Consider the following 57,671-nt stretch of genomic DNA (forward strand, 5'->3'; position numbering starts at 1 on the left):
GGTCATTACTATAATAAAAACTCACGTGTCATCCCTATAAGAAATACTTGGTCATTGCTATAGTAAAAACTCACGTGTCCTCCTTATAGGAAATACTGGATACTAGATTTTATTGATCTATTTGTTCTCTATACACATAAGATTTACGACTTGAAAGCTATCTTTTTATGGTATTTGTAACTCTATTAATTATTTACATTAGTCGTTTGTAGTCGTTTAAAAATGACTACAAAGTGACCTTAAAATGATTTTTTTAGATCCTTTTGAAAAGATGATTTATAAATATTTTATATTGTTCTCTATTGGTAATATAAGGTTAGAACGATATATTTTTCAGTTTAGGATCAGTTGTTTTTCTATTGTATATGCAATGTATCCACAAAAGGTACTTCCTTTTACATATTTCAATTAGCTTAATTATTGAATATTTTGAATCATTACATATACTATTGTAACAAACTTCTATAGTCGGATGAAATAAATCTTATCGAAACTAAATGGTTGTTTGTTTATTATTCTTTATAAGCGATCTATATACCTGCCTCTTTTTAATAATGATTTTGAACTGCTTTAGTTTCTGATATTTATTTTATTAAGAATCACTGAATCTTCTTAGGTCGATTTCAAAATTGTATTTTTATATAGGATTCACAGGTAAGGATTATTCCGTTATGAAAACATTTAAAGAGATCTTTGTCGACCACTCTTTTTCTATGTTTTAATACTACCGTCTTAACCCGAAACCAATATCTATAATCAAAACGAAAGATAAGACCATTTTAACTTTAAAAATCCTATTTATACAGATCGTATTAAGAACATCAAAAAAGCCCCAATCGAATAATCAGGTATGATTATTTTTTAGTTCTCCATGACAGAATCTTTTGATTGTTGGAAAACAGGAAGGAATACAAAGGAGCAAAAGTGTACTATTTTTTAGAGCAATTAGAATTCTTTACGCATATCGCCTTCGTCTCTTTATTGGATGTTTTGGGTTACTTTGGGTTCATATCCGAACACATCGATGTGCAAATTTTGAACTGCTTTTTTTAGTTTTAGCCCGATACGGGGGTTTTTGTTTCTGGTTTTTTGTTTCATTTTTTTTATAGTTAAGAATTTATATTTGTGCATTGGGTTGTAACACTTCCGCATAGAATTGTTGTAATAAAGATGGGATCTGTAGTTTGCCAATACGTTGTTCACACTCACGAAACACCGTTAATCGAGGGCGCGCCTCTGCGGTGTCCTTTGCCTCGTTTCTTTTGAATTTTTGAATCTGACAGCGTACAATTTGTTGTAATTTCAGGGATGCCTTGTGCTTTTTTTGTGTTTCATACCAAGGTTTTGTGCCAGTAAATCCATTGGGATTTTTCGGGTCGAAATACAGGTGCGGCAGAGTGACAAAGCGTTTGTCGGGGTCTTTTTTGATATACTTTTCCACCAGAAGAATTCGATCTTTGTAGACCTGATGTACGTGTTCTATTCTGTTATCAGATACAGGTTCGTACCACTGGTAAAGCAACGTTTTAGCAATAGTACATTGCTTTTTGGTCAGCCAGGCATTCTTGTATAATTTTTCCTTTGCAAATTCCCACAGGGCATCGGCATGTTGCAATAGGAAAGCGTGGCGGGCAGCGTCTGAATGCTGGTTGTCAACCGCCCCAGTTTGCTGCGCCCTGATTTTTTCAGCGCTGGTGTGTTTCCCTTGCGCTGCATCATTTTTTGGCGCAACTTGCTCCCGCCATGCATCTTTCCTTTGTGCATCATTTTGAAATAGGTTTTTCCTTTGTGTTTTTTCTGCTTTTTTTTCTGCTTCAGTTTGCTTTTCCAAAACATTTTCCATCTGAGTTCCGTTTTGAAGCAGGTCTTTCCTTTGTGTTTTTTCTGCTTTTTCAGAATTCTGGTCGAGATTTCCTGTCCACAAATCGTTTAACTTATCCACAGCTATTATTCTATTATTTCTTTTATATGTAGTTTTATATGTATATGAATGCGGACATTTTGTACTTTTATTATTTGTAAATACTTGATTATCAGTATCTGATTTTTTCTCCTCTTGCTCCCGTTTTTTAGAGTTTTTAACACGTTCTAGCTCACTTATCCACAATATTTTGGGGTTTATGAACAGCTCATAACAGGAGTGGGAACCATGCCATACTTTTTTGGTCAGTATGCCCGATTCCAACAATCGGTCAATATGCCGTTGTATGGTTCTTCCACTAGCTTGTGTAATTTTAGCAAGCTGCATATTGTTGGTTCGAAGGGAAGGAAGGTTGTGTAAGTCCAGAGGTTGTACTTTATCCGACTTTATAAGAGAAACTCCATAAATCTTTATAATCTCTTTGGTGGTGGCAATCATGGATTGGCGAACCTTGGTTCCCATAGAGGGCTGTTCTTTATTAAATCGAAAAACAAATTGATCCAGTACTTGAAAAGAAACGGAATAGTCAATAATCATAAGAATGTTGGTGTTTATATCCTGAAAACAAGGCATAAGAATCCTGCAATCGCTCCAAAGCAATTGATTGTAGTATACCTTATGCCCAAAAGTTTTATTTGGTCAGGGCATCTTTTATAAGCTGTAATTTTTTAAAATAAATGGGAGTGGTAGTTGGACGAACCCTGCGTTTGCAAAGCTCTTTTACAGTACCCATGAGTTCCTTGTTTTCAGAATCGCTGATATGTAGTATTTTCATTTTCCCTGTTGGTTTTTTCTGGCGGTATATCGAATCGCGGTACACCCGTTTGCTCCCTCTAACTCTAATTCTAATTGCACTACCTTTTGTGCGCGCTCTTGTAATGCTTTTCTTTTTGCAAGGGCTTCCTCATTCATTGTAATGACCTGTTCCATCAAGGTATCCTGATTATAGGATCTTAAAACACCGCCTTTTAAAAACTTATAGACCGTGGGTTTGGTTAGTTTAGATCGTTTAATCAGTTCACTTGCAGGCTCTTTATAATAGATATAGAGCATTTCTACTTGTTTTTTAAAATCTTTTCTGGTGTACATTTTTTTACAATTTTATAGTTTCTATAAATTTTAGGTAAAAAATAGTTAAGTATTAGGTAGTTTTTGTATATATTTGTTTTAATGAAATTTACAAACCATACAAAAACACTAAAAAGTTAATTTTAAACCTTGAATCACCAAATATAGGTATAATATAGTTACATAATAACTAACCTATAACAAAAAGTATGTTGTTTTCATTAACTAATTAATAATCAATAGTTATTTGTAAATTATTAACGTGAATTTAATATGAAAGAGTTCGATATTGTAGATACCCAGCTACTCAAACTAGTGGATTATTTGATAGAAAAACATGAATCTACCCAAACTAATTTAGAATTTACCTCCTATTATTCTTTTGGATATAGGTTTTATTCCAACAATAAATACATTGTGGAACAAATGAAGGGAGATGGTAAAAAGGGAACCAAGAAAAAAAGTGCACCACATCTTTTGTTGATTAATATCGCCAGATATTTTAATGTGGATTTCAATTATTTCTATGATCTGGGGTATGCCCCAGAAGATGCCATCCGATCCGAGAAAGAGGCGTTGCCTTCTTCCAAAGAGGAATCTATAAAAGAGGTGTTTCAAGAAATGGATCGCAAGCTGGAACTCTTCAGAATGGAAAATAAACAGCGAAGAACAACAGAGCAAACAGAATACTATAAGGAAATAGAAGAAAAAATAGACCATATCAAAGAACAACTTCGTTTGTCTTTTTCCTTGCCTACAGTGCCAGAAAAAAGAAAAATGAGGATAGAGCTGTTTGACCATATTATACTACTGGGCTGGATGGCAATAGATAGCAAGCGTGTTGCTACACAACTGGAAAAAGAACAGGAACATACCACTAAAGAGATAGAAGCTTTAAAGATAGAAGTAGCGCAACTTAAAGAACATCGAGAAAAGCTGCATGCAGATTTGGCAGAAAGTAACCGTATGACTATCGAAGCACAGAAAGGGCAGACTGAAACTCTGAAAGCCCTATTGACAATAAAAAGTAATACGTAAAAGGAATCGTTGTATCCATTTGAATTTTCTCTAATAAGAGGAAGGCATATTGGTACAACGATATAAAGTCATATACAAATATAATGTCATGATACAATTACGTGACATTATATTTGTATATTAGCAGCATCAATAACAGTAATACGATATACATGAAATCAAAAAAAGAGGATTTTACAAAGCACAGTGAAGCCATAAACGAGCTGCTTTTCGAAGCCAAAGCAATGAAAGGCATCCATAGAATGACCTTGCATACCTGGAGAACAGAAGGGGTTCTGGAAGACAAACGAGATCCTGAAGCCACTACCAAATGGAGTTACTACAGTCCACTGGACGTTGTTTGGATTAGTATTCTAAATGAACTTAAAAAGTTACGGTTTACCCATGCAGAAATGAAAGCCTTTAAAGAGGTCTTGTTTGAAAAAATCAAAGCAGAGGATAACAACGAGTATCCTGCATTGGAATATTATACGCTTCGCGTTTTGCTCTATAATCAGCCTATCTATATCATTATTACCTATGCTACGGAAATGGATGCTATATGGATATTGGATGAAAAGGATTATTTCTCGAAGCTAGCTTCAGGGGAGATAGAAAACCATACGGCAATCCTATTGCACAAAGCGGTAAAATCCAATTTAGAATCCGTATACCAGCATCCTGACTTTAGTGATCTGGCAGGGTTGAATAAGGAAGAAATACAAATACTGCAAATACTCAGGAACAAAAACTTCCGAACCATCAAGATTCTGAAACGCAATGGAGAGATGGATGGTATCGAAGGAACAGAACGAATTGAGGATGTGGAAAGAATTGAAAAACTGCTCAAAGAAGGAGAATACCAGAATATAGAAATCAAACAACAAAACGGGAAGATCGTATCAGCCCACCGTACCATACGAACAAATTTTAAAAGAAAATAAGTAATCAAAGCAAGATGACCGCTACAAGTCATGCCTATTTCTCACTACTGCTTTAACCTACGCTACCATTGGAGAAGCAGCAATGAAGTATTAAAATGAATACAAATGAAATAGACAATAAGTTTATAGAATTAAAAGAATTAAGTGGTATCCTAAAAGCATCCAGCGTACGTGTTGCTATCAACTGGTGCAAGCAAATGGATATCCCAATTTTTGTAATAGCCAATAAAACACTAACCTATCGGTTTTTGGTAAACGCAGAATTAGACAAAAGGATAGTTTCCCTTTTTAAAAAACGCTATCCAGAGTATTGGGACAAATTATACCAATGCTATTTAAACAACGAAAGTGTGGAGTTCGCCATGACTCTGGAAACCAAAATGGAAAAGGCAAGAAATTTGGAAGTTTGCCCTAAATCTGAGTTTGCGAAGTCTTTCCTTGCCGATCCATCTTAAAAACATATCTAAAATGAGAAGAAAGAAATTACCTAAAAACAAACACAAAGGGCTTTTTATCTATTGTAGCAAGTGTTCTAAATATTTTTCCTGGACAAAGAAAACAGAAAAGGATAAGGTTTTAGAGCCTAGTTGCGGAGAAAGTGGAAACCGATTTTCTACGTGCAAGCATACAGCATGTCAAAAGTATAAAGTTCGTCTCCACCTTCCTGGCACCATAAAAGGAACTACCAGTAAAACATTGCCTGCCCTTTCTTACGATGAGGCAGTAATTCAGGCTATTGAATTTTCCAATAATTTTAATAAAGAAACATTTAATGTACCCAATACCCGTGTGGAGAAAAGAAGTTCTCGGATATATCTTTTAAATGCGCAATCTAATTATGTAGATCATCTGGCAGATGTGGGAGTTCCAGAGCATAAAAAGAAAAACAGGTCTTCTACCAATATAAAAACCCATATCCGATCGTTGAAATATTTCAATAAAGTTTTAGAAAGTAAAAAAATAGATGTTCGATTGCTTCCTGTGGATCGAATTGAAGATACCCACGTTGGTTATTTTCACCAGTATTTAGTCCGCGAATTCGGAAACAGATCCTATAACAGACACATGGGGCATTTAAAACTATTTTTTAATTGGATCATAGAACACCACCAACCGTATTTAAAAAACCCATTTATTGTGGTACGCAAACCAACAACTTCCAATAAAGAAACCATCACATCAGAGGAGTTTTATGCTCTTTTAGATCGTATTACCCCTGAAAATGGTATCTATGTTAGCCCCACAGCAAAAGTAAGACCAAGAACAAATTTTTATGCCCCTTTTCTTAAAGATGGTTTTTTATTGGCATTGCACACAGGAGGCAGAAGAGAGGAAATTGTTTCTCTAAAATGGAACATGATTAGAGAGAAAAATAATAGTCCTGTCTATATAGAGGTTGCCAATTTGAAAGTAGAAAGAATAAAAAAGGAAGAAGGACAGGATACGGTAGCTCCAAAAATAATCCCCGTAACTCAAGGCTTATTAGAAATCCTGATACAAATGGGGTATCTGGATAAAAAAGGAAGCGACGATTATATTTTATGCCCAGACAGAACCAGTTATAAAACACAGACACTTATGGAAAAATTATCGAAAGGGTTCAGTCACTATTATAAGCAATTAGAAACGGATAGAAATCTTCAATTCAAATGCCTGAGAAAAACCTATCTAACCTATTTGGAACAAGTAGCAAAAGGAGATACTAAATTGCTCTCTTCGCATACCAGTGATCAGGTGCTTCAAAAGCATTATATAGATGAAAGAGTGGTATCCAAAGCGATACAAGAGGTGCGGATTTTTGGTTGAAATACACAACCAAACCGTACTTTTATTCCGTACTTTTATTGAAATTGAAAAAGAAAATAGATTAAAAAAACGACATAGAATGTATTATAAATATTTGAATTTAAGTTAATTAAGTTGTAATTCCAAAAATAACACAAAGAAAACAACCCTGAGGTTCTCGAAGGGTAAAATACCAGAAGGTTGGACTTCGAGAACCTCAGTCCACAAAAATTCTGATACTCCTGAAGGGTAAATCTGTAGAAAGACTCAGCTAACACGAAGAAATCGTTAGCTATGTTGTCGAAAGAGTCAGCTAACACGAAGAAATTGTTAGCTATGTTGTCGAAAGAGTTAGCTATCACGAGGAAACCGTTAACTATGTTGTCGAAATCCTCAGCTAACACGAGGAAATTGTTAACTATGTTGTCGAAATGTATCACAGGGAGCTTGTCGAAGTGCTATTGAAATTGTTAGCTATAAGTAGTGTTGGTAGTATTTACTAAAATATTTCTATTCTTTTTTATAAAAACAACCCCTGTATACGGATATCCGTAATCCTATTTCTAAAAAGTAATTTACTTTAGAGCTTTAAAAATTTATAGGTACTTATATTTTTAATAAGTAAAGGATATGGGTATCTTGGTAACTATATAATGTTGTTACCACCAATACGAAAAAACCATATGAACCAATTAGAATTTGATGAATTTCTCAGGTCTGTTTCAATAAGTAAAAACAACACATACTCTCTTTTATTGGGAGCAGGAAGCTCAATCAGTTCAGGTATTCCTTCTGCAAATGACTGTATATGGGACTGGAAAGGAACTATATATAAAAGTAATAATCCATCGACTGATGATTGGATAGATAATTTTAAAAATCCAAAGGTTCAAAGCACCATTCAATCATGGTTAGATAATCAAGGAAATTATGTTGAAAATGGTTGTAATGAAGAGTATTCTTTTTATGCAAAAAAATGTTTTCCAATTGACAAAAACAGAAGCCAATATTTCCAAAAAATATGTTCAAATATAAAACCTGCAATTGGATATCGTACAATTCCTTTGCTAGTTAAACATGGAATATTAGATTCTGTATGGACAACTAATTTTGACGATTTATTAATGAATTCATGCGTCTTAGGTGGTATACAAGGTTTAGAAATATCCCTAGGGACAGTTGATAGAATAAACCAAAGAACCCAAAGTAGAAATGAATTACCAATCATCAAACTTCATGGTGATTTTAAGTATGGTGACTTAAAAAATACAGATGAAGAATTAAAGGAACAGGACAAAACATTTAGAGAAAAACTTATAGAGTATGTAAAAGATAAACACCTAATTGTTCTAGGGTATAGCGGACGAGATTTGTCATTAATGAATACTTTAAAAGAAGCGTACTCACAATCAGGTGCTGGAATGCTATTTTGGTGTGGATACCAAAATAACACCAATCCTGAAGTTTCTAAATTAATTGACCACGTTAATAAGAATAATAGACAAGCCTTTTATATCCCAACAGATGGTTTTGATACTACAATGCTTAATATCACTAAATTAGTTGTTGATAGTGAAAAAAAATTAAAAGATGAACTAAACTCCGTTCAGCAATCAAAAAACGAAAATGATTCATTTACTCCCTTTAATTTAAAACCTGAGCGGATAAATAAAGTTTTAAAGAGTAACTGTTTCCCTTTAGAGTTTCCTGATGAAGTATTCGTATTTGACGCCCTATTAAATGAAAAACCTTGGGAAGCTGTAAATAATATTGCTTTAAAAAGAAATGATATATCTGCAATTCCATATCAAAATAAAATTTGGGCTTTTGGAACTTTAGAAACAATAAAGACAGCCTTTAAATCTGTAATATCAAGTGATATTGTAAGAAAACCATTAACTGATACAAGAATCTATCATTCAGGTATAAATTCGTTAATGCTATCTGCAATATGTAAGGTATTATCAGCATCAAAAGGGTTTAAAACAAATTATAGAAATAAAATTTGGTCATCACAGTATCAAAAAATTGCTAATCAAAAAGTATATAATGCGATAAAACTTTCATTAGAAAAAATAAAAGGTAAATTTTATTTAGTGCTTAATCCAAGTTTTGTATTAGAAAATGAGGAAGTCTCTAAAGATATAATTCAGCAAGTAGGAATAACATTTTATCATAAAATATGGAACAGTGAATTTAATGACTATGTTAAAAATTGGAGCTTAGTATTAATAACAGAGACTAAATATGACTTCCCTTTAAATTCTGCTAGTGGTTTTAACTTCAAAATTGGAAAGATTCCATTATTTACAAATATCTGTGACTTAAACAACAATTACACAAATACTCATAACGTACCATCAAAACATATTAGCCTCAAAGGTGTTCAGTTTAAGGAATCTTCGTTGCTTTTCTCAACGAAACATGGTGGTAAACATACATCTGACATTCATCCTATGAGAGGTCTCATTGAGAATAAACCTTTTGAAACAAACCTCAATACTTTCTTAAACTCTACAATACAATTAGGAATTATTTCCCCTGAAGAAGATTCTGTAGCATTATTCAACTTTCTATCTAAACAGAATCAAGAGATACAGAAATATAGCGAAAAAGATAATTACATTATAGACTTTAAAGGTTTTTACAAAACATATGGTTTAAGCCTAAATATTCCAGAACCAACTTCTTCTAACTGGGAAATTGTATCTGAACCAAAAAGTCATATTCTCAAAGAAAACATTCATGAAATTAAGAGAAATATTTGTGATAAAATCACAAAAATAACTGCGTCAGGAAATCAAAAAATTATAGTTATTTATATTCCAAAAAGATGGGATAGTTTTACTAGCTATCATGAAAATGGAGAGTCTTATGATTTACATGATTACGTAAAGGCATTTTGTGTAGAAAAACGAGTTACATCTCAATTTATTAGAGAGAAAACAATTAAAGATGTAAAACAAAGTTGCCAAATAAATTGGTGGTTGTCTTTATCTTATTTTGTTAAGTCATTAAGAACACCTTGGATATTAAGTAATACAGACAAAAAAACGGCTTTTGCCGGTATAGGATATAGTATTGATTCCAAGAAAGAAGATAAAGGCCACATTATTTTAGGCTGCAGCCATATTTACAGTTCTTCAGGAGAAGGTTTAAAATACAAATTATCAAAGATTAGTAATGATAAAATTCAATGGCGTCATAAAAAACCTCATTTAGGTTATGATGACGCTTATGAGTTTGGTAAGAATGTAATCAATCTTTTCTATGAATCAATGAACGAAATCCCAAAGAGAGTAGTAATTCATAAACGGACATTTTTTACTGATGATGAAAAGCAGGGGATTCTAGATAGTCTTTATGATAATATAAAAATTGAACTTGTAGACTTAGTCGAAATAAACTTAGAGGATGATATAAAATATGTTTCAAGTAAAATTAAAAATGGAAAAACTGAAATAGATGGCTATTCTGTCTCTAGAGGGACCTGTATTCAATTAAATGCTAGTGAAGCATTACTATGGGCTCACGGAGTTGTACCATCTGTCAAAAATCCTAAACTCAATTTCTACCCAGGAGGCAGATATATTCCTAAACCACTAAAAATAATCAAACATTATGGTACAGGAAGTTTAGAACAAATTGCCAATGAAATTTTAGGCCTTACAAAGATGAATTGGAATTCCTTAAATATGTACTCTCAATTGCCTGCAACAATTTCATCTTCAAATGATATCGCTAGAATCGGAAAACTGATTGAAAATAAAGAGAAAATAGAATATGACTATAGATATTTTATTTGAAATTGTAATCTCGGAAATAAGTACTAGCTACTAATAAATAAGCATATGGCATGCCGATAGGCCAGCGCTATATGCCTAGTTGAGGGATATGGGATTTGTAAATAAAGGGGGATCGAGAAGTTAGCAAGACATTTAGAGAGTCGCTTGCCTAGTTACAAAAAACCACAAGTAGTATCATCACTTATTCAAATAGGAAATTCAGGAAAATTTTTAAGATTCGAGTATCAGCAAACTTCCGAATGTTTAAAATTTTGGAAAAACTTTCCATGTAAAAAGTCTGATATAATCATAGAAAATAATGAAGATTCAAATATCGAATTAGTGGAAATAAAATAATAACATTGTGAAAGTACCACTGCTATATAAAAAACAAAGTTGCCCCTAAGGACAACAACGTTTATTATATTTACTATTAGCTACAAATTAAAAAAATGATTATTAAGTATCTTACCTATAGTATTTCTATAACTTTTATCTCTTGGATGGTTGGAATGATTGTTAATGCTTTTCTAAGTAAAAAAGAAAGCTATAAAAAATTATCAAATCTAAATTTGATAAAAAGCGAGACTATAAATAAAAGAATAGGACTTAAAGCTTTTAAATGGATTGTAAAAAATACATTTTTTAAATACTTCAATCCAAAACTTAAATTTAAAAAGAAAGTTGAAATAACGGATTTAAATGAAATACGAAAAGAAATGACATTTGCCGAAATAAGTCATTTCATCGGATTTGGTTTCGTAACTTTTTTTGTCGTAGCAAAATTAATTAAAGGCAATATTATATTTGGATTGATTTTTATGATAGTAAATGTTGTAATGAATTTATATCCTTCGCTATTGCAGCAAGAAAATAAAAGACGAATAGATAGATTAATTAAAAACTATAGGGAACACCAGTAGCAATTGCATAAGCTCATTATTTAGTATAAAACAACCGATAGTTTTAAAAGATTACTATTTTTATCAGAGATTAATAACAGGGCTGTCAGGCTCTACTTGCTAGGGAATTAAAAAATACACACAAAATTATTGGAAAACAAAATAGAAATTATTGAAACTATCGGAAAGATTGTTGTTTTTATAATGCTACTTCTTTCTGTTTTTCTTTTTACGGTTAAAACAAAAAATAAACTGCCTAATAGAGTTTTTGGTATCTATTTACTGGTCATCGCATTTGACTTAATTGGTTTTTTTACCAACAAGACTTTAGATTACCCTTACCTGCATATTTTAAAAGTTTCGTCTAGTTTATTACAATTACCCTTGTTTTATCTCTATGTATTATCCGCTTGCTATTCTAATTTTAAGATTAAAAAAACACACATTCTTCATTTTCTGTTATTCCTTGCTATTTTTTACATAACAAACTTCTCAAAGCAAAGTTTAGTACTTTATGAAATAGTAGGAGAACTACAATACATTATCTACATCGTTGCAGTTTTTATAGTCCTAAAAAAATATAAAACTGTATTTCTTGAAAATTATTCCAATGCGAATAATACTATGTATAAGTGGTTGTTTCAGATTACAGTGCACATTCATTTGTGATTTTAAGATGGTATTTGTCATATTCTGTATTTCAAGAATATGTTCTAAATATTAATATCCTGATAAGTATTTAAAAGAGTAATTACATAAAATTTACGATAACGCTTTTTTATAAGTACACAAGATGTGGTTTGCTGAACAGTTACAAAATGTCTATTTAAAACGTTTTTATAAAATCTAGTTTCCAGAAAATTGTACTATTACCGTTGTCAATATCCATTTTTTCGTAGAATTGAATATGAACATTATTAATGCACACAGAACGAATATCATATACATCGAAAGGAATTTCTTCAACAGGTTCAATGGAATATGCCCAATTTTTTCCTGTTGCGTAATGATATTCTAATAAAGTTTCTTCTATACTCATTTTTGTTATATCTATTACCTTAGATAAGTTAACGTATAGCAATCTTATAAATTGTTTTTTAAAGATGTTTTAAAATTAAAAAACAAGCTATTAAAAGATGCTATGTAATTAAGTTTGATAATCAAAATATCAGGTTCATTACAACAAAATATGGAGTGTCTAATATCTGTGATTTCGAAAAAAAAATAGAAAAACAGTAAAATTCGGCTTACTTCCAATACGAATGAATAGGTTGAACTATCGATTGTACATCTGATCATGGATTCATTACGTTTTCTTGTTTATATAGCTATATAAGCGAAGTACCTCCATCAACTATAAGCGTTTGTCCCGTTCCATAATTTTGCTCTAATAAATAAACAAAAGATTTTGCAACGTCTTCGGCATAACCGACTCTTTGAACTGGAAGACTTTTAGCAATAGTTGTATACATCATTTCTCGGTCACTCTCCGCCATATTACTCCAAAGTTCAGTTTTTACCATTCCTGGGGCTAATTCTATTGCCATCGCTCTAGTAAAACCTTCTATTGCGGCACAAACACTTGCGCCTAAAGCCCAGCCTTTATTAGGACGATTGCTTGCAATGCCACTAGTCAAGGTAATAGACCCTGTTGTTTTAATAAATGGTATCGAATATTTTACTGCTGTATATGAACCCCAGTAACGAACATTGAAAAAATTCTGTGCAGCCTCTAATGTAATATCTGCAACATTTTTAATGACTAAGCTTTCACCTGCCGTAAAAACCAGATGATCAAATGAACCAATTTTTTCAAATAGCTTTTTTACCTGATTTTCGTTTGTTATGTCTATAGCGTAACCTTTACTTTGGTTTGGGAGCTTTTTCAAAGCATTGTCTATGCGTTTTTGATTGCTTGAAACAATTATTACAATTGCTCCATTTTTTGGATGCACTTAGTCGGTGCTTGAATGAGGTCGAAAGGTCTTTGGATGCATTTAGTTGGTAACTAGATGGGATTAAGTAGTTTTAATGTGTGTTATCTGATGTAAGTGTTTTATGTTATGAATAAGAATCAGCATTATTTAGAAATCATATTTTTTCTCAATTGCATAACGTAGTAATTCACCTTTGCCATGCAGATCTAATTTTCGGATAATATTTTTACGATGTGTTTCAATAGTAGAAACTGAGTTAAATCGTATCGCAGCAATTTCAGATGAGGTTTTTCCTTGTCCTATAAGTGTTAAAATCTCTCGCTCGCTTTTGGATAAAATTTGTTTTTTAGCAAGTTGTTTTACTTCGCCCAAAAAAAGAGAAGGGTCGATAGCAGCATCAAAATAGGTTTCTCCTTTTGCTACTTGTTGGATTGCTGTTAAAACTTCTTCTAAAGGAGAGTTTTTTAAAATATATCCAGATGCTCCTGCATCGATCATTTGTCGAACGGCATCTTCTTGATCAAACATAGAAAATGCGATAACTTTGCTGTGCGGAAGTTCTTTTTTAATAATTCTGGTTGCCGCTATACCATCGATTTTTGGCATTCTAATGTCGGTTAATATTACTTTTGGTCGTTTTAAACGAACAATTTTTAATAATTCTTCCCCATCATTTGCCATACCTACAATGCTAATTTCTTTTTCGTACTTAAGAAGCAGTTCTACACCATCTATTAACGATTGGTGATCTTCAGCAATTGCAATAGTTATCATATAGGTATGTTTATTATAATGTTAGTTCCTTTTCCTATGGTAGAATCGATCTCAAAAGTACCTTCCAGATGTTCTATACGTTTTTCTGTATTTGCCAGTCCCATTCCTTCTTTTTTAGGCAATACTTTAGCATCAAATCCCTTACCGTTATCCTCTACAATAATATTTAAAAGCGAATCATGATTGGTTAGGGATATATGTATTTCGGTAGCTTTAGCATGTTTAATGGCGTTGGTAATCAATTCTTGTATCATTCTAAAGATCGTAATTTCTAAGGCGTTATCCAATCGTTGTTCTAGTCCATAATCTTGTACTTCTACGAGTAAATTGCTATTAGATACTTTTTTAGCCAGATTTTTAATAGCAAGCAGTAATCCTTGGTTTGCCATTACACCACTATTTTTTTCATGTGCAATGGTTCTTACTTTTTGATATGCTTCCTCTAATAAAGTATTTGTTTTAGAGTATAGTTCCTCAATATTCTGGATTTTAGGATTGTCTTTATTGTTTCGTAAATGCTGAAAATGAAGTTTTATGGTAGCAAGGGTACTCCCCAGATTATCATGTAAATCATTGGCAAGACGTTGCCGTTCTTTTTCTTGCCCCGATATCATCGCATCAATAGCAGATAATTCTTGCTCTTTTAATAATTTTTCTGTTTTTTGGAGTTCTATTTCGTGTTGTTGTTCTACTATATGTTGTTTACGTTTACTGTTTTTATAGACTAAAAAAGCGATGACTAAACCAATAACAATAAAAGAAATAGCACCAATGAATAGATTGCGATTACGTACTCTGTTAGCCTCAGATTTTAAGTTGATATTAAGGAGTTGGACTATCTTTTTTTCTTTTTCTGTGGTTTTTAATTGAATTTCTAATTTAGAATTTTGTAGTGTATTTTTTCTATAATCTAAATCATATTCAATTTCTAAAGATTTTTTAAGTGCATCATAGGCTTCTTTATATCGATGTAATTTCTCCAGGTTTTTGGATTGATATCGAAGTAAATAAAACATACTTTTTAGTGTATCCGAGTTATTCTTATACTTTTCGGCTTTATTGATACTGTGTAAAGCCATAGCATATTTTTTTTCTTTTGCATGTACCTCTGATAACCGAATTAAAGATTTAAAAACTAAATGTTTATTAAAAGGTTGGTTTAAGTTTTTTTGAATAATATCCTGATAATAAAATACAGATGAATCCTTTTGGTTTAAAACTTCAAACTTATAAGCTTTTTGTATATCAAATCTAGATAGACATTGGTCGTTAAATTTGTTTAAATTAGATAGCCTCTCAAGCTTTTTTATTTTGTCAAAAAATCTGTTGTTCAGATCTTTTGACTTGGTATAAAAAATGATTTCATATAATATTATCCAAAAATGATCAATTGGTTGATCTGCTATAGTACTGTATTCTTTTAAGTACTTTTTATAAAGGTCATTGCTTTGTAATATTTCTTGACGATAGAATTCTAAGATCGCTAATAAACATACTTTTCTTAATTCTATATTTTCTAGTTCTAAAGAAGATTGATATGCTTTTGAAAAGTAATTAAACGCTTTAGAATTATTTGAATTAGTATACAGACTAATATACCCTAGATTTAAAAATGATATACTACTCATAACGCGATTAGAAATAGTATCAACTTCTAAGGGGTTTACTTTTTTAGAAGCATAATCATCTCGATAATATAATATTTCGGCAAGATCATTAAGTAAAGAAGCCACTTGCTCATTTTTAATATACTTGGTATGATATTTAGCATTTTTATATTCTAATTGTTTTAGATTTTGAAAATAAGTGTAGTAAGCTGTGTCTTTCTCTTTAATAGTTGTAGAACCATACAAAGTAACACAGCTTAAAATGAATACTATATTTAATATAAGTTTATTCAAAAATAATTTTATTATAGCCTGGTATACAGGAACCCCAAGGAGCAGCAGGTTTTTCATCATACGTAGGCATTATAAGAGCTGCTTTAGGATCTTTATGTAATTTTTTAGTTTGATTATAAAAAAGACCACTTCTATTATAAGTCTCGCTATCAAATACTTGGTTTTTAACTGCATGAGGCTCATTTGCAGGAAACTTTCCGTCATTAGATGTTGAATGATGTAGAGGTCTTAATTTTCTGTTTACTCTTAAGTAAATATTTTTATGTTTCTCTTTGTTTATTTGTAAATCAACTTTTACCGGATATGGTTTAAAACTCTCTTCTAAACCTTTAACTGTAATGTCAAAATTTAAACACTGTAGATCACTTATTGTACCATCCATATTTAGAACACGAAAATTTTTATATTCAATTTTATCTTTTTCAATATCAACAATTCCTAAATTAATTTCACCACTATAATTAACCAACATAAATTCGGCAGCTTCTACTGTACAGGATTTATTAATACGATCAAGATTTGATGTTTTAAATTTCACAAAAATTCCAAAGAAAGTTCCGTATAATTGACTGGCATAAACAAATTGATACCTTTTATCAGGTATGATTTTTTCAGATTTGTTTTTCGGTATTTTAATATCATAGCTTTCACTAAAATTAATAGTCCCCGTTAGTTCAAAATTCATAATAATTTATTTTAGTTATTTAGTTATACCTCAAAACTCTCAAAAAAAAGAGTAGGATTCCATACCCAACACAGGGTATTTTCCTTGTATCAGGTATAAATACTAAAGGGAAATAGGATTAAGCATCCTAAGATATTAATCCAAAAAATAATTATTTTGACAGAAAACTAGGGGTGTATATGGTTTACTCAGGTTGTAAATACGTTTTTAATACAAAAAGCAACAAAATAAAGATAATAAAACCTACGAGAATAAAGATGCTGCCCTTATAATATTTGCGATGTAGTTGGATGTCTTTTCGGTAGCTAAAGATCATTAAAATAATAAAAGCTACTACAAAAATTCCTGCAAATACTAACTGACCTTGACTAAACATATTTTGCTATTTTTACGGCAAAGATAATCTATAAAAATATATTGATGAAAGATAAAATTGCAGCAGTACAAGAATTTCATACCTCATTCAAGATAGGATATAAAAATGAACCAATTGCAGATTTGGGAGAGGCGAAAAATATGCTTCGATTTAACTTAATGAAAGAAGAAAACGAAGAATATCTGGAAGCTGCTCAAGATAACGACTTGGTAGAGGTGGCAGATGCATTAGGAGATATGTTATATATTTTATGTGGCACCATTATCGAACATGGTATGCAGCACAAAATAGAAGAAGTGTTTAATGAGATTCAGCGTAGTAATATGAGTAAGCTAGGAGAGGACGGACAGCCAATTTACAGAGAAGATGGTAAAGTGCTAAAAGGACCTAAATATTTTAAACCAAACATAAAGGAGATATTAGATCGATAAATAAACAAAAACTCCTGAAAAATATTTTTTCAGGAGTTTTTGTTTTATAATATAGCATTTAGATCTCTTAAACCTTATACCTCCATCCAAAAGAATCTTCAGATTTATTGTATTGTATATCCATTAATGCTTTTTTGAAATAAGAAGCATAGGAGTTTTCTTGTTTAGCAAGCTCATAATTTTTTCCTTGATATCCAAAAGCTTTAATAGGACTAACTACTGCTGCAGTTCCTGCTCCAAAAATTTCTTTTAAACTACCATTTTTTGCAGCTTCTACAATTTCACTAACCTTTACAGGTCGCACGTCTACTTTATAGCCTTCTTTTTCAGCAATAGTAATTAAACTTTTACGAGTAATACCATCCAGAATACGATCACTAACAGGAGCAGTAAGCAAGATGTCGTTTACTCTAAAAAAGACATTCATTGTTCCGGCTTCTTCCATATACTCGTGTGTATTAGAGTCTGTCCAGATTATTTGTTGGTATCCTTCTTTTTTCGCAAGGTTAGTAGGATAAAATTGCCCTGCATAGTTTCCTGCAGCTTTTGCATACCCAAAACCACCACTGGCAGAACGACTAAATTTTTCGGCAACCAAAACACTCACATCTCCACTATAATAAGATTGTGCAGGAGAGCATATAATCATAAATTTATACTCATCTGCTTCAGATGCAGATACACTAGCTTGGGTAGCAATAACAAATGGACGAATGTATAAAGAGTTTCCAAAACCTGATTTAATCCAATCGTTATCTAATTTTAACAAAGCATTTAGTCCCTCAAAAAAATAATCTTTAGGAAATTCTGGTATTGCTAAACGTTCAGAAGACTTATTAATACGATTAAAATTTTCATCAGGTCTAAATAAAAAGGTGTCCCCATTATCATCTTTATACGCTTTCATTCCTTCAAAAACAGCCTGCCCATAATGAAAAACACGAGCAGAAGGATCTAGTGTTAGTGGACCATAAGGAATTATTTTTGGACTTTGCCATTCTCCATTTGCATAGTCACAGACGAACATGTGGTCGGTGAATATTTTTCCGAAATTAAGGTTTTCAAAATCTACTTGTCCTATTTTAGACTCCTTTACGGTATTAATTTCTAAGGTTTGAGAAATTATGTTTTTCATCCTTTCTAAATTTAAAAGATAGCAATACTAGGCTATCCTGAGTTCATTATCCTATATTTTGTCTGAAAATGAAGGTGATAACTAACACCTTTTAAAATTCATTGTAAAAATACCTTTTTCTTGTAAAATAGGAATTGTATAAATGTTTAATTTTACAAAACATAAGAATAATCAAAGATGATGAAAAAATACACGCCATTTTTTATAGGATTACTGTTACTTTTTAGCTGTAATGACTCTGTTAAAAAAGAAACTTCTTCAACTATCACCACCAATATAGAAGATAATTACAAGAGTTTTGGAAACAAAATTATTGTAGATGAGATAGATGATATCAAAGTTGTAACCAATAAATATAAAGATTTAAAGGAAGGGGATACTCTAGCAATTACTTTTTCTAGTACTGTAAAATCGGTATGCAAAGCTAAAGGTTGTTGGATGAGAGTTACTTTGGATAAGGATACAGAAACTATGGTGAAATTTAAAGATTATGGTTTTTTTGTGCCAAAAGATATAGAAAATGACACTGTAGTAATCCAAGGTAAAGCATTTGTAAGCGAAGTTTCTGTGGAAGAGCAACGTCATTTTGCCAGTGATGCAGGAAAAACAGAAGAAGAAATAGCTAATATTACTGTTCCAAAAAAAACATACTCTTTTATTGCTAATGGTGTTTTGATAAAAAAATAATGAAGGATAGCATAAAACGTGAAATAGTTATTACTGCAGATGGATCAAAAACTATTCATTTGCCAGAATTGGAAGAACAGTACCATTCTAAGCATGGAGCAATTAATGAGGCAAAACATGTATTTATAAAAAGTGGTCTACATCATGTTTTAGACAAAAATAACCCCAATATTATTCATATTCTGGAAATTGGTTTAGGAACAGGGCTAAATGCTTTTATAACTTTTTTAGAAGCAGAACAAAATAACTTATCTGTTGATTATGTTGGAGTAGAGGCGTACCCAGTTTCTATAGAAGAGGCGATGCTTATGAAATATCCAGAAGCACTTTTGGTAAAGAATAGAGAATCTGATTTTGAAAGAATGCATCAATCTATGTGGGAACAACCTGCCAAAATTAATTCCAATTTTAATCTTACTAAGCGTAAACAGTTCTTTGTAGATATAATAGATCAAAATCAATATGATTTGATCTATTTTGATGCTTTTGGAGCTAGGGTACAACCAGAACTGTGGACTTCAGAAATTTTTAAAAAAATGTATGATGCACTTCGAATAAAAGGTGTCTTGGTTACATATGCAGCTAAAGGAAGTGTTCGAAGAGCAATGTTAGAAGTAGGTTTTAAAGTAGAAAGGCTTCCTGGCCCCCCAGGAAAACGTGAGATGCTTAGAGCAACTAAGAATGATATAAACGATTGTTAAACCTATAATAAAGAAATAGATTTTGTTGTAACAGGATATTTTTTGTCTTAAGTTTAATCACTGATAGAGGTTTTTATAAACCTTATGATTGCCTTAAGAACAAAATATATTTTTAGAAACATACCTCGTAATTTTGCTTTGGGGGTGTGAATGAAAATTCAATAAAAAAACAGATGAAAGTTTTAATTACTGGTGCAACAGGTTTGATAGGTAAGGAAATAGTAAAACTATGTCATCAATCTAATATAGATGTAAATTACCTAACTACAAGTACATCCAAAATAGATTCTAAACCAAATTATAGAGGTTATTTTTGGGATCCAAAAAAAAGAGAATTGGATGCAGAATGTTTTGATGAAGTAGAAGTTATTATAAACCTTGTTGGAGCTACAGTTGCAAAAAGATGGACTTCTTCTTATAAAAAAGAAATACTAGAAAGCAGGACAGGTACCGCTTCTCTTATTTTAGAATCCTTAAAAAACACAAAGCACTCTATTCGGCATATTGTTTCGGCAAGTGCAGTAGGTGTGTATCCTAATTCTTTTCAAAACTATTATACAGAAGATGTATCTGAGCAAGATTCTGGGTTTTTAGCAGAAGTAGTTACCCAGTGGGAAAATGCTGTTTTGCAATTCGAAACCTTGGGTATAGGTGTAAGTTTATTACGTATAGGACTTGTATTATCTGCCAGAGGAGGAGCATTTCCTAAAATAACAAAGCCTATACAAATAAAACTAGGAGCTTGTTTTGGTAGTGGTAAGCAATGGCAAAGCTGGATTCATATTCATGATTTGGCTCGTATGTTCTTGTTTGTTATTGAAGAAGAACTAACAGGTGTTTTTAACGCCGTAGCCCCTAATCCTGTTTCTAATGAAAAACTTACATATATAATAGCAGAAAAACTAAATGAAAAAATAATATTACCTAATATACCTAAATTTCTAATGAAACTTATACTAGGAGAGATGCACAATATTTTGTTTTCTAGCCAACGTGTATGTAATGACAAGATTTCTACAGCAGGATTTATTTTTGATTATGATAATATAAGATCTGCAGTAGATGTGCTTATTGAGGATTTTAAAAAGTAATATTAATAAAAGAGAGTGTCTGATTTTTCAAACACCCTCCTTAAAAAGATAGAACAGCTCTAATTTTATGGAGCTTTATTAGCTTTTATACTAATTTTTAATTCAATATCATCGTTAATGAATTTGTCTCCTAAGTTTTCAAAAACAGATTTAGAAGCATAATTTACACCCCATTCTGTTCTGTTAATAGTGAAAGCCTCTGTATCCAAAGTCATTGTGTTTTCATTAATAGAAGTTGTTGCAGGAAATGAAATATTTTTCTTGATATCCTTTATAGTTAGATTACCATCAATAAAAGTTTTACCATCTTTTTCAGAAATTCCTGTTATTTCAAAAACTGCTTTAGGGTGTTTAGCAACATTAAAGAAATGATCCTCTTTTCCTTCGCCTTCACCTTTTAAATGTCCTTCTAAAGAAGTCTTTTCGTCACCTTCTAGATCGGTTACTGTAATAGAATTCATATCAATCACAAAAGCTCCACTTTCTATATTTTCATCCTTAAGTTCAAGGCTACCACTAACCAATCCTAATGTTCCAGTATGTTTTTCAGCGGGCTTAAATCCAGTCCACTCAATAGTACTAGATGTTACATCTACTTTGTATAAAACAGCCTCTACAGGAGCTTCTTTTACTTCTTCAGCAGTAGTAGCTTCCGTTTCATTTTTCTTTTCTCCTTTACAAGAGTATGCTGTAACTATAAGAGCAGTTGCAGCAAGTACGGTAATAAATTTGGTTTTCATATTTATATTAGTTTATAGTGTTTTTAAAATATGTTCAAAATTATTTTTTTATAAGGGGAATATTCTTAAATATATACTAAAAAAAATCTGTGACATTATGACATTAATTTAAGATTGGCAGTACTTTTGATATTTGAAAACGAAAACGTACAAAAGATACGAGTTACATGAGTAAGAAAAATAAAAACACCGACGATGTAAAAGATCAAGTAGAAGAAGTACTTGATACTCCTGTTACAGAAACAGAAACAGAAGAGATAGATTTAGAAACGGGACTTAAAGAAGAGCTGGAGAAAGAAAAAGATAAGTTTTTAAGACTCTTTGCAGAGTTCGAGAATTATAAAAAACGAACTTCCAGAGAGCGTTTAGAATTATTCAAGACAGCTAGTCAGGATGTTATTCAATCTATGTTGCCTGTATTAGATGATTTTGACAGAGCTTCAAAAGAAATTATGAAATCAGAAGACAAAGAACTTATTAAAGGAGTAGAATTAATTCATAATAAATTAAAAGAAACTTTAAAAAGCAAAGGGTTGTCCGAAGTAGAAGTAAGCGCGGGAGATACTTTTAATGCAGATGATCATGAAGCAATTACTCAAATACCAGCTCCAAGTGAGGACTTAAAAGGTAAGATAGTTGATGTAATAGAAAAAGGATATGCGTTAGGAGATAAAGTTATTCGTTTTCCAAAAGTGGTCACAGGTCAATAAAAAATTATGAAGGAAGATTTTTACGACATATTAGGTTTAAGTAAAGGTGCAACTGCAGCAGAAGTAAAAAAAGCGTACCGTAAGAAAGCTATTGAATATCACCCAGATAAAAATCCAGGAGATAAAGAAGCTGAAGAAAAGTTTAAGAAAGCAGCAGAAGCATACGAGATCTTAAGTGATCCAGATAAAAAAGCACGCTATGATCAATATGGTCACCAAGCTTTTGAAGGTGGCGGCTTTGGTGGCGGTGGCGGTATGAATATGGATGACATATTCAGTCAGTTTGGCGATATTTTTGGCGGCGGTGGTTTTGGTGGCTTTAGCGGTTTCGGCGGTGGCGGTGGCGGCAGACAACGTCGAGCAAAAGGTAGTAACTTACGTATACGTGTTAAGCTTACATTAGAAGAAATTGCAAATGGTGTAGAAAAGAAAATCAAAGTAAAAAGAAAGATTCAAGCGCCAGGTACAACATATAAAACCTGTAGTACATGTAATGGATCTGGACAAGTAACTAGGATTACTAATACAATCCTTGGTAGAATGCAAACTTCTTCCCCTTGTAGTGCATGTGGTGGATCTGGGCAAATGATAGACGATAGACCTGCTGAGGCAGATATGCAAGGATTAAAAGCTACAGAAGAAACCGTTAGTATTAAAATACCAGCAGGAGTAGAAGATGGTATGCAACTTAAAGTTTCAGGAAAAGGAAATGAAGCTCCGGGTAATGGTATAGCGGGAGATCTAATCGTAGCTATAGAAGAGCAAGAGCATCCAGACTTACAAAGAGAAGGTAATAACCTGCACTATGATATGTATGTAAGTTTCTCTGAAGCTGCTTTGGGAGCATCTAGAGAAATTGATACCGTTTCTGGTAAAGTGAGAATAAAGATTGAAGAAGGTGTACAAAGTGGTAAAATATTAAGATTAAGAGGTAAAGGAATCCCTAGTATCAATGGCTATGGAACAGGAGATCTTTTAGTACATGTAAACGTATGGACACCAAAAACATTAAATAAAGAACAACGTGAGTTTTTTGAAAAAATGGCTAAAGATGATCACTTTAGACCAAATCCAGAAAGTGGAGAAAAGTCATTTTTTGAAAAAGTAAAAGATATGTTTTCTTAATATAATTAATGGATTTAACCATTTAGAATCATTTAGTTGTATTAACGTTTGATTAAGAAAAATTTGTATATTTGAAACATCACTAACATGTTTGGTGATAATTTTTCTTTTTCATAGCAATTTTTTTCCCATCCTTAATATTGATATTTAGGGTGGGTTTTGTTTTTTATAAAAAAAAGATAATCAACAAAAAGAACCAATTATTTTACGCAATTAATAGCAAACATAATTAGTATAAGTTTTTAAGTTTTCGTATCATTCGCACTTCATAAATATTAAAACTATATTGCTATCTATGGTTAATCTTTTAGAGGTACAACAAGCCACAAAACGATTCGGGACTTTTACTGCTTTGGATAATGTATCCATACAAGTCCCAAAAGGAAGTATTTTTGGATTACTTGGGCCTAATGGAGCAGGTAAAACTACTTTGATTAGGATTATTAATCAAATTACATTGCCAGATGAAGGAAATGTGTTATTAGATAATGAATCTCTTAAACCACATCATATTAGGGATATTGGATATCTTCCAGAAGAAAGAGGTTTGTATAAATCCATGAAAGTAGGAGAACAAGCATTATATCTAGCACAACTTAAGGGATTAAGTAAAACAGAAGCCAAAGAACGTTTAAAATACTGGTTTGATAAATTTGATATAGGACACTGGTGGGATAAAAAGATTCAGGAACTCTCTAAAGGAATGGCGCAAAAAGTACAATTTATAGTTACCGTACTTCACAAACCAAAATTATTAATCTTTGATGAACCATTTAGTGGGTTTGACCCTATAAATGCAAACCTTATTAAAGATGAAATATTACAGCTACAACAAGAAGGAGCAACAGTTATATTTTCTACCCACCGTATGGAAAGCGTAGAGGAACTATGCGATCATATTGCACTTATTAATAAATCTAAAAAAATATTAGAAGGTAAGGTAACAGATATAAAAAGAACATATAAATCTAATACTTTTGAGGTAGGAATTCTAACCGAAAATAGTAAAGACTTATATACTCATTTACAAGAAACTTTTACTGTAGTGCCAGCAAATTTTAAAACAATTGATGACCAATTAAAAATGAAAATAACTTTAGATAAAAATACGTCGTCAAATGATTTACTTCAGTATTTGTCAGATAAAGGACAGATAATGAGGTTTAACGAAGTAATACCAGGGATAAACGAAATATTCATTAAAACCATTACAGAAAATGAATAATCTGAAACTAATTATAAAAAGAGAATTCATAGCTCGTGTTCGTAATAGAACATTTGTAGTAATGACTTTTTTAAGCCCACTAATAGTGGTAGGGATGGTTCTTTTGATTACTTGGCTGGCTACACTAAATAATGATGAAATTCGTAAAGTTGCTCTTTTTGATGAAACAGGTCTGTTTAGTTCTGATTTTAAAGATTCAGAAGAGGTTGATTATATAGATTATAGTAGTGTAACCCTAAATGATGCCAAGGACTCTGTCGTCATTAAAAAATTAGATGGATTATTGTATATTCCTAAAAAACTCACCAATAAAGAGCTAGCTAAATCGATACAATTTTTTGCAGAAGAAGCTCCAAATGTTACTATTCTTAATACTATAGAAAAAGTAATAGGTGATAAATTAACAAATCAAAATTTTAAAGAAAAAGACTTAGATCTGGATGCTATCGAAGACTCTAAAGCAAAAGTAAACATTCAAATAGAAAATTTTTCTGGAGAAAAGACATCCAAGATGTCTAATTATGTAAAAATGATTTTTGGAGGTGCAGCAGGATATTTCTTAATGATGTTTATTATTATTTATGGTAATATGGTTATGCGCTCTGTAATAGAAGAAAAATCTAATCGTATTATTGAGATTATTATTTCTTCAGTAAAGCCATTACAATTAATGATGGGGAAGATTCTAGGAACTTCTTTTGCAGGAATTCTTCAGTTTTTAATTTGGTTAATATTAGGAGGAGTTTTGTTAACAGTAGCATCCTCTGTTTTTGGTATAGACCCTCAACCTGGAGGTTTGAATTCATCGATATTACAAGAAAACAATCAACAAGAAATACAATTAATATTGCAAGATATAATGAAACTTCCTTTAGGAACATTAGTACTTTCTTTTTTTATATATTTTATAGGAGGGTATTTTTTATACAGTGCAATCTATGCAGCAATTGGGGCAGCAGTAGATAGTGAGACAGATTCTCAGCAATTTATGCTACCTATTATATTACCATTAATGTTAGGTATATATGTAGGATTCTTTTCAGTGATCGAAAACCCTCATGGAACCGTTTCTACGATATTTTCTATGATCCCTTTAACCTCTCCAATAGTTATGCTCATGCGTATACCTTTTGGTGTTCCTTGGTGGCAGGTTTTGATTTCCATACTTTTGTTAGTTGCAAGTATATTATTTATAACATGGCTGGCAGCAAAAATATATAAAGTAGGTATCCTTATGTATGGCAAAAAACCAAGTTATAAGGAATTGTTTAAGTGGATCAAATATTAATAAAATATGGTGCAGCAAGAAGAAATAACAGAGCAAGTAAAAGATGTTATTAAAGAAGATGTTTGGGGAGTAATCAAAGATTTTTTGAATTATGAAATTTTTAGTTTAGGAACAGAAAAAGATCCCATAGTACTTACTGTAGGTTTATTGTTTTTTGTGCTATTTATTCTTGTAATAACATCCCTTGTACTCAAATTTATAAGAAAAATAGTCACTAAAAAATTACCATACGAGGATGAAGTGAAGTTTGTATCGGTATTTTCTTTTGCCAAATATTTTATATATATCATTATACTATTTATTACACTAGATAACATAGGTTTTAATATAACGGCAGTTTTTGCTGCCTCTGCGGCACTATTAGTTGGTGTTGGATTGGCATTACAAACCCTTATTCAAGATATTATTTCTGGCGTGTTTATCTTTATAGATCAAACAGTGCACGTAGGAGATATTATTGAATTAGAAGGTAAAATAGGACGAGTAGAAGAAATAAAATTAAGAACTACAAGAGCAGTAACTATAGATAATAAAGTATTAGTAATTCCTAATCATAAATATTTAACATCAACCTTATATAACTGGACTCAAAATGGAACCGTTACAAGAGAGTTTGTAGAAGTAGGTGTAGCTTATGGTAGTGATGTAAATCTAGTAAAAGACTTATTAATCCAAGCTGTGATGAATAACGAAAATGTACTTAAATTACCAGAGCCATTAGTGTTGTTTACAAACTTTGGAGACAGTTCTTTAGATTTTAAGGTAGTCTTCACCCTTAATGATAGCTTCCAGGCAGGTGTTCCTAAAAGTGAAGTGAGATTCGAAATAGATCGCTTGTTTAGAGAAAATAACATCACAATTCCTTTCCCACAGAGGGAAATAACTGTTTTGAGAAAATAAAAATAAGGTAATGGGTAAACCTAAAAATTTTGTTTTTATAGGTATATTTCTGTTTATTATAAATACAATAGAATCACAGCAAACAGAATTAGCAAGGATAGAATACACATACATACCACAAGCAAGTAGTGATAATATCTATGATAGATTTAGAATATCTATAAATTATCCAATTAAAATAAACGAAAAAGGAACATATTTGATAATCAATCCTGATTATCGGTTAGATAATTTAAAAATAAATGACGTATCCCTTTCTCAAAAACGAGATTTTTTAAGCGAATTCCATACTGGTGGAGTAGAATTAGGCTATACATTTAAAATGAAAAATGATTGGCGTTTTGGTACTAAACTAGGAATAAAAATATCTTCTAATTTTGAAGAGTCTGGGATACAAAATGAAGATTTAAGATATACAGGAGCATTATACTTTGTAAAGAGTTATAAAAATAAGCAAGAACCAAAAACAGCTCTTTTTGTTTTTGGTGTAAAATATACAACACCAGCAAGTTTAAATTTTCCTTTACCAATTCTTAACTATTATAGTAGATTTCATTCTAGTTGGTCTTACTCTGTCGGTACACCCAAATCAAGTATTAAATATTATTTTAATAAAAAAAATACTATACAAGCTTTTATTGGTTTAGATCAGTTTTATAGTAATTTGCAAAAGAATCAAGTGTTTGTATCCAAAGATGGAGAAGAAAAAATAGCAGAAAATATATCCATGCTTAATATCATATCTGCATTAGGTTATGAGTGTTTTTTTACGGAACACTTATTGTTATATGGATATTTAGGATATACATTAAGTAACGAAATTCGTTTACGAGATAATGATCAGAAAGATGTGAAAATCATTCAAGATAAAAATACATTCTATTTTCGTAGCGGAATAAAATATAAAATATAATGGCAAAAATATTAGTAATAGAAGACGAAGCAGCAATCCGAAGAGTTCTTATAAAAATATTGTCTGAAGAAAATAATAAATACGAAGTTTTTGAAGCAGAAGATGGACTTTCTGGAATAGACAAAATTAAGGAAGAAGATTATGATCTTATACTTTGTGATATTAAAATGCCAAAGATGGATGGAGTAGAGGTTCTTGAAGCAGTAAAAAAAATAAAACCAGAAATACCCATTGTGATGATATCTGGTCATGGAGATTTGGATACAGCAGTAAATACAATGCGATTAGGAGCATTTGATTATATTTCTAAACCACCAGATCTAAACCGTTTACTTAATACTGTACGCAATGCTTTAGATCGAAAAGAATTAGTGGTAGAAAATACAATGCTAAAGAAAAAAGTCTCTAAAAACTACGAAATGATAGGAGAGTCTACTGCCATTTCAGAGATAAAAAATATTATAGAAAAAGTAGCTACTACAGACGCAAGGGTTTTAATTACAGGACCAAATGGAACAGGTAAAGAATTAGTAGCACATTGGATTCATCAAAAAAGCGAGCGTTCTAAAGGAGCAATGATAGAAGTGAACTGCGCAGCAATACCAGGCGAATTAATAGAAAGTGAACTTTTTGGACATGTAAAAGGAGCCTTTACCTCAGCAAATAAAGATCGTGCAGGTAAATTTGAAGCAGCAAATGGAGGAACTATATTTTTGGATGAAATAGGAGATATGAGTCTTTCTGCTCAAGCAAAAGTATTAAGAGCTTTACAAGAAAATAAAATACAACGGGTAGGTAGTGATAAAGATATAAAAGTAGACGTACGAGTAATCGCAGCAACCAATAAAGATTTAAAAAAAGAAATCGAAGAAAACAGATTTAGAGAAGATTTGTATCATAGATTAGCTGTTATTTTAATAAAAGTACCTGCGCTAAACGACAGAAGAGAAGATATCCCATTATTAATAGAATATTTTGCGCAAAAAATATCTAAAGAACAAGGTTCTCCAAGCAAGAAATTTTCAGCCAAAGCCATAAAACAGTTGCAACAATATGACTGGACGGGTAATATTAGAGAACTACGCAATGTCGTAGAACGTCTTATAATTTTAGGAGGAAAAGAAGTAAGCGAAGAAGATGTAAAACTTTTTGCAGCTAAGTAATAACAAAGTTGGTGTGATTTTTATTATGTTATTTATTTGGATTACCCCATTACCATAATTGATAAGCTTGTTCTGTTATTAAAACTAATGATCCTAGACATATTATAGCCTAATGAAGCGATTTTTATTTATTATCTTATTGTTGTTTATTACAAATACATCTTTTGCTCAGTATGATCCAGGAGCCATTAATTATGGCTTGGTAGCAGGAAAAAACTTTGGATTAGAAGAGGAACTTTCTTTTGGAGCCAGAGTAGAGTATGCTTTTAATTGTTACACCACCTTTATGGGAGAATACAATCGATCTTTATCGTTTGAAAATAATAAAGGTTATAAAGCATATAACGAATTCGCTTTTGGAGTAAATTTAATTTTATTTAACTGGTATCCTACTACAATAACCGCAGGTATGGGGTATACGGGTAATGACTCTGCTTTTTTTGAAGACATAGAAGATAAAGCATTTTTAGGATTTAGAACAGCAAACTTTAATCACGGTGCACAAATAAAAATAAGAGTATTATATCATATATCTAAACCTGTACATGTCTTTGCTGAATTAAATGTGAAAAGTCTAGGAAGGCGATACGATACATTTTTAATAGGATTTAGCTACGACTTTTACGGTAGATAGCAAAAATTCGACCCCCTCATACTCTCCAAAAAGGAGCTTAGGGCGCCTCAGCCTGCCATATACTTGATCCCAGCAGCTAGGACGATACTTTTGATTGCCGGGAAGGGGTACTATACCGTCGGGAAAGGGTTTTATAGTGCTGGGAAGGGTCTCTGTACTTACGGGAATGATAAATACACCTACGGGAAGAGCTTCTATATAGCTGGGAACATAAAATAAGTTGCGGGAAAGGTAAATATAGTGTAGAGTTTCGAGAGTCTCATCTGAATATATTTAAGGATAAGCTTGTCAAATATCAGTAAAATTGAAGTATTGATAGTGTTTAATAAAGTGTGTCACCTCTTTTTTTAGAAAAATTACTCCTCGATGCGGATATCCGTAATCCTATATATTAGCTATGATCCAAATATTTTATAAAAAGAAGTTCTAAAATACGTGTAAAAGGATAGATTATAGAGTAACACTTTTTGTTGTTAAGACATATATATAATATTAGTAGTAATTAACTTCAAAAAATATAATTTTTAATTAAATGAGAAATTTTAGATTACTTATTCTTCCACTATTCGTTATCCTTTTAAATAGTTGTAACGATGATGAAAAAATCGAACCATTAAACAATCAGAACTTTATTAAATCATTTGCCGTAACAGTAAATGAAGGAAATAATTCCATTATAGGATATATAGATGAAGACACATCCACGATTCTAATAGAGTATTCTGATGAAATGGATTTAAAAAATTTAAAAACAGAAATCATAGTGTCTGAAAATGCTACTATTATTCCTAATTCTGGAGAATTGATAGATTTATCAAAAGGAACATTGACATTTACAGTAACCTCCGAAAATGGAAGTAAACAAGAATATAAAGTTGCTGGTTATACCAAAAACCTGCTAAAAAACCCAAAAGGGAATAATATGGCTGAATCTTGGGTTTTAAATGGAGATGTAGGAGTGGATGAAACCAACAATGAATTTTATATTGTTAAATATGAAAATCCAGCCAGAACCGATATTACACAGCTTGTTAAATTTAATAGAGATTATAGTGATAAATATATTTTATTTATTGGTGATTTGACTACTGAAAAAACTGTTGAGGGTTCAATTACAAGACATCCATATTTTTGGGGGCATCAAAACGGACCATTTAATTTTGATGAAAACCTATACGAAGAAATTATTCAAGGTATGATACATTTAGAAAAGGCTAATGTTTGGGAGGTTGTATCTAGAGCTAATCCTCTTTTAAAGGGAGTAGAAGCTGTCATTTTTAAAATGGGACAAGCAAGTCAAGTAGGAGACTCTTTAGACGGAACAAAATGCAAGTTTAGAGATATAGAAGTACGAATCTTTGAATCTATTAAAGATTCTGAAATTTACGTATCTAATTTATACCGTAAATAAAAACTGTTAACACGAATAGTTATACAAGTTTATAATGTATCATAAAATCATAAGAAAGCCTCTTTACAGAGGCTTTCTTTATTTTAAAGCTAAGGAGTCGCAATCTTTTTGGATAAAATTGAATTCAAAAAGAAATATGATGGAGATATTAAAGTAAAAGAAATTCATGAACATTATATTTTTTATACTCATGATAGAGTGATTGAATTAATTGCTAGTGAATTTGAACCAAAACTGAAAATAGAATTTTAAAATCTGCAACGGTATCAGTATGTCATGCGATATCTAAACTAGATGGAATAAAGCTAAAAGGAAATTTATCTATAGTAATTTGGGAAATAGAAATAGTAGTTACTTTAATTCATTTTATATTCGCATCTTAATTTATCATAGAATAATTTTAGAGAAAAAATAAAACAAGATATGGTAGGTATAACACTATCTAATCATGTAGATAAAATAGATTTGATGAATTGTGTAGGAGTAATCATTTCATGCTTTTTAAATTGCCTGTTAAAATAGCTGGTGTTATTAAATCCTGATTTGAAAGCTATTTCAGATACTCTAAAATCCCTGTCTTCTTTAATCATTTTTTTAGCGAACTTAATTTTTTCAGAATTAATATAATCAATAGGAGATATCCCTAAAGTATTTTTAAACTGTTTATGAAAATGAGAAGGACTCATATGCGCTTTTTCTGCTAATAAATTTATAGTAATATCTTTATTGGTTAAATTGTCCTTAATATATTTAATAACAGTTCCGATTCGGGTATCATTAAAAATAGGATTTGCATTCGTTACAATTAAAGACCTTGCTTTGGTTTGTAACAGTCTAACAATTAGTTCCTGAATCATTAGATCTAATAAGACATCCTTAGATGTATTGTTATTGGTAAAAGTATAGGTTAAGCGCTCTATTAAATGATTAACATCTGTGTTGTTAATTAGGTGAGAGGTAGTCTCATCCATATTCCAAGCATTATTTTCGTTTTCTATAGCAACATGTTGATTAAATTTCTCTACAACTTCTTTAATTTTATATACATCAATACCCAAAGCTAAACATTGGGTAGGACTACTTTTGGATGCTAAAGGAAAATCGATAATCATTTCTTTGTTGGTAGGCATAACTACAGATTCTCCAGGAAAAAAATCAAATGGATTCAAATCATCTATATGCATGATTTTTTTTCCGGTAAGCATACTTGCAATAATCGGAAAACTAAATTTTAAACCCACTTTTTCTGCAAATGCATGAGTTTCATAAATATTAAGTTCTGCATACTCTGCATTATAAGTGGTTTTGTTCTCTACCAAAGTAGTGAGTTTTCTTGTACGTTTATGTTGGCTTAGTAACTTACTCATAAATTATATTTCAAAAAAAACTTAAATCAATACCCTAAGAGCAAACTCACGAGGTATATTTTTAAGAGTTTATTTAATTTTCAAGGTAGACCTTAGAAAATTAAAACTTTAACAAGATTTTAAATATATATGATAGATATGTTCAAAAAGATAATAAATATGTACTACTTAATTAGAATTTGATAAAATAACTTTATCAAAGCTAAATAATTACTAATTAATTACAAGAAATTATGAACTTTTCTAAACCTAAATTTAAGGAAAAATATTTCAACTTTATTAATGGTAAATTTGTACCACCAATTGGAGGAGAATATTTTGAAAACACCTCTCCTATAGATAATAGTTTAATAGCAAAGTACCCGCGTTCTCAAAAAGAAGATGTAGAATTGGCACTAGATGCCGCAAATGATGCAAAAGAAGCTTGGGGAAATACATCTGCTACAGAAAGAGCAACATTACTTAATAAAGTAGCGGATATTATCGAAGCTAATTTAGAAGAATTTGCATTGGTAGAGACCTGTGATAATGGAAAACCTATTAGAGAAACCCTAAATGCAGATATACCATTAGCGATAGATCATTGGCGTTATTTTGCAGCATGTATTCGGTCTGAGGAAGGTAGTGCAACCGAGCTAGACCAGCATACATTATCTATGAATATAAAAGAACCACTGGGCGTAATAGGTCAAATTATTCCTTGGAATTTTCCGTTATTAATGCTTTCCTGGAAATTGCCGCCAGCTCTGGTAACAGGAAATTGCGTGGTGTTAAAACCTGCAGAACAAACACCATCTACAGCAACTTTATTGATGGAAAAAATTGCAGATGTATTTCCTCCTGGAGTAATAAATATTATTCATGGTTTTGGTACAGAAGCAGGTAAACCTTTAGCTTCTAGTTCTCGAGTAGATAAAGTTGCATTTACTGGAGAGACAACTACAGGACAGCTTATAATGCAGTATGCTTCAAAAAATCTAAATCCTGTAACGATGGAGTTAGGCGGTAAATCTCCAAATATTTTCTTTAATTCTGTAATGGATCAAGATGACGCATATTTAGACAAAGCAATTGAAGGTGCAGTATTGTTTGCTTTTAATCAAGGAGAGGTGTGTACATGTCCATCCAGATTACTAATACAAGAGGATATTTATGATGCATTTATAGAACGTGTTATTACCAGAACAAAAGCCATAATACAGGACAGTCCATATGATCCAAATACTATGGTTGGTGCACAAGCATCTAATGATCAATATGAAAAGATTAAATCGTATTTTAAGATAGGTATAGATGAAGGTGCAAAAGTACTTACTGGAGGAGAAGCAAATAAATTAAAAGGTGACTTAGCAAATGGATTCTATATTAAACCAACTATTTTAGAAGGACACAATAAGATGAGAGTTTTTCAAGAAGAAATTTTTGGACCAGTAGTTTGCGTTACCAAGTTTAAAGATGAAGCTGAGGCTATAGAAATAGCAAACGATACACTTTATGGACTAGGAGCTGGTGTTTGGACCAGAGATGCACATCAATTATATCAAATCCCAAGAGCTATTAAAGCAGGTAGAGTCTGGGTAAATTGTTATCACGCATACCCTGCACATGCACCATTTGGAGGGTATAAAAAATCTGGTTTTGGTAGAGAAAATCATGTAATGATGCTTAATTATTACCGACAAACCAAAAACATGTTAATTTCTTATGATAAAAATAAATTAGGGTTCTTTTAGTAATGGATTACTTATAAGGCTGAGTTATTATACAATTCGGCCTTATTTTTTAATAATATCAGTAAATTGAAATTGGTATAAATTTAAAAAATGGAAAAAATTGACATAACAGAAGCTGCAGCAAAAATCGTAAATCAATTAAAAACACAACATGGGGATTTAATCTTTCATCAAAGTGGAGGTTGTTGTGATGGCTCTTCTCCCATGCTTTTCCCTAAAGGGGAATTATATCTGGATGAAAGTGATATATTATTAGGAACTATTGAAGGGGTTAATTTTTATATGAATAAAGATCAATTTGAATATTGGAAACATACTCACCTAACTGTAGATATTACAGAAGGCAGAGGTTCTAGTTTTTCTCTTGAAATTCCTCTTGGATTACGATTTATAATTCACTCAAGGCTTTTAACCCAATAATGAAAAATGGTTATTGATTAGTTGATAAAAGGAGAATTATGTCAGAAAAAAAATGTTTTTATAAAACAGATTACATGAGGTTATTCTGAGATTGTTGATTATATAGAGAAATAGAATCACTTTTAGAATAAGTGTTTGATCTACAAAATTTAATTTAGAAACTGTGTAGAAATTGAGTAGTTCTTTTCAGAATTAAAATAGTATTGATTAATAGAGAAATGAGAGCCTTAACGTAGTGGTTTTTCACTACGTTAAAGTTGCTCATACCATTTACAATTTGAATTTACCGTAATAAAATGTTCTTTTTTCGCTTCAAGTATCAGAATAAAAATAAACCGTAGCCCTGTTATACTTAATGTCAGATCGATTCTGGCACAAGCTTTTCTTCTTCACTGAAACAAAAAAAATCTTAATTTTCTTTTCCAGTAAACTCAAACAACAACTGGTATCAATTGTGTGTAGCAATTACTCTACTTTTTCAATATTAAAGCCTACTTTTTTTACGGCATTAAGAATATCTTCTTCTGACGCAGAATTGGATTTAACTGTAAGAAATTTTTCGGGACTCTCTAAGTCTACATCCCATTTTTCAATACCTTTTTCATTATTAAGCTGAGGGGCAACCTTAGACAAGCAACCTGCACAATTAATATTTGTTTTAAATTTTAGATTTTTCATATTATGTGATTTTGTAAATATTTATAATATTCTGTTTAAAATTTTATTGATTTTAATCTCAAGCTATTTGCTACAACAGAAACAGAGCTAAATGCCATTGCAGCACCTGCAATCATAGGATCTAATAGAAATCCGTTAAAAGGATAGAGTATCCCAGCGGCTATAGGAATACCAATTAAATTATAAATAAAAGCCCAAAATAAATTTTGACGAATACCTCTAACGGTTAGAGAGGATAAGCTTAGAGCTTTAGGAATAGATTCTAAATCGGATGTGATAAGCGTAATTTTAGCAACATCTATAGCGATATCAGAGCCGTGTCCCATTGCTATACTAACATCGGCTTGGGCTAATGCTTGTGAATCATTTATACCATCTCCAACCATAGCTACAATTTGACCCTGGGTTTGAAGGTTTTTAACAAAATCAGCTTTATCAGAAGGCAAAACTTCTCCTTTATAATTTGTTAAGCCAACCTCTTTAGCAACAGCCTTTGCTGTTTGATTATTATCTCCTGTTAGCATATAGACTTTAATCCCTTTGTTGATAAGTTTTTTGATTGCATGTTTTGAGGATGATTTAATTTTATCAGCAATAGCAATTACAGCATAAACTTGTTTATCAGAAGCAAAAAATATGACTGTTTTGGCTTCTTCTTGCCATAACTTTGCTTTTGTAATTAAGGCCTCATTAAGTGTAATGTTTTTATTTTGTATTAGTTTGAGGTTCCCTACATAGAACTTTTGTCCTTTAAAATCAGTAGCCTCTACACCTTTTCCTGTAATACTCTCAAAATTTATAAGATCAACAGGTGTAGTTCCCATTTCTTTGAATTTTTTTACAATAGCACCTGCTAAAGGATGTTCTGATTTAGCTTCTATTGACATTAAAACACTAGATAATTCGTCTTGATTTGCATTGTTTTCCCAAGAGAAGTTTGTAATGGTGGGTTTGCCCTCAGTAATAGTCCCTGTTTTGTCTAAAATAACGGCTGTAACTTTATGTCCCAATTCTAAACTTTCAGCATCTTTAATTAAAATATTGCTTTCAGCTCCTTTGCCAATACCAACCATAATTGCAGTAGGTGTAGCAAGTCCTAGAGCACAAGGACATGCAATTACTAACACTGCAATCGATGTTAATAAAGCATGTGTAAATGCTTTGTCTCCACCATTTATCATCCAAGCTGCAAATGTTAAAATAGAGATACTAATAACTATAGGAACAAATATTCCAGCTATTTTATCTACTAATTTTTGAACAGGAGCTTTACTTCCTTGCGCTTCCTGTACCATTTTTATAATTTGAGATAGTAACGTTTCATTACCTATTTTTAAAGCTTTAAACTGAAAATTCCCTTTTTGATTAACGGTTCCTGCATATACTTTTTCTCCATCATTTTTGGCTACTGCAATTGGTTCTCCCGTAATCATACTTTCATCTACATACGAATGTCCCGACGTTACTATTCCATCAACTGGAATTTTTTCACCAGGATGTACAACAATAGTATTACCTTTTTGTACAGATGTTATAGGGATTTCTTGTTCTATACCATTAAAAATAATTTTTAGTGTTTTAGGTTGAAGTCCTATTAACTTTTTAATAGCGGATGAAGTGTTAGATTTAGCTTTTTCTTCCATTAATTTTCCTAAAGAAATAAAAGTTATGATTACTGTAGCAGCTTCGTAGTAAACATGAGGATAAATACCTCGGGTATTTAAAAAATCAGGAAAAACTGTGTTAAATAAACTAAATAGAAAAGCAATGCCTGTACTTAAAGCAACTAAGGTGTCCATGTTAACTTTTTTGTGTTTAGCTTGCTTCCAGGCATTGATATAAAACCCTTTTCCAAAATAAAAAAGAACAGGTAAAGCTAAACCTAATGAGATCCATTTTCCAGGTATCCATTTCATAAAAAACATTCCAATAATAAATATAGGAAGCGTTAAAATGGCAGACCAAATTGTTCTGGATTTTATTTTTTGATAATATTTATGTTGTAAATCATCTTGTATTTCTAATGGATTTTCTACATTTAGTATAAGATCATAACCAGCACTTCGTAATCTGCTTTGTAAGTCTGTGTTTTTTATAGAATCATCATATTCTACTAAAACAGAATTAGAGGCAAAGTTTACATTTGCTTTTGTAACCCCATTTATATTTGTTAAGACAGACTCTACACTTGATGCACAAGCTGCACAAGTCATTCCAGTGATGGGATAGGTATTTATATGTGTATTTTTCTTTTCAGAAACTATTGTATTCATAATTATAAAAATGTTAGAACTATGCTACAAAAGTCCTCAGATAAGGTTAATTATCTGTTATGATTTTTTGTATTTATTTTATAAGATTATGATTGTAGATTGTCTAAATGATTATGACCTGGTTTTTTTTGTTTTTTAAACTGCGTAGGGGTCATTCCTGTTTCTTTTTTGAATTGAGAGGAAAGATATGCTACACTGCTATAATGCATTTGAAAGGCAATTTCTGACAATGTTAGTTCGTCATAAAATAGTAATTCTTTTGCTTTTTCAATTTTTTGAGATAATACAAATTTTTCAATAGTAATACCTTCTATAGATGAAAATAAACGACTTAAATAACCGTAATCTTGATGTAATTTATCACTTAAATAAGTAGAGAAATTAATGTTTATAGTATCCTTTGGATAGTGAATAGAATTAATAATGAGAGTTTTTATTTTGTCGATTAACTTTGATTTATTATCCTCTAATAATTCGAAACCTCTTTTTAGTAGCTCTCTATGAAGTTCAATTTTTTGATATTTGGTAATTTCTTTTGGAGTAACTACTTCGCCTAATGTAATAGAACTTATATCTAGGTTTAATTCTGCAAAAATATTTTTTACAGAATCAATACAACGAGGGCATACCATGTTTTTTATGTGAATTGTTTTGTTTTGCACTGTATACCAGTTTTGAATGTTATAAGTAATAAGAAAAAAACACAAGATATTTTTGGTTAGTTACTAGCCAATTAAAAGGTTTAAAGATCTGCTAAATATACCAAAATTTATGACTTAGAAACAATGTAACTATTTATGCTATAATCTGAAATTTATAAATAAAAATTTGAGCAGTGCCTATTGGTGATTTATGTTGTAATACTATACTTATTAAAACGAATTTAAGTAATACCTAATGTTTCATTTCAGTTTTAAATATTCTATCCCATAGAAATGTATAAAAACCATAGTTTACACCATTTAATTGGTGATGATTATGATGAAAAGTGTTAGTTGTAAAAATAAAAAAGTGAGGTTTGCTTTTACTAACATTTAAGTGTGTAATTACACCATAAAACCAATTAAAAAGCAGAAAAGATATAAAACTGTAAAGGTTAAAAGAAAATAATATAGTAACTGTAGTTAGTAATAAGCCAAACAATACAGATTCCCAAGGTGACATATAATATAAACTAACGCAATTAAATTTTATAGAATGTTCATGATGCTTTGAGTGTATCTTTCTTAAGTAGCTTATATTATGAGAAACCCAATGAGAAACATACATTAAAAAGTCTATAAGCAAAAAAAGACCTATAAAAGATAACCAAAAATTATCATTAGAAAATACAATAATTTCATTAGACCATAATATAAAACCAGGAAAAGCTACTGCGATATTTAGAACAAGGATAAGTAATGACAATAGTATCTCTTTTTTTGATATAGATGTATGGTGACTATATATTCTATCCCATATTTTACTAAAACTTATGTTTAATCCATAAGCAATTATGTTTATAATTATTAGTAAAGGAAAAAATATAAATGGATCTTTTAAGTTCATTAGGTTTGTGTTACATTCCATATTTTTTTATGGCAATATTTTTTATCTCAACTAATGTCAAATTTATCGATTAGTTTTTTTTTATTCTCTTAAATCTTTTTTCTTTTTTAATAAAAAAGATTCAGTTAAAAATTTAGATAATCCTTTATTTTAAAAAGAGAAATACCCTCGTTTTTTTAAAGAAATTTTATAAAAAACTATAAAGCGATTTTATATACTTAGCACTAATTTAGCATAATTAATATTTCTTAGCTAAAAAGAAATAGGAAGAATAGGTAGATAGCAATATGAATATAAGTAAAAGTCGCTAAATTTAAGTTTACTTTAATATAAAACTAAAAAAATGGAAAGTCTAAAAGGGAAAAAAGCAATAATAACAGGAGGAAGCAGAGGATTAGGGAAAGCTACAGCAATCGCATTAGCAAAAGAAGGTGTAGATATAGCTATAACGGGTAGAAACGAAAAAACATTAAAAGAGACAACTTTAGAATTAAAAACATTAGGAGTAAATGCCACATATACAGTATTCGACGTAGGTAACTATGATGAGGTTAAAAAAGGAATCAAAAATATAATTACAGACCTGGGATCTGTAGATATTTTAATAAATAATGCAGGAATTGCTGCTTTTGGCTCTTTTAACGATATGGAAGTGGATAAATGGACAAACATTATACAAACCAATGTTTTAGGGATGTATTATGTGACTAAAGAAGTTTTGCCTTTTCTTATAGATAAAAACCAAGGAGATATTATAAATATATCGTCTACTGCTGGTTTAAATGGTAACCCTAATACATCTGCTTATTCAGCATCAAAATTTGCAGTTATCGGTATGTCTGAGTCTCTAATGAAAGAGGTGCGTAAAAACAATATTAGGGTTTGTACATTAACACCTAGTACCATAGCTTCAGATATGTCTTTAGAATTAGGAATTACAGATGGAAATACTGAAAAAGTATTGCAACCTGAAGATTTTGCAGAATTAATTGTTACATCTCTGCAACTACCCAGAAGAGCAATGCTTAAAAATGCATCACTATGGTCGACTAATCCGTAATTAAAATAGAATTGGGATATAGATATAGGAGTTTCTAAATTTAAATAAAAATGGGTTTTTGTGAAATTTCATGAAGTGATAATAACAATTTTTGCCAAATAATAGTGTAATTGGTATTGAACTTGAAAAGCATATTGTATACAACAAGTAAAAGAAAGATGATTAATAGAGCTCTAGTTATAAAAATGCTACTATTGATAGGGCACGTTTATATATGGAGTAGCTGTAATTCGTATACAGAAGAGAGAGTGGATAAGCGAGAGAAACTCTTGTTAAACAAAAAACGTTTATCAGTAGAAAAGATTAATAAAGAAACTACGAATGTAGGTATCTTTACGAATCATAATTACGGAACATCACATAGCTTTACTTACAAGTTATCAATACAGCCAGAAGGCATTCATTGGGATGGAGGAAGCGGAGAGCCAAAACACCTACTTTTTTGTAATGATACAATTTATATACACTATTTTAAAGAGAAAAGAATACAGATTGAGTATACAGACTCAATAGATAGCGTAATGAAAACAAAATATCATTTTGAAATTAGAGAAGTATTTCAAAAACATATAGACGAACGATATTTTTTTAAGATTTTCGGAGAAGATTTTTGGATAGATATTACCCCTGAAGATTATGCGTATAGAAAAGAGTTTTGCAAAGAGTATGATATTCCAAATGATGGCGAATTATTACTAAAATCGAATTTAAAGGATTAAAATTAAAAATAGTTTAGCAAAATTAGAATTGTTTTTTTAAAATCAGGTGTTTATTTTTTAGTACTTTATTGCTTATAAAGAAAACTAGTGCTCAAAAAAAGATTTATTACTTAGTACTAGAAGACTAAACTTTTTGTTTTTTATCTTGCTATTATGTACGGGTATAATATTAGCTATAATAAAATATTAGAAATGAAAAAAAAAATATTCTTTTTAGGAATTGTGATTTTGGCTATAGCGTGTAATAAAAAAAGAGAAATTAGCTCTATAAATCCCGAAAATTGGTCAAAAAGAAAAGTGAATATAAGTACGAAAGATTCATTAGAATATGGAAAATCATACCTTTCTATTTATTCGCAGATTTATAGTACATCAGAGCATACAACACATAATTTGACTGCTATGGTTAGTCTACGAAACACAAGCGATTTAGATACAATTTACTTGCTTAAAGCAGAATACTTTGATACTCATGGTAAGACTGTTCGGACATATTTTAACAATTCTATTTATTTAGCTCCAATGGAAACTACCGAAATAATAATTGACGAAATGGATATTGATGGTGGTACAGGATCTAACTTTATAATAGAATGGAAAATCCCTAAAAACTGCCCAGAACCTTTATTTGAAGGGATTATGAGTTCTACAATGGGACAGCAAGGGCTTTCTTTTACCACACAATCAAAACGTATAAAATAAAAACATGATAGAGATTTTAACTACAATATTTTTCTGTAATTGATCCAATAGAATCAGTTTCTGTATACATAGAAGTAACCAAAGAACTCGATAGAATTCATGAACGAGAAATAGCGATTAGAGCATCTATAATTCCTTTGTGATTTTGTTGTTTTTTATAGTAATAGGACAACTCATTTTAGAAAGTATGGCTAGTTTCCTTAGATATTTCTCAGATTTCAACAAAACAGTTGAGGTTTTAAGATAATCCTTATTAAAGTGTAATATGAATGTAATAAGAGAATATTTCGAGCAAATTGTAAAAATAAATGATATAGATTGGAAAATATTTTCTTCAAAACTAAAAAAAGCACAATATAAAAAAAGAGAAACAATCCTTAAAAAAGGAGAGATTGAAAATTATCTTAATTTTATTGAAAAAGGATCTATTAGATTATTTATTCCTAAAGAAGAAAATGATCTGACTTTTGGTTTTGTTTTGAAAATCAATTTATGAGTGCTTATGACTCATTTCTAACACAAAATCCAAGTGAATACCAAATAGAAACTCTGTCTGATACCGTGCTTTGGAGGTTGACCTATGGTGATTTACAAGATGTCTATGCTCAAACTAAAATCGGAAATATTATAGGAAGAATAACAGCAGAAAATCTTTTTTTAATAAAATCACAAAGAGAACAATCTTTTCTCAACAATTCTGCAGAAAAAAGATATATAGACTTGTTTACAGAAAGACCACAATTGATTAAAGAAATACCGTTAAAATATATAGCTTCTTATATTGGTATTACACCACAGGCACTTAGTAGAATTCGCAGAAAAATTTCTTAACATAGGTTCATTGTTTGGGTTACTGGTTTTTTAGAAGTTTGTAAAAAAAAAGATGAAACCACTTATCGTATTAATCTTTACTTTCATCATAGCAGTATTTACAATAAAAACTATGTATGGTACATATAAATTCTCTGCTTCGGCACGTATAGGAATGTCTGTAATGCTTCTTTTTACTGCATTGGGACACTTTATATATACTAGTGGGATGGCTATGATGATCCCTGATTTTATTCCGCTAAAAAAAGAATTTATTTATATTACAGCTATCATCGAAATCTTAGCAGCAATAGGTATTCATATTCCACAGTTAAGACCAATTATTGGATGGTTATTAATTCTATTCTTTATTTTATTACTGCCAGCCAATATAAAAACTTCTATAGATCAGTTAGATTATCAAAAAGGAACTTATGATGGGAATGGATTAGTATATTTATGGTTTAGGATCCCTCTTCAAGTTGTATTTATTTCCTGGGTTTATATAAGTTCTATATATTATAAATAACCGCCAAAAGCGTATCAATCTTAACATAATAAAAAAGAATTGATGAAAAATAGATAGGATCAAGGGGAATGTTATTTTAGATTGGTATTTAGTAATTTATATCCATATATGGATTTACAATAGAAGCGTTATTAGGTAAAAAATAATAAAAGTAATTATTAGTTAATTGCAATAGCAATGCAAACTAATGAATAACAGTTAGTTTTAGGTTGTTTTTTTTGAGTTTTATTAATAAGGTTTATTTATTTGTATTGTGTAAATAAAAAAGTAGTTTACTGAAAATACATTATAACAAAAGACTTATTTGATATTCTATGAAAATAAATACGAGAATGCCTAAAGCATTGCAGCCTTATTATAAGGTAGAATTAATGTCATATCATGATCAATATAAAAAAGGTAATTTAACAATAGCTTGGAACCATTTAGAAAGAGCGCATGTGATTGGACAAAAATATCCTTATGAGCATAGTTATATACATTGGAAAATGCTTTTATTTGGATTAAAAATAAAAAATATAAAGGAAGTCATAGGGCAAATACCGAGATTGCTAATAGGTGGAGTAAAGTCTTTTGTAGGAAAAATACCTGTAGGAAATACAGGAGGATCAAATATATCAGGATTAAAGCCTTTGCCAATTCAAAAAGATATTCGGGATATCTTTACAAAAGCAGGTATAGAAATACTTTAAGAAGTAAATTTTGATGCTTTTAAACGAGATGATAATACAATTTTCTTGTTCTTTTTGGATTGTAATTCTTAAAAAGAAAAAACATTATTATACTAATACCATTTATAATTTGAGATCGTGTTTTTTAAATTATTATTAAAATAAAAAGAGGGTGTTTAAAAAAGTAAGATTTAGTTGTTACTTTTTTAAACACCCTCTTTTCTAAAAGGGATATATTATTCTTTACCTTGAATACTAACCAATTCTAATTCAAAAATTAGATCTGTATTAGCAGGGATTGGCCCAACTCCTTTTTCGCCATAAGCAAGATGCGAAGGGATAAAAAGTACAGCTTTATCTCCAACTTTCATTTTTTGTACGCCTTCTTTAAAACCAGGAATCATTTTAGCTTCAGGAGAATAAGACATTGGCATAGGAGCATATCCTCTTGGATCTGCAGCTCTACGTTCGTCAAAAGTCCCTAGTTCTTTAGCTTTTTCAGCAATATTAGTGTCAAAGTTTTTACCATCTGTAAAATATCCTGCATAATTAACATTAACCATGTCGGTTGATTTAGGTTGTTCTCCATCTCCTTGATTAACAAAAGCAATTTCAAGGCCACTTTCTAGTTTTGTAGCAGTAGCTTTTAATTCATTAAACTTTGCAGCTATTTTTTCAGCTTTTTCTTTTTCAGCTTTTTCTTTTTCAGCTTTTTCTTCTTCAAGAACCTTTAGCTTGTTTGTAAATGCAGATTCTGTATCAAAAGATTTTGCATTACTACCTTTACGAATAATGTTAACTTCTAACATTTTTATTTCTTCTTCAGGTTTATCTCTTGGTCCTGTTTTGGCAACTCCGATACTATCTATAATATCTTGACCTAAAACAATCTCTCCAAAAACAGTATGTTTTCCATTTAACCAAGGAGTTTCTTTTAGTGTTATAAAAAATTGGCTACCATTAGTTCCAGGTCCAGAATTAGCCATAGATAAAATTCCTTTTGATTTATGAGAAAGTGAATCTACGATCTCGTCAGGAAATTTATATCCAGGATCCCCAGTTCCAGTACCTAAAGGGTCTCCAGTTTGGATCATAAAATCTTTAATAATTCTGTGAAATAGGATTCCATTATAGTATTTTTTCCCTTTATAAATACTATCTACCATAGTATTAGTGCCTTCTGCCAAAGATATAAAGTTAGCAACTGTCATTGGAGTAAGATCATAATGTAGTTTTGCTACAGTAGTACCTTTATTTGTTACGATTTCTGCATAAATACCATCTTGTAGTTCTGGATATTTTTCGTTGCAGCTACTAAAAACTAATGAAATTGTAGTTAGGAATAATAATAGATTTAATTTTTTCATTTTTATTGGTAATTAATTTTCTGTTGTTGATTCTTTTGTGATTGTATTGAGTGTTACTTTTGTAATTAACGGAATATTTGCTCCGATCTTATGATCGTCTCCATAATATCCATATGCTTGATATGAGGGAAAGAAAAATGTAACCATTTCTCCTTGTTTCATAAGTTTTAATCCTTCACGAAGACCTAAAAAAAGTTCTTCTTTATCGATATGGTATGTAATAGTATCTAGTTCTTTCTGGGTATAAATAATGTTTCCATTAAGATCGGTTATGTTATAATTGAATGTCACTTTGTCTCCAAATTTTGGGGTAACATTAGATAAAGTGTCTTTTTTTGTGTAAAAATACCAAAACCCTGTTTCTGAGGTAATATATTTATGAATTGTATCTTTTGTTATTATTTTTTGAATTATAGCTTCTTCTTTTGCAGCTAGTTCTTTATTTCTGTTAATGGACTCATTAATGAAAGAGCCTGATTTTATATTAATAGGTTTACGAGCTTCGGGTGTTTTACAAGAAGAGAATAGAAAAACAAGACAAATGGTGTGAAGAGCTAATCTCATTGATTCAGGGCATTTTTATATGATGGTAATATACTAATAAATTTTTCAACAGTATCATTTAGAGAAAGATAACTTCTTCCGCCTGCAGCATTATGATGACCACCTCCTTCAAAATGATTTCTAGAAAAATCATTTACAGAAAAATCACCTTTAGATCGTAAAGAGATTTTAATAATTGCGTCACCTTTATTTTCAATAAAAATTAAAGCGAATTTGATACCTTCAATGGAGAGTCCTATATTAACAAAACCTTCGGTATCTCCTTTTTTAAAACTATTTTGATCTAATTCTTTTTGAGATATGGTAATATATGCAGTTTTATATTCTGGTAATACTTTTAAATTGTTTAGAGCAATACCTTTTAATTGAATTCTCGAAAGAGTATTAGTGTCATAAATCTTTTCATGAATCTGAGTGTTGTCTGCACCATGATCGATTAAATCAGCAATTACTTTATGCGTAGTACTGGTTGTAGATCTAAATCTAAAAGATCCTGTATCGGTCATTATACCTACATAGATGCATGTAGCTATTTCTGGGGTGATTTTATCCAGATCATTTAGTTTTTCTATAAAATGATACACCATTTGGCATGTCGAGCTCATACCTGTATCACTATACATGTATTTGGCATAAGTATCTGGTTGTTGGTGATGATCGATCATAATAAACGTGCTTTTCGCCTTTTCTAAGATAGTTTCTAGATCACCACTTCTGGATAGATGATTGAAGTCTAAAGTAAAGATAAGATCTGCATTATCAATCATAATATTAGCAGTTTTTACACTACTGTCATATTTAACTATAGAACTTTCGCCAGGAATCCACTTTAAAAATTCGGGGTAATCATTAGGTGTTATAACAGTTGCAGAATGCCCAATGCTATTAAGGTAATGGCTTAACGCTAAACTAGAACCGATAGCATCACCATCAGGATTTTTATGTGTTGTAATAACAATGTTTTTTGCCGTAGAGAGCAATTCTTTTATTTTATTCGTATCACTAGTATCCATAGTTGGCGAAGATACGATAAATAATATTTTAGTAATATTAGAAGTTTTAATTTTATAGAGTCAATAATTTAGAAAAAATGAGATATATTAATAAGCTGTTTCTTTTGTTTTTTTGCTCGACTTCGATAGTTTTTTGTCAAGAAATTTTAGAGAAGGGAAACGAGGATTTTATTATTGCTTTTGGAAGTTGTAATAAACAAAATAGCAGGCAACCTTTCTGGAAAGAAATTTTAAAAAACAATCCAAATGTATTTATTTGGGGAGGGGATAATATCTATAGTGATACAGATGATATGGATATAATGAAAAATAACTATACGATACAAAATACTAACCTGGATTATCAAAAACTAAAAAAAACTATTCCAATTCTAGGCACATGGGATGATCATGATTATGGATTAAATGATGGTGGAGTAGAGTGGAGGAGAAAAAAAGAGAGTCAGCAATTATTTTTAGATTTTTTGGGAGTATCTGCAGAAGATCCTAAAAGAGCTCAAGAAGGGGTTTATAGCTCTAAAATATTTGAAGTAGAAAAAGGAAGCATTAAAGTAATAGTTTTGGATACCAGATATTTTAGATCTTCTTTAAAGAAAAGCGAGATAAAAGGGAAACGCTACGAACCTCACCAAAATGAAGAAGGTACTGTATTGGGAGAAAAACAATGGAAATGGTTAGAAAAAGAATTAGAATCTAATTATTCTGATTTTGTTATTATAGTTAGCAGTATTCAATTTTTATCCTCAGAACATGGTTTTGAAACCTGGGGTAATTTTCCGAGTGAAGTGGAGCGTTTAAAAAATATTTTGGTAGATAAAGCAGTACGAAATGCTATAATACTTAGTGGAGATAGGCATATTTCTGAGTTTTCTATGACTAATGTAAAAGGGCTTACCTATCCATTATTAGATTTTACGTCTAGTGGTTTAACACATTCCTATTCTAATTATAATGGGGAGTCAAATAAGTACAGAATAGGTAATGTAATTGCAGTTCCTAGTTTTGGAGTGTTGAATTTTGACTTAGATTCTTATGTAGTAACGATGCAGATTCGAGGCGAAAATAATGTAGTGTTACAAGAGTTTAAGAAACAATATTCTAAAAAATAACAATTTAATCCTCCATGAACTTGCTCTAAGATTGTTTGTTTTTCTAAAAATAAATATTGATTTTCTTTGTTTCGATTTTCTTAATTTATTTAGAAGAGCATAGAATCAGTGATTTAATATAATAATTCTTGTTTTTGATACTTTTATATATATTTTTGCACAAAATTTAAAAAAAGAGTTTTCAATACTCAAACAATAACTAGAGGTGTTTCCTAAAGTGGAAATGCTAAGTAATAAAACACACACGATGGCAACAAACAGAACTTTTACAATGCTTAAACCGGATGCGGTAAGAAAAGGATATATTGGTGGTATTCTTGATCAAATTACAGCTTCTGGATTTAGAATTGTAGCGATGAAATTAACACAACTTACTACAGATGATGCAAAAGCATTTTATGCAGTACACAGCGAACGCCCATTTTATGGAGAGTTGGTAGAATATATGACTAGTGGTCCTATTGTAGCTGCTATTTTAGAGAAAGAAAATGCGGTAGAAGATTTTAGAACTTTAATAGGAGCAACTAACCCTGAAGATGCAGCAGAAGGAACTATTCGTAAGAAATATGCAGCTTCAATTAGTGAAAATGCGGTACATGGTAGTGATAGTGATGAAAATGCTGCTATCGAAGGAGCTTTTCATTTTTCTGGAAGAGAGCAGTTCTAAACAGAAATCATTTTACAAAACAAAGATGCCATTTATGTAAGTATAAATGGCATCTTTGTTTTGTATTTAAACCCCAAAATGGATTATAATTAAAAGTTGTATATCGATAGTATGTTATACTCTTTCTTTTATTTTTTTGGGAATCCCATCTTTATGCAGTAAAATCCCTACAGTTTTCATTCTAAAATAAGCTTCAGACATATATAAATATCCTTTTTGTACTCCTTTAGGTCCCCAAGAATTCTTTATTTTATAATACGTTTTCCCTTTTTTATCTACTCCTTTTCCTACAAGATGCATTAAATGATCATCTGTAGTATTGTAATTTTCGAATTCTTTTTGTCTGTATTCAGGAGTAACATTTACTTCTTTTATGTATTCTTTAAATATATCAGTATCTTCTTTTTTGTCTGTTAAAATAGCCAGACCATTTTCCTGAGAAAATCCTATTTCACTTACATCTCCATCCCAAGCAACAGTAAACCCCTGTTTTAGTGCGTAATCTACTACTTGTTGTAACTCGTTAAGAGAGACGTTATGGTAGGTACCGTTAGAAAAATTATCAGGAATTTCAAGAATAAAATCGCTGCCAATTGCGTGGTGTGTAAAAGAAGTTAATGTAATATAATTATCTGCTTCTATTCCAAGTTTTTTTGCAAATTCTATAGGAGTATACGTTTTACCATCATACGTAAAAGTATCAGGTCTTTTTCCTAAATAAATATCTAAAATAGCTTCATAACTTTTCCACCAGTTATCAGAAAGAATTTTATGAGTAACAGCATTGTCTACCATATTAGTTAATAACGTAATTAATTCACTATGATCATGCTTATCTTTAACGTTTCCAGAGAGCCCAGTATAGAATTTATTAGGAACAACTCCATGATTTTGTATAGATTTTATAACATCATGAGATAGAGCTCCTTCACTAAATTGAGCTTTGCCTTGTCTTAAGATATAATTTTTTGCTTTATCTATATAAGTATTTCTAACTTGATATACTTCTGATAAATCATGAGTTCCTAGTCCTAAACGAACTATTTCAGACTCTATATATGAAGTGGTAGAAAAACTCCAACAAGTACCTGTTTTTCCTTGACTAATAACGGGGTTACATTGAAGAAAGGTTTCATCAGTGATCGTGTAATCTGGATGAATTTCTTGTGCATATCCTATTATAGATAAACAAAAGAGTATGCAATTAATAAAAGTGTTTTTTTTCATTATAATTAGATAATTTATAGGCGCAGAAGATACAAGAAAATGAAGAAAGTTTAAAAATTATATTAAAATATTACTATTCCTCTACCAAAACACTCTAAAACTTAGGTTGGGGGTTATTCCTAATGAAAATATATCAGAATTAATAAGTTCATTATTAAGTGTATTAGTAGTTCTGTATTCTCTATTTAATAAGTTTTTTCTGTTATACAGGTTTAGTAAAGATGCACCGATTCGATATCTTATTTTTGAAGCGTTTTTAATTTTAAAATCATAAATAGCAGAAAAATCCAGCCTATGGTATACAGGAAGATTATCACTATTAATTTTATCAAATTCTAAAATTATAATTTCACCACTTTCATCTACTCGGGATATATTGGTAAAAGCTTTTCCTGTATGCCATATCCAACCTAAAGAAAATTGAAAATTATTGATTTTATAAAACTGAGACCATTTTACAGTGTGTTCTATATTCCAATTTCCAGGAAAAGATTCATTATTGTTAATACCATCAAATGTGTTATTGGTATTTATATAAGAATAACTTATCCAGGTTTTATAATTTTTAAAATTCTTTTTTAAAAAAAGATCGATTCCAAAAATCATACTCTCTCCAGTATGATACGTATTATCTATTGGGTTTATAAACCCTGCGGTAAGAGTGGTTATTCCTTCAATTTGCTTATAATACCCTTCTATGTCCAGATACCATTTTTTTTTACTAAAACTGCTACCAAAAGTATGTTGATAGCTTTTTATGATAGGAAAAACATCATTGTTTGCTAATGTCCAAATTTGGTTTTCTAAAGACAAATCACTTATTATAGATTCTTTGATTTGGCTTGTAGCTTGACTTCTGTACTCTGTACTGGCATTGATTTTCCAGTTTTTGGTAATATGTTTTTCAATAAACAGCCTTGGTTCTATTAGAGTTTGATTAAGTTCTGAATAATAATTTGCTCGAATCCCTACAGAAGCATAAAAATTGTTTGGTTTTTCAAACGTATATTCAAGATATCCTATATGTGTATTTAGAAATCGGTCATCTTGGTCTAAAATCAATTCATAATTGGGTGTTGAAGTTACAAAAGCATATCGTATGTTGTTGTTTGAAAATTGATATCCACCAGCAATGTTATGATGTTTAGATATTTTATAATGAATTCCAAATTCTGTTCCAAAATCTTTTATACTATTTTTTTTGGTTTCGACTTCTTTAAGCAATCCCATGTTTTCGGTTATAAATTGATAGTTTAAAAGATATTTTGTGTAATATCCAGATATTTTAGTATCTAAATTTTTATTATGGGTGTGGTTCCAATTAATATTATATCCTTCAGTTTCGGTTATGAGATCATCACCAAAAGATGTAGTAGGATTCCTTTGTTTAAAATCTAGGTCATTTTTACTATAGATAGAATTGATTTCAATTTTATTATTGTCTGATGGTTTTAGAATTAAGTTAGCGTTATAATCTGTATAGAAAAAATTATTCTCTTTATTATTAATAGATGCTATTTTTGTATTCTGAAAAACACGTTCAGATAGTTGTTTGTAGGTAAAAGTTCCTAATAAGTCTGTATAAGATCTTCTTCCAGATACTTGAAGTGATATTTTGTCTTGTATGATAGGGATATGGGTAACAATATCTGCATTGATCATATTGAAACCAGCTCCCCCTGTAATTTTTTTTGCAATTTTATTTTCAGATTTAATGTCTACTACTCCCGCAATTCGATCTCCATATTTGGCACTAATACCACTTTTGTAAAAATTAACTTCTTTTGCTACATATGGATTAAAAGCAGAGAGCATTCCAAAAAAATGTCCTTGATGATATGTTTTTATACCGTTCCATAAAATTAAATTTTGATTGGGAGAGCTTCCTCGAACGTGTAATCCAGAGGCTGTTTCAAAAGGGTTGTTAACGCCTGGAGTTAATTGTATACTTTGCAAAATATCTGGTTCTGTTCGACCAGGAAGAACTTCGACATTAGTTAAGTCAATATTAATTACTTTTTTATTTTGAGTTATACCTTTAGCTAAATATTCCTGAATAAAGACTTCATCAAGAATTTCCTCTTGTGAATGGGTAAGACGTATTATGTTACATTTTTTATTTAAAAATGATTTAGTATTTAATATTTTCTGTCGAAATCCTGGAGCGCTAATTAAAATCACTGAATTATATAAAACTTCTGTATTTTCAAAATATCCTTTTCGATTAGTGATAGTATTAGTTCGGTTAGCTTTAAAAAAGACTCTAATATTTGGGATAGGTTTCTTATCTTCATCTAAAATGTATCCGCAAATAGATATGGTGTCTTTTTTTTGTAACGGACGAATTGTAACAAAATTAGGTCCAGTTATTTTAAAATAAAGCTTAGTTTGTTTTTGTAATTCTGCAATTAAATTTTTTAATGAAAGTTGAGAGTTTATAGGAGTTGATATTTTTTTATCATTTATTAAAGCATCTACATAAGAGAATTTAATAGAATAAAATTGTTCAATTATTGGGATAGCATCTTGTAATAATTTATTATTGATATAAGTACTCATTACCTTCTCTTGAGAAGAGATAGAGGTGCTAAATAAAAAAAAACATACCCATAAAAGTTTTGTCATTTTTCTATTATTCTAATATCACAGTCTTGCCATCATCTTGCGAGATACGATACTCTATGCCTAAGGTGTTAAAAACTGTTTTAAGGGCAATATCTTTATTGTTGTTAGGGAAAGTTCCTGTATATATAGTTTCTAAGTCTATATTAACAGTCTTTATCTGTAAGTTATATTGCTCTTCTAGTTCTTTAAATACATATTTAAGCGGGATACTTTTAAAAGAACTAGTGTTAGAAAGCCAAGAGGGGGTAGTATCTATAAAGCTCCAGCTTTTTGGTTGGATATTTTTTAAGTTTCGGTATCCTTTTCCTGCAGTAAGGATTTCCACTTGTTTTTGATAAGCGATAGTAACCTTTCCTTCATAACATGTTACTTCAAAAAAATCATTTTGTGATTGTACATTAAACTGCGTTCCTAACACAGATATTTTTCCATTTTTGGTGTTTACAGTAAATTTACTTCCTTTTTTTACTTTAAAAAAAGCTTCGCCGTCTAGCACTAATATTCTATTTTCTTTCCATTTTTTTGTATTGAAACTTGCGGTAGATTTAGCATTTAAAATCATTTCAGAACCGTCTGGTAAAGTTACAGTTAATTGTTCTCCATAATTGGAGTGAAAAGATGTATTAGGGTTGAATAAAAATATTCCTAAAATAATGACAATAGAAGCAGCAATAGTAAGATAAGGCAAAAACTTAATAACCAAATTAGGTTTGTTTTTGATAGGATCTTGTTTTTTAGATTTTAAGTTAGAAAGCTCTTTTTCTATATCATATTTTTTTAAATCTAAGGCATCTGCACCAGCTATTATTTTTATATAATGTTTGTATTCTGGATGCAATTTAAATTCTTGAATCTCTTCTTTAGAAAGCTCCTTATTCATCCATCTGGATAAAAATATATCGTCTTTTTTATCGTTTAACATTATCGTGTTATATATATGTGAACGTTTTATTTACTAAATACCCTACTATTTTTAATTTATTATATAGAAGTTTAACTCTTTGATTTTTGATTTAATAGCAATGTATATATCTGTAGGTATATTAGGTTTGTTTACTTCAAGATTTAGGATTAAAAATACCTTATTGTAAATCGATTTTTTTCATATATTATTTCCTATTTTTTTTCGCAAAGTTAATAATGCTTTATGCATAAGTTTTTCTATAGCTTTAACAGAGACTCCGGATAATTCTGCTATTTCTTTATATGTTTTTTTATCTATTCTATTTAAAAGAAAAACCTCTCTTTGTCTTTCTGATAAATCGGCAATAGCATTTTTTAATTTTTCTAAATATTCTTTTTCTAAGAATATAAACTCTGGGGACTCATTATTAACATCTCTTGTGCGATGTATAATATAATCTTTATATTTAAATTTAACTTTTTGATGTCTAGTATTACTGATACCAATATTAGTAGCTATAGTGTAAATATAACTTTTGGCTTTATTTAAAGGTACTTTAGAGCAATTGTTCCATAATTTAATAAATGCATCTTGAACAATATCTTCAGCTTGATCTAGGTCTCCAAATTTGTAATAAATATAGTTTCTTAAAAGTTTAGAATTGCTTTTAAAAAATTGATCAAAAGCTTTTTCGTTACATGTAGATTTTTTATTGTCAGGCATTAGGGGTATAAAAATGTGTTATCAAACATAAAATATTTTTTTATGCTATCAAAGAAATAATAATCAAAGTAAAGAGGTATGTTTTTTTAAAAGAATCGTTTATGTATAAAAAATAAATAGATTCTCTCTTTAAAAAAAAGTAATATATAAAAGGACCAGTATCCATGATATAATAATAGTAAGATTAAAACCATTTAAATTTTGGATTTACCGCAATAAATTCTACTTCAAAATAAAAATTGAACTGGAGCAAATACGATGCTTAATTTTTCTCCTTCGTATAAACAAAAAAATGGCAAATTTTCTTTAGCAGTAATTTCAGAATACAACTGGTATGATTTTCTGAAAGTAGAGCCTTCTTTTTAGAAGTTTTTATTGTAGTGTTTTATATAAAAAGGGTGAGATATTAATCTCACCCTAATATATTATATATTTTTAAATTCTAATTAATTTAAATCCCAAAATAATTTAGTTTCAGGAAGGTCACCACCGATAGCGGTAGATGCTGCTGTCCAGTTTGTACCATTTAAAGTTTGTTCTATAATAGGGTATGTGTATCTATTAGGGAAACCCGTTTTAGCATTTTCAGGAGCTGTCAGGATAGGGAAGTCTAAAAAGCGTATAGAAGTGTATGCCTCTAAACCTCTGTTAAAAAGAGCTATCCATTTTTGATTACCTATTGCTTCTTTCCATGGCGTAGAGGCAGTACTATTAGTAATAACAGTATCATAATCTACGGTTGGCTGTGCTAGATAAGTTATTGCATCAGCATTAGTACCTCCCCAACTTTCTATAGATTCAATAATAGCAGTATCATAATGACTTTTTGCAGTGCCACCAACAGCAAAATTTCTTGCGGCAGCTTCTGCTAATAGAAATTCAACCTCTGCATAGTCTAAAATTACACCAGAAGCGGTAGCTTCTTCTACTTTAGTAGATACATTAGAGTAAGAATCAATATCGGAAAGTTGGCCTATATTTCCGCCTATATAAGTCCCGGTTTTTGGGACTAATTTAAAGTATAAGGGTCTTCTAGGGTCATTAAGAGTATTCATCATGTCTACTATGGTAGATGCCGCAACAAAATCTTGTCTTCCACTTAAAACTAAATTTAGGTGTACGGGATTTGTATTTGGTGAAGCGGATAGGTATTTGAAGTTAGCATTGTCTTCAGAACTAGTAAAGACTCCTGTAGTAACGGCTTCTTCTACTGCAGTTTTTGCAAATGTATTATCTACATCTGATAATAAAATTCCCATTCTTAATTTTAAAGAAGCAGCAAATTTTTTCCATAAATTAACGTCTCCATTATAAATATTGTCGGCTTTACCAAAACTTCCTTTACTAGTATCTAAGGCATTGATAGCTGTTGTTAGTCTGCTTATCAGGTCTTTATAAACAGTTTCGCCATCATCGTAGGTAGGTAATAAATTATCAATATCCAAGGCGTCAGTATAAGGAATGTTACCAAAAGTCTCTACCAATATACTATATGTGTATACGGTTAAAATTTCAATAACTTGTAGTTTATTGGCTTTGGTATCCTTGTCAGTCTGTAAAGGATAAGTTGTTGCCGAAATAATTTTTGAAGATTCATCTAGATCTTTTAATACGTCTTTATAAAGAATACTCCAATGGGTTGCAGGGATAGTTCTGGTAACTTGGTCATATCTGCTTTCATTTAAATAGGTTGTTTGTTGTAGATATTGTGACCATAGTTTAGTGTTGTTGTTGTTTACATTTAAATCAACCATTTGGTCTACCAAATCTTTTTGAGCACTAGTGAATAAAGATTCACCAGGTACTGTTATAGGGTCTTTAATATTCTGACTTAGATTTTCTAAATTATCAGAACAAGATGCTATAATTACCGCGGTAATTAAAATTAATATTTTTTTCATTTTGTTACTTTTTTAAAATTGTAATTTTAAATTAAAACCTATGTCTCTGGTAGTAGGTAAAGAACCTACAGAATATCCTTGTAGATTTCCAGAACTTAATCCACTTTCTGGATCTGCATGTGGAAGGTTTTTATCAATAATCCATAGATTAGATCCAATCACACTAAAAGAAATATCATTTAAGAAGGTACTGTCAATTATTTTTTTAGGGAAAGTATATGTCAATGAAACTTCACGTAACTTAACGAAACTAGCATCATATATAAAAGCTGAATCAGGAAAACCACCATCAGTACCAAAAGCGGTATATCCATTAGCTTGAACTCTAGTGCTGTTTACTGATCCATCTGGATTGACTCCTGGATGGATAAGACCTCCACCATCTGCTAAAGTATTTCTTACAGGATTACCTAAATCATTTATAAAAGCAGTTTCTGCATATAGTCCAGTACCTAATCCATAATATTGATCTAAAGAAAAAATACTACCACCTTGTTGAATGTCTATTAAAAAACTAAAAGTTAGGTTTTTATACCTGAATTTATTAGAGATTCCCATTAGCCAATCAGGATTAGTGTCACCTATAACGTTATCAGAATCATCTGTTTTTATATATTGTCCACTGTCTGTGTCTACAACTTTTTGTCCGTTTATATAGGTGTAATCTGTACCTTGAATTATACCATAAGGTTGTCCAACTCGAGCGTTAATGGTAATTCCTCCTTGGAAGGAACCTAATTGTAAATTTTCTATACCATCTTCTAAAGAAACTACTGTATTTTCGTTTTTAGACCAATTTACATTTACATCCCAAGAGAAATTATCTGTTTTTATAGGGTTTCCATGTAATGATATCTCTACACCCTTGTTTTCTATTTCTCCTGCATTAAGAATTTTAGAAGTATATCCAGTTCCTCTACTAACTGGCACTCCAAAAATTTGATCTATAGAATTGTTTTTGTAATAAGCAATGTCAAAACCTAATCTATTTTGCAAAAGCTTCATTTCTAATCCAATTTCTAAACTAGTAGTTCTTTCTGGTTTTAAATCTGGATTCTTTTTTATGTTGTCGACAGAAGTACTAGATCCACCAATAGGAGTATTTATATCATAAGTGTCATATAAGAAATCAAAAGGAGCGTCATTACCTACCTCAGCATAATTGGCTCGTATTTTTCCAAAAGAGATTAAATCTGTTTGTAAAATATTAGAAAAAACAAAACTTGTAGCAACAGAAGGATAAAGGAAAGTATTATTGTCTCCAGGTAAAGTTGAAGAATGATCTCTTCTTATCGTTCCATCCAAGAAAAGTGTGTTTTTGTAGCCTAAAGAAGCACTAGCATAAATACCATCTACACCAACTTTTTCATCTCTTTCTACAGGTAAAGGAAGAGGATCATTACTATTTTGTAACGAATATAACTTAGGAACACTTAGTCCTCCACTGGTAGAGGAATAGATAGATTGAAAATGATTTCTTCTCACGTTTGTTCCTAAAATACCTTTTATATTCAATTGGTCATTTATATTTTTATCAAAATTGAACATTAAGTCATAGTTGGTTTCTGTGTTTTGAATATTTCTTCTTCCGTATCCAGAACTAACTTCACTTCTAAGTATTCCAAAACGGGTTGGTACACTACCATTGGCTCTTCTTTCTTCTTGTATTTCAGAATAAGTATCGGTAGCAATTCTACCAGTAATATTAAACCAATCGGTTACCACATAATTTAGAGATGTGTTACCGATAAACCTGTTTCTAGTATCGTTTTGATAGTTCTCATATCTGGTCCAATATGGGTTGTCCCAGTA

The 57,671-nt window shown here is 30.7% G+C and carries 52 protein-coding genes and 1 pseudogene (1 of these 53 running past the window's edge); 29 read left to right on the top strand and 24 right to left on the bottom strand.

All coding sequences use genetic code 11. The annotated features are described in order from the left end of the window. Positions 1 to 1,117 precede the first annotated feature (1,117 nt). From H527_RS0108655 to H527_RS0108660, 3 genes are all read right to left on the bottom strand, one after another. Entirely contained in the window at positions 1,118 to 2,458 is a 1,341-nt protein-coding gene (locus H527_RS0108655) for a hypothetical protein (RefSeq protein ID WP_155837841.1), read from the bottom strand. Between the two features lie 94 nt (positions 2,459 to 2,552). Next, positions 2,553 to 2,696, bottom strand: a complete 144-nt coding sequence (locus H527_RS23910; protein WP_155837842.1) for a hypothetical protein — start codon at positions 2,694 to 2,696, stop codon at positions 2,553 to 2,555. Then, positions 2,693 to 3,010: a hypothetical protein gene (locus tag H527_RS0108660; RefSeq protein ID WP_027412341.1), complete on the bottom strand. Its 318-nt coding sequence runs from the start codon at positions 3,008 to 3,010 to the stop codon at positions 2,693 to 2,695. Before H527_RS0108660 ends, H527_RS23910 begins: the two co-directional genes overlap by 4 nt. Before the next feature lie 252 nt (positions 3,011 to 3,262). Between H527_RS0108660 and H527_RS0108665 the strand changes: the two genes are divergently transcribed. The 6 genes from H527_RS0108665 (at position 3,263) to H527_RS0108690 (ending at position 11,443) form a co-directional block, all read left to right on the top strand. After that, positions 3,263 to 4,027, top strand: a complete 765-nt coding sequence (locus H527_RS0108665) for a hypothetical protein (RefSeq protein ID WP_027412342.1) — start codon at positions 3,263 to 3,265, stop codon at positions 4,025 to 4,027. Between the two features lie 113 nt (positions 4,028 to 4,140). Next, complete coding sequence (locus H527_RS23915; RefSeq protein ID WP_155837843.1) at positions 4,141 to 4,950, top strand: MerR family transcriptional regulator; 810 nt, start codon at positions 4,141 to 4,143, stop codon at positions 4,948 to 4,950. Between the two features lie 95 nt (positions 4,951 to 5,045). Beyond that, entirely contained in the window at positions 5,046 to 5,405 is a 360-nt protein-coding gene (locus H527_RS0108675; protein ID WP_027412344.1) for a hypothetical protein, read from the top strand. 13 nt (positions 5,406 to 5,418) lie between these two features. Next, positions 5,419 to 6,756, top strand: a complete 1,338-nt coding sequence (locus H527_RS0108680; protein ID WP_027412345.1) for a site-specific integrase — start codon at positions 5,419 to 5,421, stop codon at positions 6,754 to 6,756. A gap of 662 nt (positions 6,757 to 7,418) precedes the next feature. Beyond that, positions 7,419 to 10,541, top strand: a complete 3,123-nt coding sequence (locus H527_RS0108685; RefSeq protein ID WP_027412346.1) for an SIR2 family protein — start codon at positions 7,419 to 7,421, stop codon at positions 10,539 to 10,541. A 431-nt stretch (positions 10,542 to 10,972) separates the two neighbouring features. Beyond that, positions 10,973 to 11,443: a glycosyl-4,4'-diaponeurosporenoate acyltransferase CrtO family protein gene (locus H527_RS0108690; RefSeq protein WP_027412347.1), complete on the top strand. Its 471-nt coding sequence runs from the start codon at positions 10,973 to 10,975 to the stop codon at positions 11,441 to 11,443. 805 nt (positions 11,444 to 12,248) lie between these two features. Here H527_RS0108690 and H527_RS0108700 read toward each other — a convergent pair. From H527_RS0108700 to H527_RS0108720, 5 genes are all read right to left on the bottom strand, one after another. After that, positions 12,249 to 12,461, bottom strand: coding sequence for a hypothetical protein (locus H527_RS0108700; protein WP_155837844.1), 213 nt, complete (start codon positions 12,459 to 12,461; stop codon positions 12,249 to 12,251). 289 nt (positions 12,462 to 12,750) lie between these two features. Continuing rightward, a complete protein-coding gene (locus tag H527_RS21730) occupies positions 12,751 to 13,377 on the bottom strand; it encodes an SDR family oxidoreductase (RefSeq protein ID WP_051316702.1) in 627 nt (208 codons plus the stop codon). A 129-nt stretch (positions 13,378 to 13,506) separates the two neighbouring features. Beyond that, positions 13,507 to 14,133, bottom strand: coding sequence for a response regulator (locus tag H527_RS0108710; protein WP_027412349.1), 627 nt, complete (start codon positions 14,131 to 14,133; stop codon positions 13,507 to 13,509). Then, entirely contained in the window at positions 14,130 to 16,034 is a 1,905-nt protein-coding gene (locus H527_RS0108715) for a sensor histidine kinase (RefSeq protein WP_035087714.1), read from the bottom strand. The genes H527_RS0108710 and H527_RS0108715 overlap by 4 nt, the downstream gene beginning before the upstream one ends. Beyond that, positions 16,027 to 16,719, bottom strand: a complete 693-nt coding sequence (locus tag H527_RS0108720) for a hypothetical protein (RefSeq protein WP_027412351.1) — start codon at positions 16,717 to 16,719, stop codon at positions 16,027 to 16,029. Before H527_RS0108720 ends, H527_RS0108715 begins: the two co-directional genes overlap by 8 nt. Before the next feature lie 420 nt (positions 16,720 to 17,139). Between H527_RS0108720 and H527_RS0108725 the strand changes: the two genes are divergently transcribed. After that, complete coding sequence (locus H527_RS0108725; RefSeq protein WP_027412352.1) at positions 17,140 to 17,526, top strand: pyrophosphohydrolase domain-containing protein; 387 nt, start codon at positions 17,140 to 17,142, stop codon at positions 17,524 to 17,526. Positions 17,527 to 17,593: 67 nt separating this feature from the next. On the opposite strand, the gene H527_RS0108730 is transcribed toward H527_RS0108725, so the two are convergent. Then, complete coding sequence (locus tag H527_RS0108730; protein ID WP_027412353.1) at positions 17,594 to 18,661, bottom strand: branched-chain amino acid aminotransferase; 1,068 nt, start codon at positions 18,659 to 18,661, stop codon at positions 17,594 to 17,596. A gap of 180 nt (positions 18,662 to 18,841) precedes the next feature. Here H527_RS0108730 and H527_RS0108735 point away from each other — a divergent pair, with 180 nt between their 5' ends. From H527_RS0108735 to H527_RS0108745, 3 genes are all read left to right on the top strand, one after another. Then, positions 18,842 to 19,348, top strand: a complete 507-nt coding sequence (locus H527_RS0108735) for a DUF4920 domain-containing protein (protein ID WP_027412354.1) — start codon at positions 18,842 to 18,844, stop codon at positions 19,346 to 19,348. An 11-nt stretch (positions 19,349 to 19,359) separates the two neighbouring features. Beyond that, a complete protein-coding gene (mnmC2, locus tag H527_RS0108740; protein WP_027412355.1) occupies positions 19,360 to 20,049 on the top strand; it encodes a tRNA (5-methylaminomethyl-2-thiouridine)(34)-methyltransferase MnmC2 in 690 nt (229 codons plus the stop codon). Positions 20,050 to 20,222: 173 nt separating this feature from the next. Next, the gene (locus tag H527_RS0108745; RefSeq protein WP_027412356.1) at positions 20,223 to 21,140 is read left to right on the top strand and encodes a TIGR01777 family oxidoreductase; all 918 of its coding nucleotides are present in this window, start codon (positions 20,223 to 20,225) and stop codon (positions 21,138 to 21,140) included. Between the two features lie 65 nt (positions 21,141 to 21,205). On the opposite strand, the gene H527_RS0108750 is transcribed toward H527_RS0108745, so the two are convergent. Beyond that, the gene (locus H527_RS0108750; protein ID WP_027412357.1) at positions 21,206 to 21,880 is read right to left on the bottom strand and encodes a YceI family protein; all 675 of its coding nucleotides are present in this window, start codon (positions 21,878 to 21,880) and stop codon (positions 21,206 to 21,208) included. Positions 21,881 to 22,047: 167 nt separating this feature from the next. On the opposite strand from H527_RS0108750, the gene H527_RS0108755 reads away from it, so the two are divergent. From H527_RS0108755 to H527_RS0108795, 9 genes are all read left to right on the top strand, one after another. Next, positions 22,048 to 22,590 carry a nucleotide exchange factor GrpE gene (locus tag H527_RS0108755; protein WP_027412358.1) on the top strand — a complete coding sequence of 181 codons (543 nt, stop codon included), beginning with the start codon at positions 22,048 to 22,050 and terminating at the stop codon, positions 22,588 to 22,590. 6 nt (positions 22,591 to 22,596) lie between these two features. After that, entirely contained in the window at positions 22,597 to 23,715 is a 1,119-nt protein-coding gene (gene dnaJ / locus H527_RS0108760; RefSeq protein ID WP_027412359.1) for a molecular chaperone DnaJ, read from the top strand. A gap of 295 nt (positions 23,716 to 24,010) precedes the next feature. Next, positions 24,011 to 24,940 carry an ABC transporter ATP-binding protein gene (locus H527_RS0108765; RefSeq protein ID WP_027412360.1) on the top strand — a complete coding sequence of 310 codons (930 nt, stop codon included), beginning with the start codon at positions 24,011 to 24,013 and terminating at the stop codon, positions 24,938 to 24,940. Beyond that, entirely contained in the window at positions 24,933 to 26,228 is a 1,296-nt protein-coding gene (locus H527_RS0108770; protein ID WP_027412361.1) for an ABC transporter permease, read from the top strand. The genes H527_RS0108765 and H527_RS0108770 overlap by 8 nt, the downstream gene beginning before the upstream one ends. A gap of 6 nt (positions 26,229 to 26,234) precedes the next feature. After that, positions 26,235 to 27,128 carry a mechanosensitive ion channel family protein gene (locus H527_RS0108775; protein WP_027412362.1) on the top strand — a complete coding sequence of 298 codons (894 nt, stop codon included), beginning with the start codon at positions 26,235 to 26,237 and terminating at the stop codon, positions 27,126 to 27,128. Positions 27,129 to 27,138: 10 nt separating this feature from the next. Then, positions 27,139 to 28,041: a hypothetical protein gene (locus H527_RS0108780; protein WP_027412363.1), complete on the top strand. Its 903-nt coding sequence runs from the start codon at positions 27,139 to 27,141 to the stop codon at positions 28,039 to 28,041. After that, positions 28,041 to 29,204: a sigma-54-dependent transcriptional regulator gene (locus H527_RS0108785; protein ID WP_027412364.1), complete on the top strand. Its 1,164-nt coding sequence runs from the start codon at positions 28,041 to 28,043 to the stop codon at positions 29,202 to 29,204. The genes H527_RS0108780 and H527_RS0108785 overlap by 1 nt, the downstream gene beginning before the upstream one ends. 112 nt (positions 29,205 to 29,316) lie before the next feature. Next, complete coding sequence (locus H527_RS0108790) at positions 29,317 to 29,838, top strand: hypothetical protein (protein ID WP_155837845.1); 522 nt, start codon at positions 29,317 to 29,319, stop codon at positions 29,836 to 29,838. A gap of 532 nt (positions 29,839 to 30,370) precedes the next feature. Next, on the top strand, positions 30,371 to 31,249 hold the full coding sequence (locus H527_RS0108795) for a hypothetical protein (RefSeq protein WP_027412366.1): 879 nt from the start codon (positions 30,371 to 30,373) through the stop codon (positions 31,247 to 31,249). Between the two features lie 446 nt (positions 31,250 to 31,695). Here H527_RS0108795 and H527_RS0108805 read toward each other — a convergent pair whose 3' ends face one another. Further along, positions 31,696 to 32,616 carry an AraC family transcriptional regulator gene (locus tag H527_RS0108805; RefSeq protein ID WP_027412367.1) on the bottom strand — a complete coding sequence of 307 codons (921 nt, stop codon included), beginning with the start codon at positions 32,614 to 32,616 and terminating at the stop codon, positions 31,696 to 31,698. 233 nt (positions 32,617 to 32,849) lie between these two features. On the opposite strand from H527_RS0108805, the gene H527_RS0108810 reads away from it, so the two are divergent. Together H527_RS0108810 and H527_RS0108815 are read left to right on the top strand one after the other, a co-directional pair. After that, positions 32,850 to 34,349: an aldehyde dehydrogenase family protein gene (locus H527_RS0108810; protein ID WP_027412368.1), complete on the top strand. Its 1,500-nt coding sequence runs from the start codon at positions 32,850 to 32,852 to the stop codon at positions 34,347 to 34,349. Between the two features lie 90 nt (positions 34,350 to 34,439). Beyond that, positions 34,440 to 34,769, top strand: coding sequence for a DUF779 domain-containing protein (locus tag H527_RS0108815; RefSeq protein WP_027412369.1), 330 nt, complete (start codon positions 34,440 to 34,442; stop codon positions 34,767 to 34,769). Between the two features lie 465 nt (positions 34,770 to 35,234). On the opposite strand, the gene H527_RS0108820 is transcribed toward H527_RS0108815, so the two are convergent. The 4 genes from H527_RS0108820 to H527_RS0108835 all read right to left on the bottom strand — a co-directional run bounded on the left by H527_RS0108820 (position 35,235) and on the right by H527_RS0108835 (position 39,268). Beyond that, positions 35,235 to 35,447 (bottom strand): heavy-metal-associated domain-containing protein, encoded by a 213-nt coding sequence (locus tag H527_RS0108820; protein ID WP_027412370.1) that lies wholly within the window; start codon positions 35,445 to 35,447, stop codon positions 35,235 to 35,237. 35 nt (positions 35,448 to 35,482) lie between these two features. After that, entirely contained in the window at positions 35,483 to 37,720 is a 2,238-nt protein-coding gene (locus tag H527_RS0108825; RefSeq protein WP_027412371.1) for a heavy metal translocating P-type ATPase, read from the bottom strand. An 86-nt stretch (positions 37,721 to 37,806) separates the two neighbouring features. Continuing rightward, positions 37,807 to 38,382: a helix-turn-helix domain-containing protein gene (locus H527_RS0108830; RefSeq protein ID WP_027412372.1), complete on the bottom strand. Its 576-nt coding sequence runs from the start codon at positions 38,380 to 38,382 to the stop codon at positions 37,807 to 37,809. Between the two features lie 232 nt (positions 38,383 to 38,614). Then, positions 38,615 to 39,268, bottom strand: coding sequence for a sterol desaturase family protein (locus H527_RS0108835; RefSeq protein WP_027412373.1), 654 nt, complete (start codon positions 39,266 to 39,268; stop codon positions 38,615 to 38,617). Between the two features lie 343 nt (positions 39,269 to 39,611). On the opposite strand from H527_RS0108835, the gene H527_RS0108840 reads away from it, so the two are divergent. The 6 genes and pseudogenes from H527_RS0108840 to H527_RS0108865 all read left to right on the top strand — a co-directional run bounded on the left by H527_RS0108840 (position 39,612) and on the right by H527_RS0108865 (position 43,780). Further along, positions 39,612 to 40,328 (top strand): 3-ketoacyl-ACP reductase, encoded by a 717-nt coding sequence (locus H527_RS0108840; protein ID WP_027412374.1) that lies wholly within the window; start codon positions 39,612 to 39,614, stop codon positions 40,326 to 40,328. 185 nt (positions 40,329 to 40,513) lie between these two features. Continuing rightward, positions 40,514 to 41,047: a hypothetical protein gene (locus H527_RS0108845; protein ID WP_155837846.1), complete on the top strand. Its 534-nt coding sequence runs from the start codon at positions 40,514 to 40,516 to the stop codon at positions 41,045 to 41,047. Positions 41,048 to 41,239: 192 nt separating this feature from the next. Then, complete coding sequence (locus H527_RS0108850) at positions 41,240 to 41,749, top strand: DUF3124 domain-containing protein (protein ID WP_027412376.1); 510 nt, start codon at positions 41,240 to 41,242, stop codon at positions 41,747 to 41,749. A gap of 265 nt (positions 41,750 to 42,014) precedes the next feature. Next, positions 42,015 to 42,580: pseudogene (locus H527_RS21735) on the top strand (Crp/Fnr family transcriptional regulator). Positions 42,581 to 42,632: 52 nt separating this feature from the next. Then, complete coding sequence (locus H527_RS0108860; protein WP_027412377.1) at positions 42,633 to 43,088, top strand: DoxX family protein; 456 nt, start codon at positions 42,633 to 42,635, stop codon at positions 43,086 to 43,088. A gap of 314 nt (positions 43,089 to 43,402) precedes the next feature. Continuing rightward, positions 43,403 to 43,780, top strand: a complete 378-nt coding sequence (locus tag H527_RS0108865) for a DUF3703 domain-containing protein (RefSeq protein ID WP_027412378.1) — start codon at positions 43,403 to 43,405, stop codon at positions 43,778 to 43,780. Positions 43,781 to 43,995: 215 nt separating this feature from the next. Here the strand turns inward: H527_RS0108865 and H527_RS0108870 are convergent, their stop codons facing one another. Genes H527_RS0108870 through H527_RS0108880 form a run of 3 tightly spaced genes read right to left on the bottom strand, consistent with a single transcriptional unit; the run spans position 43,996 to position 46,703 of the window. Continuing rightward, the gene (locus tag H527_RS0108870; protein WP_027412379.1) at positions 43,996 to 45,126 is read right to left on the bottom strand and encodes a peptidylprolyl isomerase; all 1,131 of its coding nucleotides are present in this window, start codon (positions 45,124 to 45,126) and stop codon (positions 43,996 to 43,998) included. Between the two features lie 12 nt (positions 45,127 to 45,138). Further along, a complete protein-coding gene (gene gldI, locus H527_RS0108875; RefSeq protein ID WP_027412380.1) occupies positions 45,139 to 45,690 on the bottom strand; it encodes a gliding motility-associated peptidyl-prolyl isomerase GldI in 552 nt (183 codons plus the stop codon). After that, positions 45,687 to 46,703 (bottom strand): DHH family phosphoesterase, encoded by a 1,017-nt coding sequence (locus H527_RS0108880; RefSeq protein WP_027412381.1) that lies wholly within the window; start codon positions 46,701 to 46,703, stop codon positions 45,687 to 45,689. The genes gldI and H527_RS0108880 overlap by 4 nt, the downstream gene beginning before the upstream one ends. 77 nt (positions 46,704 to 46,780) lie before the next feature. On the opposite strand from H527_RS0108880, the gene H527_RS0108885 reads away from it, so the two are divergent. Then, positions 46,781 to 47,812: an alkaline phosphatase D family protein gene (locus H527_RS0108885; RefSeq protein ID WP_027412382.1), complete on the top strand. Its 1,032-nt coding sequence runs from the start codon at positions 46,781 to 46,783 to the stop codon at positions 47,810 to 47,812. 247 nt (positions 47,813 to 48,059) lie between these two features. After that, entirely contained in the window at positions 48,060 to 48,479 is a 420-nt protein-coding gene (locus H527_RS0108890; protein ID WP_027412383.1) for a nucleoside-diphosphate kinase, read from the top strand. Positions 48,480 to 48,593: 114 nt separating this feature from the next. Here the strand turns inward: H527_RS0108890 and H527_RS0108895 are convergent, their stop codons facing one another. The 6 genes from H527_RS0108895 to H527_RS0108925 all read right to left on the bottom strand — a co-directional run. Then, entirely contained in the window at positions 48,594 to 49,706 is a 1,113-nt protein-coding gene (locus H527_RS0108895) for a C1 family peptidase (RefSeq protein WP_027412384.1), read from the bottom strand. Positions 49,707 to 49,787: 81 nt separating this feature from the next. Further along, positions 49,788 to 52,331, bottom strand: coding sequence for a TonB-dependent receptor (locus H527_RS21740; protein WP_051316703.1), 2,544 nt, complete (start codon positions 52,329 to 52,331; stop codon positions 49,788 to 49,790). A 7-nt stretch (positions 52,332 to 52,338) separates the two neighbouring features. After that, entirely contained in the window at positions 52,339 to 53,253 is a 915-nt protein-coding gene (locus tag H527_RS0108905) for a FecR family protein (protein ID WP_035087717.1), read from the bottom strand. Positions 53,254 to 53,433: 180 nt separating this feature from the next. Continuing rightward, complete coding sequence (locus H527_RS0108910) at positions 53,434 to 53,958, bottom strand: RNA polymerase sigma factor (protein WP_027412386.1); 525 nt, start codon at positions 53,956 to 53,958, stop codon at positions 53,434 to 53,436. Between the two features lie 446 nt (positions 53,959 to 54,404). Continuing rightward, positions 54,405 to 55,859: a SusD/RagB family nutrient-binding outer membrane lipoprotein gene (locus H527_RS0108920; protein ID WP_027412387.1), complete on the bottom strand. Its 1,455-nt coding sequence runs from the start codon at positions 55,857 to 55,859 to the stop codon at positions 54,405 to 54,407. A gap of 12 nt (positions 55,860 to 55,871) precedes the next feature. After that, positions 55,872 to 57,671 carry the 3' portion of a SusC/RagA family TonB-linked outer membrane protein gene (locus H527_RS0108925; protein WP_027412388.1) on the bottom strand. It continues 1,428 nt past the right edge of the window, so only the last 1,800 of its 3,228 coding nucleotides appear in the window; the start codon falls outside the window, past its right edge — the gene reads right to left on this strand; the stop codon is at positions 55,872 to 55,874.

The sequence above is a fragment of the Aquimarina muelleri DSM 19832 genome, from assembly GCF_000430665.1.
Lineage (GTDB): Bacteria > Bacteroidota > Bacteroidia > Flavobacteriales > Flavobacteriaceae > Aquimarina > Aquimarina muelleri.

Excerpts from the sequence above, each read along its gene's own strand:
- H527_RS0108655 (WP_155837841.1), bottom strand. The coding sequence starts at position 2,458 with ATGATTATTGACTATTCCGTTTCTTTTCAAGTACTGGATCAATTTGTT.
- H527_RS23910 (WP_155837842.1), bottom strand. The coding sequence starts at position 2,696 with ATGAAAATACTACATATCAGCGATTCTGAAAACAAGGAACTCATGGGT.
- H527_RS0108660 (WP_027412341.1), bottom strand. The coding sequence starts at position 3,010 with ATGTACACCAGAAAAGATTTTAAAAAACAAGTAGAAATGCTCTATATC.
- H527_RS0108665 (WP_027412342.1), top strand. The coding sequence starts at position 3,263 with ATGAAAGAGTTCGATATTGTAGATACCCAGCTACTCAAACTAGTGGAT.
- H527_RS0108675 (WP_027412344.1), top strand. The coding sequence starts at position 5,046 with ATGAATACAAATGAAATAGACAATAAGTTTATAGAATTAAAAGAATTA.
- H527_RS0108680 (WP_027412345.1), top strand. The coding sequence starts at position 5,419 with ATGAGAAGAAAGAAATTACCTAAAAACAAACACAAAGGGCTTTTTATC.
- H527_RS0108685 (WP_027412346.1), top strand. The coding sequence starts at position 7,419 with ATGAACCAATTAGAATTTGATGAATTTCTCAGGTCTGTTTCAATAAGT.
- H527_RS0108690 (WP_027412347.1), top strand. The coding sequence starts at position 10,973 with ATGATTATTAAGTATCTTACCTATAGTATTTCTATAACTTTTATCTCT.
- H527_RS0108700 (WP_155837844.1), bottom strand. The coding sequence starts at position 12,461 with ATGAGTATAGAAGAAACTTTATTAGAATATCATTACGCAACAGGAAAA.
- H527_RS0108710 (WP_027412349.1), bottom strand. The coding sequence starts at position 14,133 with ATGATAACTATTGCAATTGCTGAAGATCACCAATCGTTAATAGATGGT.
- H527_RS0108720 (WP_027412351.1), bottom strand. The coding sequence starts at position 16,719 with ATGAATTTTGAACTAACGGGGACTATTAATTTTAGTGAAAGCTATGAT.
- H527_RS0108725 (WP_027412352.1), top strand. The coding sequence starts at position 17,140 with ATGAAAGATAAAATTGCAGCAGTACAAGAATTTCATACCTCATTCAAG.
- H527_RS0108730 (WP_027412353.1), bottom strand. The coding sequence starts at position 18,661 with ATGAAAAACATAATTTCTCAAACCTTAGAAATTAATACCGTAAAGGAG.
- H527_RS0108735 (WP_027412354.1), top strand. The coding sequence starts at position 18,842 with ATGAAAAAATACACGCCATTTTTTATAGGATTACTGTTACTTTTTAGC.
- H527_RS0108745 (WP_027412356.1), top strand. The coding sequence starts at position 20,223 with ATGAAAGTTTTAATTACTGGTGCAACAGGTTTGATAGGTAAGGAAATA.
- H527_RS0108750 (WP_027412357.1), bottom strand. The coding sequence starts at position 21,880 with ATGAAAACCAAATTTATTACCGTACTTGCTGCAACTGCTCTTATAGTT.
- H527_RS0108755 (WP_027412358.1), top strand. The coding sequence starts at position 22,048 with ATGAGTAAGAAAAATAAAAACACCGACGATGTAAAAGATCAAGTAGAA.
- dnaJ (WP_027412359.1), top strand. The coding sequence starts at position 22,597 with ATGAAGGAAGATTTTTACGACATATTAGGTTTAAGTAAAGGTGCAACT.
- H527_RS0108765 (WP_027412360.1), top strand. The coding sequence starts at position 24,011 with ATGGTTAATCTTTTAGAGGTACAACAAGCCACAAAACGATTCGGGACT.
- H527_RS0108770 (WP_027412361.1), top strand. The coding sequence starts at position 24,933 with ATGAATAATCTGAAACTAATTATAAAAAGAGAATTCATAGCTCGTGTT.
- H527_RS0108775 (WP_027412362.1), top strand. The coding sequence starts at position 26,235 with ATGGTGCAGCAAGAAGAAATAACAGAGCAAGTAAAAGATGTTATTAAA.
- H527_RS0108780 (WP_027412363.1), top strand. The coding sequence starts at position 27,139 with ATGGGTAAACCTAAAAATTTTGTTTTTATAGGTATATTTCTGTTTATT.
- H527_RS0108785 (WP_027412364.1), top strand. The coding sequence starts at position 28,041 with ATGGCAAAAATATTAGTAATAGAAGACGAAGCAGCAATCCGAAGAGTT.
- H527_RS0108790 (WP_155837845.1), top strand. The coding sequence starts at position 29,317 with ATGAAGCGATTTTTATTTATTATCTTATTGTTGTTTATTACAAATACA.
- H527_RS0108795 (WP_027412366.1), top strand. The coding sequence starts at position 30,371 with ATGAGAAATTTTAGATTACTTATTCTTCCACTATTCGTTATCCTTTTA.
- H527_RS0108805 (WP_027412367.1), bottom strand. The coding sequence starts at position 32,616 with ATGAGTAAGTTACTAAGCCAACATAAACGTACAAGAAAACTCACTACT.
- H527_RS0108810 (WP_027412368.1), top strand. The coding sequence starts at position 32,850 with ATGAACTTTTCTAAACCTAAATTTAAGGAAAAATATTTCAACTTTATT.
- H527_RS0108815 (WP_027412369.1), top strand. The coding sequence starts at position 34,440 with ATGGAAAAAATTGACATAACAGAAGCTGCAGCAAAAATCGTAAATCAA.
- H527_RS0108820 (WP_027412370.1), bottom strand. The coding sequence starts at position 35,447 with ATGAAAAATCTAAAATTTAAAACAAATATTAATTGTGCAGGTTGCTTG.
- H527_RS0108825 (WP_027412371.1), bottom strand. The coding sequence starts at position 37,720 with ATGAATACAATAGTTTCTGAAAAGAAAAATACACATATAAATACCTAT.
- H527_RS0108835 (WP_027412373.1), bottom strand. The coding sequence starts at position 39,268 with ATGAACTTAAAAGATCCATTTATATTTTTTCCTTTACTAATAATTATA.
- H527_RS0108840 (WP_027412374.1), top strand. The coding sequence starts at position 39,612 with ATGGAAAGTCTAAAAGGGAAAAAAGCAATAATAACAGGAGGAAGCAGA.
- H527_RS0108845 (WP_155837846.1), top strand. The coding sequence starts at position 40,514 with ATGCTACTATTGATAGGGCACGTTTATATATGGAGTAGCTGTAATTCG.
- H527_RS0108850 (WP_027412376.1), top strand. The coding sequence starts at position 41,240 with ATGAAAAAAAAAATATTCTTTTTAGGAATTGTGATTTTGGCTATAGCG.
- H527_RS0108860 (WP_027412377.1), top strand. The coding sequence starts at position 42,633 with ATGAAACCACTTATCGTATTAATCTTTACTTTCATCATAGCAGTATTT.
- H527_RS0108865 (WP_027412378.1), top strand. The coding sequence starts at position 43,403 with ATGAAAATAAATACGAGAATGCCTAAAGCATTGCAGCCTTATTATAAG.
- H527_RS0108870 (WP_027412379.1), bottom strand. The coding sequence starts at position 45,126 with ATGAAAAAATTAAATCTATTATTATTCCTAACTACAATTTCATTAGTT.
- gldI (WP_027412380.1), bottom strand. The coding sequence starts at position 45,690 with ATGAGATTAGCTCTTCACACCATTTGTCTTGTTTTTCTATTCTCTTCT.
- H527_RS0108880 (WP_027412381.1), bottom strand. The coding sequence starts at position 46,703 with ATGGATACTAGTGATACGAATAAAATAAAAGAATTGCTCTCTACGGCA.
- H527_RS0108885 (WP_027412382.1), top strand. The coding sequence starts at position 46,781 with ATGAGATATATTAATAAGCTGTTTCTTTTGTTTTTTTGCTCGACTTCG.
- H527_RS0108890 (WP_027412383.1), top strand. The coding sequence starts at position 48,060 with ATGGCAACAAACAGAACTTTTACAATGCTTAAACCGGATGCGGTAAGA.
- H527_RS0108895 (WP_027412384.1), bottom strand. The coding sequence starts at position 49,706 with ATGAAAAAAAACACTTTTATTAATTGCATACTCTTTTGTTTATCTATA.
- H527_RS21740 (WP_051316703.1), bottom strand. The coding sequence starts at position 52,331 with ATGACAAAACTTTTATGGGTATGTTTTTTTTTATTTAGCACCTCTATC.
- H527_RS0108905 (WP_035087717.1), bottom strand. The coding sequence starts at position 53,253 with ATGTTAAACGATAAAAAAGACGATATATTTTTATCCAGATGGATGAAT.
- H527_RS0108910 (WP_027412386.1), bottom strand. The coding sequence starts at position 53,958 with ATGCCTGACAATAAAAAATCTACATGTAACGAAAAAGCTTTTGATCAA.
- H527_RS0108920 (WP_027412387.1), bottom strand. The coding sequence starts at position 55,859 with ATGAAAAAAATATTAATTTTAATTACCGCGGTAATTATAGCATCTTGT.